Origin of the sequence: Staphylococcus sp. GDY8P47P (assembly GCF_016892225.1) — a bacterium.
GTDB classification, from domain to species: Bacteria; Bacillota; Bacilli; order Staphylococcales; family Staphylococcaceae; genus Staphylococcus; species Staphylococcus borealis.
In genome coordinates, this window is sequence record NZ_JAFENV010000019.1 from 1 (window position 1) to 46948 (window position 46948).

The 46948-nt window shown below is 34.2% G+C and carries 47 protein-coding genes and 2 pseudogenes; 30 read left to right on the plus strand and 19 right to left on the minus strand.

All coding sequences use genetic code 11. The features are described from left to right. Window positions 1-204 precede the first annotated feature (204 nt). The 6 genes from JVV30_RS08715 (at window position 205) to JVV30_RS08740 (ending at window position 8391) form a co-directional block, all read left to right on the plus strand. Window positions 205-3495 carry a CapA family protein gene (locus JVV30_RS08715; RefSeq protein ID WP_204193990.1) on the plus strand — a complete coding sequence of 1097 codons (3291 nt, stop codon included), beginning with the start codon at window positions 205-207 and terminating at the stop codon, window positions 3493-3495. Window positions 3496-3664: 169 nt separating this feature from the next. Then, window positions 3665-5050 (plus strand): long-chain fatty acid--CoA ligase, encoded by a 1386-nt coding sequence (locus tag JVV30_RS08720; RefSeq protein WP_204193992.1) that lies wholly within the window; start codon window positions 3665-3667, stop codon window positions 5048-5050. Continuing rightward, entirely contained in the window at window positions 5047-6192 is a 1146-nt protein-coding gene (locus JVV30_RS08725) for an acetyl-CoA C-acyltransferase (protein ID WP_204193994.1), read from the plus strand. Before JVV30_RS08720 ends, JVV30_RS08725 begins: the two co-directional genes overlap by 4 nt. After that, on the plus strand, window positions 6161-6541 hold the full coding sequence (locus JVV30_RS08730; protein WP_204193995.1) for a protein VraC: 381 nt from the start codon (window positions 6161-6163) through the stop codon (window positions 6539-6541). The genes JVV30_RS08725 and JVV30_RS08730 overlap by 32 nt, the downstream gene beginning before the upstream one ends. Further along, a complete protein-coding gene (locus JVV30_RS08735; RefSeq protein ID WP_204193996.1) occupies window positions 6531-6791 on the plus strand; it encodes a hypothetical protein in 261 nt (86 codons plus the stop codon). Before JVV30_RS08730 ends, JVV30_RS08735 begins: the two co-directional genes overlap by 11 nt. A 193-nt stretch (window positions 6792-6984) precedes the next feature. Further along, a complete protein-coding gene (locus JVV30_RS08740) occupies window positions 6985-8391 on the plus strand; it encodes an MFS transporter (RefSeq protein ID WP_070854321.1) in 1407 nt (468 codons plus the stop codon). Between the two features lie 338 nt (window positions 8392-8729). Here the strand turns inward: JVV30_RS08740 and vraX are convergent, their stop codons facing one another. Further along, window positions 8730-8900 carry a C1q-binding complement inhibitor VraX gene (gene vraX / locus JVV30_RS08745; RefSeq protein ID WP_011276668.1) on the minus strand — a complete coding sequence of 57 codons (171 nt, stop codon included), beginning with the start codon at window positions 8898-8900 and terminating at the stop codon, window positions 8730-8732. A gap of 251 nt (window positions 8901-9151) precedes the next feature. Further along, entirely contained in the window at window positions 9152-9982 is an 831-nt protein-coding gene (thiD, locus tag JVV30_RS08750; RefSeq protein ID WP_204193997.1) for a bifunctional hydroxymethylpyrimidine kinase/phosphomethylpyrimidine kinase, read from the minus strand. A gap of 139 nt (window positions 9983-10121) precedes the next feature. Here thiD and JVV30_RS08755 point away from each other — a divergent pair, with 139 nt between their 5' ends. The 4 genes from JVV30_RS08755 (at window position 10122) to JVV30_RS08770 (ending at window position 13169) form a co-directional block, all read left to right on the plus strand. Continuing rightward, window positions 10122-10781: a uracil-DNA glycosylase gene (locus JVV30_RS08755; protein WP_053031374.1), complete on the plus strand. Its 660-nt coding sequence runs from the start codon at window positions 10122-10124 to the stop codon at window positions 10779-10781. After that, window positions 10782-11165, plus strand: a complete 384-nt coding sequence (locus JVV30_RS08760; protein ID WP_204193998.1) for a DUF5327 family protein — start codon at window positions 10782-10784, stop codon at window positions 11163-11165. It abuts the gene before it with no gap. 27 nt (window positions 11166-11192) lie between these two features. Continuing rightward, window positions 11193-11561 (plus strand): DUF423 domain-containing protein, encoded by a 369-nt coding sequence (locus JVV30_RS08765; RefSeq protein WP_161632370.1) that lies wholly within the window; start codon window positions 11193-11195, stop codon window positions 11559-11561. A 126-nt stretch (window positions 11562-11687) separates the two neighbouring features. Next, window positions 11688-13169 (plus strand): APC family permease, encoded by a 1482-nt coding sequence (locus JVV30_RS08770; protein ID WP_204193999.1) that lies wholly within the window; start codon window positions 11688-11690, stop codon window positions 13167-13169. A gap of 79 nt (window positions 13170-13248) precedes the next feature. On the opposite strand, the gene JVV30_RS08775 is transcribed toward JVV30_RS08770, so the two are convergent. From JVV30_RS08775 to hemQ, 3 genes are all read right to left on the minus strand, one after another. Continuing rightward, entirely contained in the window at window positions 13249-13701 is a 453-nt protein-coding gene (locus tag JVV30_RS08775; protein WP_053031382.1) for a threonine/serine exporter family protein, read from the minus strand. Between the two features lie 12 nt (window positions 13702-13713). Then, window positions 13714-14481, minus strand: a complete 768-nt coding sequence (locus JVV30_RS08780) for a threonine/serine exporter family protein (protein WP_053031384.1) — start codon at window positions 14479-14481, stop codon at window positions 13714-13716. Window positions 14482-15238: 757 nt separating this feature from the next. Next, window positions 15239-15988, minus strand: a complete 750-nt coding sequence (gene hemQ, locus JVV30_RS08785) for a hydrogen peroxide-dependent heme synthase (protein WP_204194001.1) — start codon at window positions 15986-15988, stop codon at window positions 15239-15241. Window positions 15989-16162: 174 nt separating this feature from the next. Here hemQ and pta point away from each other — a divergent pair, with 174 nt between their 5' ends. The 6 genes from pta to JVV30_RS08815 all read left to right on the plus strand — a co-directional run bounded on the left by pta (window position 16163) and on the right by JVV30_RS08815 (window position 22114). After that, window positions 16163-17152, plus strand: a complete 990-nt coding sequence (gene pta, locus JVV30_RS08790) for a phosphate acetyltransferase (protein ID WP_204194003.1) — start codon at window positions 16163-16165, stop codon at window positions 17150-17152. Beyond that, window positions 17152-17994 (plus strand): lipoate--protein ligase family protein, encoded by an 843-nt coding sequence (locus tag JVV30_RS08795; RefSeq protein WP_053031390.1) that lies wholly within the window; start codon window positions 17152-17154, stop codon window positions 17992-17994. Before pta ends, JVV30_RS08795 begins: the two co-directional genes overlap by 1 nt. A gap of 568 nt (window positions 17995-18562) precedes the next feature. After that, complete coding sequence (mvk, locus tag JVV30_RS08800; RefSeq protein WP_053031392.1) at window positions 18563-19486, plus strand: mevalonate kinase; 924 nt, start codon at window positions 18563-18565, stop codon at window positions 19484-19486. Window positions 19487-19490: 4 nt separating this feature from the next. Then, window positions 19491-20474 (plus strand): diphosphomevalonate decarboxylase, encoded by a 984-nt coding sequence (mvaD, locus tag JVV30_RS08805; protein WP_053031394.1) that lies wholly within the window; start codon window positions 19491-19493, stop codon window positions 20472-20474. 12 nt (window positions 20475-20486) lie between these two features. After that, window positions 20487-21563, plus strand: coding sequence for a phosphomevalonate kinase (locus JVV30_RS08810; protein ID WP_204194005.1), 1077 nt, complete (start codon window positions 20487-20489; stop codon window positions 21561-21563). Window positions 21564-21772: 209 nt separating this feature from the next. After that, window positions 21773-22114 (plus strand): YuzB family protein, encoded by a 342-nt coding sequence (locus tag JVV30_RS08815; protein ID WP_070854315.1) that lies wholly within the window; start codon window positions 21773-21775, stop codon window positions 22112-22114. 123 nt (window positions 22115-22237) lie between these two features. Here JVV30_RS08815 and JVV30_RS08820 read toward each other — a convergent pair whose 3' ends face one another. From JVV30_RS08820 to hypR, 3 genes are all read right to left on the minus strand, one after another. Then, window positions 22238-22441 carry a cold-shock protein gene (locus JVV30_RS08820; RefSeq protein ID WP_053031400.1) on the minus strand — a complete coding sequence of 68 codons (204 nt, stop codon included), beginning with the start codon at window positions 22439-22441 and terminating at the stop codon, window positions 22238-22240. Between the two features lie 233 nt (window positions 22442-22674). Further along, window positions 22675-23997: a hypothiocyanous acid reductase MerA gene (gene merA / locus JVV30_RS08825; RefSeq protein ID WP_204194008.1), complete on the minus strand. Its 1323-nt coding sequence runs from the start codon at window positions 23995-23997 to the stop codon at window positions 22675-22677. Next, entirely contained in the window at window positions 23984-24424 is a 441-nt protein-coding gene (gene hypR / locus JVV30_RS08830; protein WP_070854262.1) for a redox-sensitive transcriptional regulator HypR, read from the minus strand. Before hypR ends, merA begins: the two co-directional genes overlap by 14 nt. Before the next feature lie 130 nt (window positions 24425-24554). Between hypR and JVV30_RS08835 the strand changes: the two genes are divergently transcribed. The 5 genes from JVV30_RS08835 (at window position 24555) to JVV30_RS08855 (ending at window position 28780) form a co-directional block, all read left to right on the plus strand. Next, window positions 24555-25490, plus strand: coding sequence for an aldo/keto reductase (locus JVV30_RS08835; RefSeq protein WP_204194010.1), 936 nt, complete (start codon window positions 24555-24557; stop codon window positions 25488-25490). Between the two features lie 249 nt (window positions 25491-25739). Beyond that, window positions 25740-26276: a flavodoxin family protein gene (locus JVV30_RS08840; RefSeq protein WP_053030781.1), complete on the plus strand. Its 537-nt coding sequence runs from the start codon at window positions 25740-25742 to the stop codon at window positions 26274-26276. Between the two features lie 115 nt (window positions 26277-26391). Continuing rightward, on the plus strand, window positions 26392-26868 hold the full coding sequence (locus tag JVV30_RS08845) for a GNAT family N-acetyltransferase (protein ID WP_053030779.1): 477 nt from the start codon (window positions 26392-26394) through the stop codon (window positions 26866-26868). A gap of 19 nt (window positions 26869-26887) precedes the next feature. After that, window positions 26888-28204 carry an HD domain-containing protein gene (locus JVV30_RS08850; RefSeq protein ID WP_176747931.1) on the plus strand — a complete coding sequence of 439 codons (1317 nt, stop codon included), beginning with the start codon at window positions 26888-26890 and terminating at the stop codon, window positions 28202-28204. A gap of 69 nt (window positions 28205-28273) precedes the next feature. Next, the gene (locus JVV30_RS08855) at window positions 28274-28780 is read left to right on the plus strand and encodes a YwhD family protein (protein WP_053030775.1); all 507 of its coding nucleotides are present in this window, start codon (window positions 28274-28276) and stop codon (window positions 28778-28780) included. 816 nt (window positions 28781-29596) lie between these two features. Here JVV30_RS08855 and larC read toward each other — a convergent pair. Genes larC through larA form a run of 4 tightly spaced genes read right to left on the minus strand, consistent with a single transcriptional unit; the run spans window position 29597 to window position 33687 of the window. Beyond that, window positions 29597-30787, minus strand: a complete 1191-nt coding sequence (gene larC / locus JVV30_RS08860) for a nickel pincer cofactor biosynthesis protein LarC (RefSeq protein WP_070854537.1) — start codon at window positions 30785-30787, stop codon at window positions 29597-29599. Window positions 30788-30802: 15 nt separating this feature from the next. Further along, a complete protein-coding gene (gene larB, locus JVV30_RS08865) occupies window positions 30803-31561 on the minus strand; it encodes a nickel pincer cofactor biosynthesis protein LarB (RefSeq protein ID WP_070854536.1) in 759 nt (252 codons plus the stop codon). Between the two features lie 12 nt (window positions 31562-31573). Beyond that, window positions 31574-32401, minus strand: a complete 828-nt coding sequence (gene larE / locus JVV30_RS08870) for an ATP-dependent sacrificial sulfur transferase LarE (RefSeq protein WP_070854541.1) — start codon at window positions 32399-32401, stop codon at window positions 31574-31576. Between the two features lie 17 nt (window positions 32402-32418). Then, complete coding sequence (gene larA / locus JVV30_RS08875; RefSeq protein WP_070854535.1) at window positions 32419-33687, minus strand: nickel-dependent lactate racemase; 1269 nt, start codon at window positions 33685-33687, stop codon at window positions 32419-32421. Window positions 33688-33985: 298 nt separating this feature from the next. Here larA and adhP point away from each other — a divergent pair, with 298 nt between their 5' ends. The 4 genes from adhP to isaB all read left to right on the plus strand — a co-directional run bounded on the left by adhP (window position 33986) and on the right by isaB (window position 36721). Further along, entirely contained in the window at window positions 33986-34996 is a 1011-nt protein-coding gene (adhP, locus tag JVV30_RS08880; RefSeq protein ID WP_053030769.1) for an alcohol dehydrogenase AdhP, read from the plus strand. A gap of 107 nt (window positions 34997-35103) precedes the next feature. After that, window positions 35104-35625 carry a VOC family protein gene (locus JVV30_RS08885; protein ID WP_204194012.1) on the plus strand — a complete coding sequence of 174 codons (522 nt, stop codon included), beginning with the start codon at window positions 35104-35106 and terminating at the stop codon, window positions 35623-35625. 108 nt (window positions 35626-35733) lie between these two features. After that, window positions 35734-35862: a hypothetical protein gene (locus JVV30_RS13435; protein WP_256323726.1), complete on the plus strand. Its 129-nt coding sequence runs from the start codon at window positions 35734-35736 to the stop codon at window positions 35860-35862. Between the two features lie 316 nt (window positions 35863-36178). Beyond that, window positions 36179-36721, plus strand: coding sequence for an immunodominant staphylococcal antigen IsaB family protein (gene isaB, locus JVV30_RS08890; protein ID WP_053030765.1), 543 nt, complete (start codon window positions 36179-36181; stop codon window positions 36719-36721). Between the two features lie 205 nt (window positions 36722-36926). Here isaB and JVV30_RS08895 read toward each other — a convergent pair whose 3' ends face one another. The 6 genes and pseudogenes from JVV30_RS08895 to copB all read right to left on the minus strand — a co-directional run bounded on the left by JVV30_RS08895 (window position 36927) and on the right by copB (window position 42884). After that, window positions 36927-37451, minus strand: coding sequence for a type 1 glutamine amidotransferase (locus JVV30_RS08895; protein ID WP_343283860.1), 525 nt, complete (start codon window positions 37449-37451; stop codon window positions 36927-36929). 237 nt (window positions 37452-37688) lie between these two features. Further along, a complete protein-coding gene (locus tag JVV30_RS08900) occupies window positions 37689-38138 on the minus strand; it encodes a 2-thiouracil desulfurase family protein (protein WP_070854532.1) in 450 nt (149 codons plus the stop codon). Between the two features lie 77 nt (window positions 38139-38215). After that, window positions 38216-38325 (minus strand): annotated as a pseudogene (locus JVV30_RS08905) (recombinase family protein); the annotation flags it as partial. A gap of 449 nt (window positions 38326-38774) precedes the next feature. Then, window positions 38775-39320: a YdhK family protein gene (locus tag JVV30_RS08910; RefSeq protein ID WP_002510756.1), complete on the minus strand. Its 546-nt coding sequence runs from the start codon at window positions 39318-39320 to the stop codon at window positions 38775-38777. A 19-nt stretch (window positions 39321-39339) separates the two neighbouring features. Further along, entirely contained in the window at window positions 39340-40773 is a 1434-nt protein-coding gene (gene mco / locus JVV30_RS08915) for a multi-copper oxidase Mco (RefSeq protein ID WP_000277153.1), read from the minus strand. A gap of 14 nt (window positions 40774-40787) precedes the next feature. Continuing rightward, a complete protein-coding gene (copB, locus tag JVV30_RS08920; RefSeq protein ID WP_204194014.1) occupies window positions 40788-42884 on the minus strand; it encodes a copper-translocating P-type ATPase CopB in 2097 nt (698 codons plus the stop codon). A gap of 318 nt (window positions 42885-43202) precedes the next feature. Between copB and merR the strand changes: the two genes are divergently transcribed. From merR to JVV30_RS08945, 5 genes and pseudogenes are all read left to right on the plus strand, one after another. Continuing rightward, the gene (gene merR / locus JVV30_RS08925) at window positions 43203-43601 is read left to right on the plus strand and encodes an Hg(II)-responsive transcriptional regulator (RefSeq protein ID WP_002510754.1); all 399 of its coding nucleotides are present in this window, start codon (window positions 43203-43205) and stop codon (window positions 43599-43601) included. Between the two features lie 27 nt (window positions 43602-43628). After that, complete coding sequence (locus tag JVV30_RS08930) at window positions 43629-43913, plus strand: hypothetical protein (RefSeq protein ID WP_002510753.1); 285 nt, start codon at window positions 43629-43631, stop codon at window positions 43911-43913. A 117-nt stretch (window positions 43914-44030) separates the two neighbouring features. Next, window positions 44031-44393: a TlpA family protein disulfide reductase gene (locus JVV30_RS08935; RefSeq protein WP_348635048.1), complete on the plus strand. Its 363-nt coding sequence runs from the start codon at window positions 44031-44033 to the stop codon at window positions 44391-44393. Then, window positions 44390-45070 carry a cytochrome c biogenesis CcdA family protein gene (locus JVV30_RS08940; RefSeq protein ID WP_021459891.1) on the plus strand — a complete coding sequence of 227 codons (681 nt, stop codon included), beginning with the start codon at window positions 44390-44392 and terminating at the stop codon, window positions 45068-45070. Before JVV30_RS08935 ends, JVV30_RS08940 begins: the two co-directional genes overlap by 4 nt. Before the next feature lie 37 nt (window positions 45071-45107). After that, window positions 45108-46136, plus strand: a pseudogene (locus JVV30_RS08945) (FAD-dependent oxidoreductase); the annotation flags it as partial. 62 nt (window positions 46137-46198) lie between these two features. Here the strand turns inward: JVV30_RS08945 and JVV30_RS08950 are convergent. Further along, complete coding sequence (locus JVV30_RS08950; protein ID WP_002512555.1) at window positions 46199-46873, minus strand: IS6 family transposase; 675 nt, start codon at window positions 46871-46873, stop codon at window positions 46199-46201. Window positions 46874-46948 lie beyond the last annotated feature (75 nt).

Genomic DNA, 46948 nt, shown 5'->3' on the forward strand with positions numbered 1-46948 from the left:
CACAGGAGTCTGGACTTGACTAATGCATGTAACAAGTATATATAATAAATAGTATATTATGTATATATTTAAATATTAATTTTAATATCAACTATGTAAAATACTTATAAAAATTAGTTTTAATTAACTGAAGAATGAAATGAATTTAATGTGATTTTTAACAATCGATAATGAATCATTATTAAAGGCGATAGGATGAGGGATATGGTATATAATAAAAAGTTGATTGAACAGTTATTAGAAGGATATTGGTATCGAAAACCCCAAGATGGATGGTATGTAGATAATATTGATATTAATAAACAACAAATAAAGAATTATAGTCATGATGGCTATAAAACACTATTTATAGCGATAGATTCAGAGACTTGGCACAGAGGTTCTGGAAATACTGGAATTTATGCAGGTTGGAATGATACACATCAAAATTTGAAAGAATATGAGACGTATATGAGTGGTGTTATTGCACGCCATCCTATTGAAGATTTAAATGAGAATATTCCGCAATTCATCATGAATGATACATATAGTGCGATACGTAAGTTAGGGCAATTTTCTTACGAAGTATTTAAGGGGAAAACGATTGAAATTACTGGAACAGCAGGTAAATCTACTTGTAAATCTTTATTAAAAGAGTTATTGAGTGAAAATAATTCTGTTAATGCGACAAGAGGTAATCATAACACTAGAACTGGAGTTCCTCTAACTATTGCAAATGCTATAAATCAACCAGACTATTTAGTATTAGAAGTTGCAGTGTCAAGTTTATGGATGAGAAATGGTGGTATTGCTAAGACATTCGTTCCAGATATTGCAATGATTACATCGATTGATGGTGGACAGGAGAAAAATGCTCATGAAATAGCAGTATTAAAATCAAAAATTGCTGAAGGAATGAACCATTTAGGGAATGTAGTGGTTAATCGAGATATGAATGAGTATGAAACTGTTGTTCAAACAGTAAAACAATACAATAAAAATATTATTACTTATGGTTTTAATAAGGATTCAGATGCTTATGTAATAAGATATGAAGAATTTAAATTCCATTCACACGTAGATGCTTATATTATAGGAGAAAACATATCATTCGATACACAATTGTCAGGAGAAGCAATGATTCAAAACATTGTAGGTGCATTAACAATCATTAAACTGTTAGGAATATCTTGTCAAAGTGTACTTTCTCGTTTAGAACAATATAAGCCAAATATGGGGGTACAGAATTTTGAGGAATATACCACAAAGAGTGGCGATAATTTTACATTAATTAACGATGCTTGGAATGCTATGGGAATCTCTATGCTTGAAGGTATTCGAGTATTGAAAAAAAAGTCTAAATTTTACAAAGGTAAAACGATAGCGGTATTAGGACGAATTATAGGATTGGATCCACAAGAAGCCAAAAGACAGCATGAACTTATAGCCGATGAACTCATTAAAGCAAATATTGACATTGTATTTGGTCATGGTAAAGAAATGAAATATGCTATGAAAAAATTACCTAAAGAAATTATTGGAGGTTATTATGAAAATGCAGATCAATTAGCAATTGAAGTTGCTAATATCATTCAGAATGATGACTTAGTTTTAATTAAAGGTTCTGTTAGAAATAGTGATTTTAAGAATGTTAAGAGTAAAATTATTTCATATACAACAAAAGGAGTACAGTTTAAGTTAACAGATACAATACCTAGTAATGGTTATGGTGTTGCTACATATAATGTTAAGTCAGGAATAAAAGTTGCAAGTATCGGTAAACAAGATGTAGTTCAAAATCAAGGAATTGGCGGAATATTGTTAATTAATCATATCTTGGATTTAATCTTTGCCAATCAACTAGAGTTGCATCAAACTTATAAGCCCGATAGACAAGCAATTAGAGAAAGTGTCAATTCTAGAGCGATTCCCTTGAAGCAAAATGATGAAATTACTTTAAATGATTTATTGTCTGCTGCAATTGTTACATCTTCTCCTAATGCAATTTTGATGTTGGCAAATACTGTTAAAGGTTCGAATAAAGAAAGTTTAGAAGTAATTAAAAAGTCTGCACAAATGATTGGTGCTCATTCAGAAAGTGCGCTTAATATTACTGGTAGACGTATTAAAGGTAAACGTCAGCATTTAACGCTAGAGGATTTATATTTAGCAAGTAAATTACTCTTTAATAAATATCCATTCATTAAAGATATTTTATCAAGAAATAATTATGTATTTAAAAATAAACTTTATAAATCAGAATCAAATTTATTTAGTTATGGAATTGCTTCTCATGGGATTTTTTATGGACAAGAACATTCAATAGGAGCAATATTATCAAAAATCGATGGTGAAGAATATATAACTGTAGTTATTGGGGCGCGAGATGCGTTCCACCGAGATGCATTGATTTACAATTCCATTATGCAAGTTACTCAAAATGAACTACAACCTTCAGAAAGTGTAACAATTAGTGAAAATCGTAATACACCATATACCATCAATATCATAGGTGACACATATTTCGGAGAATTTTATACAGAAAGACGTCGACGTAAAGGTATTGATGACGCCTTAACATTGAAAAATCGACATTACAGTTTTGATGGTATTCGTGACATTTTAGAAAAAGGAGATTTTAATGTTTGTAATTTCGAAGCAGCAATTTCCGACGATAAAAATGATTATCTGAAACAAAGAAAGCCATTTGTTTTAAATGCTTCTGAAGTACATACAGTTGAAACACTAAAAAAAGAAAATATACAATTAGCTACGTTAGCCAATAATCATTTAATGGATTGTGGTGTAGAAGGGTTAGAACGTACAGTGAATCATTTTAATTTAAATGGAATTTCAACAATTGGTGCAGCTATAAATCAGAATGAAGCAGAGAAGCCATTTAATATTATAGTTAACAATCAAAATTATGCGATATTTAATGCATATTGGTATAGACGACCAATGCATCGTGAATATGATTTTTATGCAATAGGTAATGAACCTGGAGTAGCATGTTTAAATCCCTTCTTATATGAAAAAATTCGTGAAATGAAAGATAGTGGATCCAAAGTGATTGTTATCGCACATTGGGGTGTCGATTTCGGGAGTGTTCATGCTAAACAACGAGAATATGCAAAAATGTTGCAACAGGCTGGGGTAGACCTAATTATTGGCCACGGCGCACATATGATGCAAAAAATTGAATATATAAATGATACGACTGTAGTGTATAGTATTGGTAATGGTGTATTTAATAGTAATGGGGAATATGACCAAAGATATGTACCACCATATAGTTTTATAGCACAATTAATTATAAGTTCTAATAATCAATTGAAACTAAAGCTATATCCGATTTATGGGAATAATCTAGAAACGTTCTGGCAACCACGCTTTCTTACTGAATTAGAATTTAATCATTGTAGAAAAATGTTGGAGCAATATAGTGGAAAGCTAGATATCATTAATGGTCGAGATGATCATTTTTACTTTGAAGTACCATTAAAAATTAATTAAATTAACTTTTAAATTTTATTAACCTTCCTTATGTAATTTTGGAAGGTTTTTTATAGTGTGATTTATAGCGCAATACAAATTTTCATTTAAATATAAGAGAATTAAATTTGAATAAATGTTAACATAATATAAAAATAAGTTAACATTAAAGGTCGAAAGAGGTCATATGATGCTAGAAATTTTAAAGCGACTTGAATATTATGCTCAAGTACAACCGCAGTCTATTGCGCTTCAAATTGATGATGAAAGATTAAGTTATGAGGCGTTATACGAAAATATATGCTACTATACCGTGACGTTGCCAATGTTTCAAAGTGGATGTAGGGTAGGCTTGCTGAGTGACTCACCTATAACGAATATGACAAATTATTTTATTATTTTAATGATGGGCGGTGTGCCATGCTTTATAGATGCCAAGTGGACACAAGCAACAATTGATGAACTCATAGAGACGTATCACATTGAATATATCGCCACAGCTATCGCCAACTTTGAACCGACTGTATCGTATGGGACATATAATCAATATATGAATGAACAAGCGAAGGTAGAACATATACTACATATTGGCTTTACCTCAGGGACTACAGGACTACCTAAGGCATATTACCGAAATGAACTTTCATGGGTTGCATCATATAAAGAAAATGAAGCTTTATTACTTAACCAAGAAAAAATTTTAGTTGCGCCTGGTCCACTCGCGCATTCATTATCATTGTACACTTGCATCTACGCGCTTTATTCGGGAAGAACATTTATTGGACAAAGACAATTCAACACACATCGCTTGATACCAATATTAAGGCAACAATATTCCAATATAGCGTTATTTCTTGTGCCAACAATGTTACATCAATTATTAACTACCGAATCGAAATTAACATGTATTACATCTATATTGTGTAGTGGTTCGAAATTATCAGAACCATTGTTTAAAGCAGTGACACAACAGTATGAACACGCCAACATCATTGAGTTCTTTGGAACATCGGAAGCAAGCTTTATTACATATAATTTTAATCAAACAGCGCCAACGCATTCGGTCGGACAAGTGTTTCCGAATGTTTCAATTCAACTTGAAGAACAAGATGAACGGCATATTGGATTGTTAAAGGTTCAAAGTAATATGACTTATTCAGGCTATGTTAATGCTGGGGTGGTGCAACCTCAAAATTGGATAGAGACAGGCGATTACGCCTATGTAAAAGATAAGTATCTTTATTTAGTGAGTCGTCAAAGCGATCGCCTTATTATTGGAGGTAAAAATATATACCCCAGTGTGATAGAGCAACAAGTGAAATTATTAGATGGAATTGAAGAAGCGGTTGTCATTGGTGAACCACATCGTCAGTTTGGTGAAATTGCTGTATTAATCTATCTCGGAGATCGAGCACTCACATATGCAACGTTGAAACATTATTTACAACAAACGTTATCAAGGTATGAAATACCATCTAAGATTGTGAAAGTCAGTAAACTGCCTTTTACGAATAGCGGCAAGGTAGCACGGCGTAAAGTACAAGCACTTTATTTAAAGGGGGCATTTAAATCGTGAGAGAAGCAGTTATAGTGTGGGCTAAGCGGACACCATTTGGTAAATATGGAGGCATGTTGAAACATTTAGAACCTGAAGCCTTATTGGTGCCACTTTTTCAAAATATAAAGGCAAGTTTTCCTGAAATTATAGATCAAGTGGATGATGTAGTATTAGGCAATGTGGTAGGCAATGGTGGCAATATTGCTAGAAAGGCAGTACTAGAGTCTGGCTTAAAGTATACTATTCCTGGTGTTACAGTGGATCGACAGTGTGGTTCGGGACTTGAAAGCATCATCTATGCGTGTCGAATGGTGCAATGTGGAGCTGGACGCGTGTATATCGCAGGGGGTGTAGAAAGTACAAGTCGTGCGCCTTGGAAGATGAAACGCCCTCAGTCAGTATATGAATCACAGTTGCCACAATTTTATGAGCGCGCATCATTTGCACCTGAAGGACAAGATCCAGGCATGATTGAAGCAGCTGAGAACGTGGCGCAACATTATAATATCTCTCGGCAGCATCAAGATGCATTTGCAGCACGGAGTCATCGATTGGCAACAACACATTTTGATAATGGTGATATACAATGTGAAATTCTACCTTTAAAGGTTAAGGGGAAGTGGTTGTGTAAAGATGAAAGTTTGAAACCAGCGTTAACTGAATCACGTTTGCAACGATTAAGACCGCTTATATCGAATGGTACAGTAACAGTTGGAAATAGCTGCATGAAGAATGATGGTGCTGGGCTAGCTTTAATTATGGATAAGGAAATGGCTATAGCATTAGGCTTGAAATACGGCATGGTGTTTAAAGATGCTGTTACAACAGGTGTGGATCCAACGTTACTAGGAATTGGACCAGTACCTGCAGTTTCACAATTATTAAAGAAACAGCAATTAAATATTGAAGATATCCAAGCGATTGAACTTAACGAAGCCTTTAGTTCACAAGTACTTGCATCCATAAATGAGCTGCATGCATGTATAGAGAAGGTAAATCAATGGGGTGGTGCGATTGCTACAGGACACCCATATGGTGCAAGTGGCGCGGCATTAGTTGCTAGACTATTAAACTTGCCTAAGTGGCAGTTAGGAATTACTACGATGGGCATAGGAGGAGGTATGGGTAATGCAATTCTCTTTGAAAAGTGGAACCAGTGAAATGATAACAATTGAATTTCATGAGCATGATGTGCATAGTTATTGTGATGTAATCGGTATGGCGTATGATGGCATCGTTCCACCATTAATGTGTGCTAAACTATGGCCTAAATTTAAAATGTTCCAAGTTTTCAAGGGGAAGCCGATACGACTAGTCCGTACTAATGTTGAGAAATTTGAAAATTTAGAAAGTGACATGCAATATTGTGCATATTTAACGTATAAAAGTTGCGATAAAATAAAACAATTTAACCGTTTTATCTTTAAATTAGAAATTAATAAAAATAATAAAACTTGTATGATTATCGAACAAATATTTATTTCTGGGGAGGGAATATATGGTTTTTAATAAAGAGTTGGTAGATCAATATTTAAAAATTGTTGATGATGAAAATCCAATTCATAGCGATATTGTACCAGGACAGTTCATCGTTGAAAAGGTATTTTCAATGTTAGATCAACACTGGGATAAATATAAAATTAAATATCTTGAAAGCATTGGTATCAATGAGTTTGTGGGATTTGAAGTTGTTGGAAAGAATAAAATTATTGTTTCGAATAAATCAGGTGGGGTAAAACTAGTTATAATTAGAAATTGATAAAAATATTATTTTCTAATTATAACTTTTTTTGCTTTTATTAAAATTTTGAAAGCGTGTACATAAGAATATTGTTAAATTCTGCAATATGAATAATATTGTATTTTTGAAATTAATATAATTTTTAGTAATTTGACAACATTCATTAGGTCTGTATAATTATGTAACATAAACAAAAGGAGTGTTACAGGTCATGGATTTTAAAAAAGATAGAATTAACATGGTCGATGGGCAAACAGCGAAGAAAACAGTGTTTGCTACAGGTATTGGTAACGCCATGGAATGGTTCGACTTTGGTGTCTATGCGTACACTACAGCGTATATCGGTGCGAATTTCTTTTCACCGGTACAGAACCCACAAATTCAACAGATATTTACGTTTGCCGCATTAGCAATTGCGTTCCTATTACGACCAATAGGCGGGATCGTATTTGGTATTATTGGTGACAAATATGGACGTAAAGTTGTATTAACTACGACAATTATTTTAATGGCTTTATCAACATTAACGATTGGTATTTTACCAAACTACGATGCGATAGGCTTATGGGCACCAGCGCTCTTGCTACTTGCTAGAGTGTTACAAGGTTTCTCTACTGGTGGGGAATATGCAGGTGCGATGACTTATATTGCTGAAATTTCACCAGATAAGAAACGTAATAGTTTAGGTAGTGGTCTTGAAATTGGTACACTATCGGGTTATATTGCTGCTTCTATTATGATTGCATTATTAAGCTTCTTCTTAAGTGATGCACAAATGGAAGCTTGGGGTTGGAGAATTCCATTTATCCTAGGATTATTCCTTGGTTTATTTGGACTTTATTTACGTCGTAAGTTAGAAGAATCTCCAATTTATGAAAATGATGTACAGGCACCAGAACGTGACGATATAGGATTCTTTACAATTATTCGTTATTACTTTAAAGATATCTTAGTATGTTTCGTAGCAGTTGTCTTCTTCAATGTAACTAACTATACAGTGACTGCCTACTTACCGACATACTTAGGACAAATTGTTAAGATTGACCAAACAACAACAAGTGTATTAATTACTTGTGTTATGGCAATTATGATTCCATTAGCTTTATTCTTCGGTAAATTAGCAGATAAAATCGGTGAGAAGAAGGTATTCTTAATTGGTACTGGTGGTCTGACACTATTAAGTATCGTTGCGTTTAGTTTATTAAATACGCAATCATTACCATTCATTATTCTTGGTGTGTTTATTTTAGGTTTCTTCTTATCAACATATGAAGCAACAATGCCTGGTTCATTACCAACAATGTTCTATACACATATTAGATATCGAACATTAGCGGTAACGTTTAATGTTTCCGTTTCATTATTCGGAGGTACGACACCTTTAGTGAACTCATGGTTAGTTGAATCAACTGGTAATATTTACGCACCAGCGTATTATTTAACAGCAATTAGTATTATCGGCTTTATTGTGATTGCAGTACTACATGTAAGTACTGCCGGTAAATCACTTAAAGGATCTTATCCTAATGTTGATAATAAAAAAGATTTACAATTTTATGAATCAAATCCTAAAAAAGCATTATGGTGGATTAAGACTAAGAAAAATAAAAACGCATAGTAATTATCAATTAAACGCATTGATGCACGTTCGCATCAATGCGTTTTTTAATTCATTTAACTTTAAATAGAAGTACTATAAATAATTAGCTACGTAAAAATATAGCGTCAATGTTAGCAAAGCTTAAAGTTACGCTCTAAGCATACGAGGGGGGACAATCCTCGTCTAACATCGACGCTATTTAAATAAGGTGAGTTTAGGAATGATTAATGACTTTTAAAGTTACTCAATAGTATTAGGGGGCATAAGAACTTTTAAGTCAATTTTGGGAATAATTCATCTGTTTGAATTCTCAATTTGGAAAACACTTTTACTGTGCTTCTTGATGTCTTAATGACTTAATAACCTAGTTTCATGTTATCAAGGTCATTTTCTAGTAGAGAGAGCAATTTATAGATTTCATTCTTGTTAAACGTTTCATCAAATTTTACCGTAATTGTCTTGAAGGTTTTCGTAATGATTTCGTACATTGGGATACCATTCTCTATATTTTGCTTGTAGATAATCATGATGTGTAATTCCTCCTTTGTCTCTCTACACTTAATATAGTAAAGCAATTTTAAAATAAAAACATGAGCCCAAGGTACCAACTTTGGATACAACGTATAGCCTATCACTTTCTACGACTTAATACCTAGAATTTATAATAAGCCTAAATTAATGTGAATGACTTTAATAAAAATACCTCCTCAATAAATGATCTTAAAAAAGACTTTATTGAGGAGGTTAGTTTGAGTTAATAAAAATTAAGTGTTTACTATTATACTTCTGTTACCTCTACATCGATATGTTCAACGCGGTTATATGCGCCGTGATCTACAGGACCTACGAAGTCGTTCATTTTCCAGCCGTATTTAATTGCTGAAGCAACAAATGCTTTCGCACTAATCACAGCTTCTTTAGGTGATTTGCCATTTGCTAGGTATGCTGTTGTAGCAGCTGCAAACGTACAACCAGCACCGTGGTTATAGCTTTGTTGGAACATGTCTGTAGTTAATTGATAGAACGTATTGCCGTCATAGTATAAGTCGTAAGATTTATCTTGATCTAACGCTTTACCACCTTTAATAATAACGTGTTGTGCACCTTGATTGAAGATGATTTCTGCTGCTTTTTTCATGTCTTCAATAGAAGTTAATTTACCTAAACCAGAAAGTTGACCAGCTTCAAATAAGTTAGGTGTGACAACAGTTGCTTTAGGTAATAAATGTTCAATCATTGCGTCAGTATTTCCTGGGTTAAGTACTTCATCTTCCCCTTTACATACCATAACAGGGTCGACTACGAAATATTGTGCACCTGATTGTTCAAATGCTTCACCAGCACGTTTAATGATTTCTTGTGTACCTAACATGCCTGTTTTAACTGCATCTGGACCAATTGAAATCGCTGTTTCTAATTGTTTTTCGAATAAATCCATTGGAAGAGGTGTCACATCATGTGACCAAGTTTCTTTATCCATCGTTACAACAGCAGTTAAAGCGACCATACCGTATGTGTCTAATTCTTGAAATGTTTTAAGGTCAGCTTGCATACCAGCGCCCGCACTTGTATCTGAACCTGCAATTGTTAATACTTTTTTTAAAGCCATGTACATTCACTCCCGACAATTTCTAATCTATGTCTAATCATAGCATGTTTATCGGACAACGTGCTAGCTTGAAGTAATGGATGAAATCAATAACTTATAAGGTGCGCATTATGTTAAAATATGGCTTGAGGTGAAAGCGATGGAATGGTCAGAAATATTTCACGATATTACGGAACGACACGATTTTACAGAGATGCATGATTTTTTAGAAAAAGAATATACGACGCAAATTGTCTACCCAGATCGAGAAAATATTTATCAAGCCTTTGATTTAACACCATTTGAAAATGTAAAAGTAGTGATATTAGGTCAAGACCCTTATCATGGTCCAAATCAAGCGCATGGTTTAGCGTTCTCGGTACAACCCAATGCCAAGTTCCCACCATCATTAAGAAATATGTACCAAGAATTAGAAGATGATATCGGATGTCACAGAACATCACCCCATTTACAAGATTGGGCACGTGAAGGCGTCTTATTACTAAATACCGTTTTAACGGTACGACAAGGCGAAGCGCATTCTCATAAAGATATTGGATGGGAAACATTTACAGATGAAGTCATTCAAGCGATTTCGAAACAACGTGAGGATGTTGTGTTCATATTATGGGGGAAACCTGCACAACAGAAGATTAAATTAATTGATACATCCAAACATTATATTATTAAATCACCACATCCAAGTCCTTTATCGGCGTATCGCGGATTTTTTGGTTCTAAACCATATTCAAAGGCGAATGATTATTTAATAAGTAAAGGTAAAACACCTATAAATTGGTGTGAGAATGGGGAGGTTTAAATGAATAAAGCACAAGTAATTCAGTTGATTGAACAAGAATTAGTGCAAGCTGATGAGGCGACGAATGCGCAACAATTTGAGAAACATATGTATGCAATCCATACACTAACGTCGATCTATGCCAATGGTGACAGTAAGTCGGCGTCTTCTAAGACACAAAGTCAAGATTTTACCAATACGGTGACGCCGTCATTTTCAAAGGTAAACCAAAGTTCTAATACATCAACGTCACAAAATAAATCTAAAGTGACAGCTGCAGAAATCGAAGCGATGGGTGGAACAGTTCCAAATACCATGAAATCGACACAGAATAATCACTTACCGTCTAATACGATGATCACGGACGATGAAATCGGTAATGGCGAATCCATATTTGATTTTTAAACTGAATAAGGAGAATGAAGAGATATGATGAAATTGTTTATAATACTAGGTGCGTTATGTACGATGATGTCAGTTGGTACTGGGGCGTTTGGTGCGCACGGACTTGAAGGTAAATTATCGGATAAATATATGTCAGTTTGGGAAAAAGCGGTAAATTATCAAATGTACCATGGATTAGGATTAATCATTATTGGGGTGATTAGTGGTACAACATCTATTAATGTGAATTGGGCAGGCTGGCTACTCTTCCTAGGTGTTGTGTTCTTTAGTGGTTCATTATATATTCTAGCTTTAACACAAATTCGCATTTTAGGAGCGATTACACCTATTGGTGGCGTATTATTTATTGCAGGTTGGCTTATGCTTATCATTTCTACATTTAAATTTGTAGGGTGATATTTAATATGATTTAAAGCCTTTATGTCATTGAATTTAAATAGTTAAACACTTATATTGTATCAATACTATAGATTAAATAACTCACCTTTGGGGTATATAGCATACTTGAGGTGAGTTTATTTTATGAGCAAAAATAATAAAAATCAGAATATAGATCGAGGCGATTTGAAACAGAACCTCTCTGAAAAATTTGTATGGGCGATTGCTTATGGTTCATGTATTGGTTGGGGTGCCTTTATTTTACCTGGAGATTGGATTAAGCAATCGGGACCAATTGCGGCATCTATCGGTATCGTTATTGGTGCGTTATTAATGATACTTATTGCAGTGAGTTATGGCGCTTTAGTAGAGCGATTTCCAGTTTCAGGGGGCGCCTTTGCATTTAGTTATTTAAGTTTCGGAAGATATGTTAGTTTCTTCTCATCATGGTTTCTAACATTCGGCTATGTATGTGTGGTTGCACTTAATGCGACTGCGTTTAGTTTATTAGTGAAATTTCTACTCCCAGATTTGCTTAATACTGGGCGATTATACACGATTGCAGGCTGGGATGTTTACATAACTGAAATCATTATTGCAACAGTATTATTACTTGTGTTTATGTTTGTAGCCATTCGTGGCGCAAGTGTATCTGGTTCATTACAATATTACTTTTGTGTAGCTATGGTCATCGTTGTCTTACTGATGTTCTTTGGCTCATTCTTTGGTAATAATTTTGATTTTAATAATTTACAACCATTAGCCAATCCAAGTACAGGCTGGTTTACATCTATTATTATGATTGTGGCAGTAGCGCCATGGGCTTATGTTGGGTTTGACAACATTCCCCAAACTGCGGAGGAATTTAACTTTTCACCGAATAAGACGTTTAAATTAATTGTTTATAGTTTGCTTGCAGCGTCATTAACTTATGTCGTTATGATTTTATATACAGGTTGGTTAAGTACGAATAGTGCAAGTTTAAATGGTAATTTATGGGTGACAGGTGCAGCAACACAAACTGCCTTTGGTTACATTGGCTTAGGTGTATTAGCTATAGCGATTATTATGGGTATTTTTACAGGTTTAAATGGCTTCTTGATGAGTGCCAGTCGATTACTCTTCTCGATGGGGCGTTCTGGAATTATGCCAACTGCGTTTAGTAAATTACATTCTAAGTATAAAACACCTTATATTGCGATTATCTTTTTAGTAGCTGTAACTTTAATTGCGCCTTGGTTAGGTCGTACGGCATTAACATGGATTGTTGATATGTCGTCAACAGGCGTATCGATTGCTTATTTTATTACATGTTTATCTGCTGCTAAGTTATTTAGCTTTAATAAAGAAAGCAATACGTATGGGCCTGTCTATAAGACTTTTGCCATTTTAGGTTCGATTGTATCGTTTATCTTCCTTTTATTATTATTAGTGCCTGGTTCACCGGCGTCATTGTCAATGCCGTCTTATATTGCGTTAGGCGGATGGCTAGTGATAGGATTGCTTTTCTTTGTGATTCGCTATCCGAAATTAAAGAACATAGATAGTGATGAATTAAGTCGATTAATTTTAAATCGTTCTGAAAAAGAAGTTGAGGATATGGTAGACGATACCTATAAATCATAGAGTGAAAAAAGTTCAATTTTAAAAGCGCGGGCTCAATGAGCCACGCGCTTTTCTAATATCATATATATAATCAAGGACGTTAAATTCTTTTTCGTGTTCTTGCAAATCCAGATAATATAATTTTAGAAATTTGATCTGCAAATAATAAGCCAAGTGCAATGGCACCTGCAATCAGTGTGACTTCAAGCATTGTATTAATCGCTTTACTAAAGTCTAATAGCACCAAATTCTTAGTTGCATCAAATGCAAGGCCACCTGGGACAAGTGGAATGATGCCAGGTACCATGAAGATAATTGCCGGCTCTCTCTTTGTACGAGCCATATAATGACTAATTAAACCTAGTGCTAAACTACCAAAGAAACTTGAATAAATGGTATGTACATTTAACCCTTGAAAGAAGAGAATGTAAACCATCCAACCACAGGCACCTACAAACCCACATGAAAGATAGAGCTTTCTAGGCGCATCGAAGATCACACAGAAAAATAGTGAAGCGGTATAACTAAAAATTAAGTTTAATATCCAAAACATTCATTCCCACTCCTAAACTAAGATTAATACTGAGCCAACGCCAGCGCCAATACCAAAAGCGGTGACAAGAGCTTCTAAGGATTTCGTTGTAAACATAAGCATATGGCCACCAAATAAGTCTTGTATGGCATTGGTTATAAGCACCCCGGGAACGATTGGCATAACAGAGGCGATAATAATGGTTGCGAGGTCTCCGGTAGGTAATAAGTGATGTCCCAGTACCGATATAATACCGATAACAAGCGATCCTAGAAATTCTGGAATGAATTGCGCATGTAAGCGTCTATCTAAAATTTCAACGACAAGATAGCCTAAACCACCTGCTAACAGTGCTGTGATAACATCGATCAGTTTACCATCTTGTAAGTACAAGAAACTAATCGCGATAATAGCCGCAGCAATCCCTTTAAATAATAAGCTACTATCTCGTTTAGCAACATATATATTTTCAAGCTTTAGTTTAGCTTCTTCAAGTGTAATAGCACCTTTAGTTATTAAACGTGAAATTTCGTTTGTTTGTGAAATTTTAATGAGATTGGTATCACGTGAGTTAATTCTAAAAATTCGAGGGTAAGATTCGTTGTGTAATGTAAATTGAATGACAGTATTAGTGACAAAGCTATTACTTTCAGAATAGCCAAGTTTACGCGCAATACGAGTCATCGTATCTTCAACACGTGTTCCTTCTGCACCCGATTCTAATAATATACGTCCAGCCATCATGACGACGTCTTTGATTAATTTTTCATCTGCATTTTCATGTATTTGTGTATTATCCATTTCATCACCATTCGTTAAGATGTATTCATAATTATAGTCAATCAATCTGAGATATTAAAGCTATTTAAACTTAAGTTATCATATTAAATCGACTAATTCATTTAAAGTCATACGTTTATAGTAAGTTGTTATAAACATGCGTGAAGGCATTATTGAGTGTATGTCGTTAGAGGATTTACTAAAAAGTAAGTTGGCATTCAATGACTACAACGCATACGCCATTCTGCACAATGAAGACAGTATACCATTAAAGTAGTCGAGATAAATCAAAGCGTGTATATTAATCAAAATAGTATAAAATTGCAATATATTTAAAATGAAAATTATATAGAAACTCATTCTATAATGTTTCAAAATATTACAATTTGGTTAAATAATAATTAGTTAGCAATTTATGAGTCATTTTGGGTAGCGACAATATGACTATGGTTGTTAATGTTCAGAGTAGTAATTAAGTTCTCCCAAAACGCATACTACACTATAATAGCCTGAGACATCGCATGTGTCTCAGGTTGTTTTTATTGTGGACTTGTGCACGACTTTACTAGACTATATTTTTCCCTAAATGGTCGTCGATTAAACTCTGATTAGATGAATCATAGTGAATATTGCAGTTCGATATCATAGTGTTAATGGGAGTATTTAAAACGGATTTCTATCTTTAATAAATAAGAAGTTCCCTTCGAAAGCTTATTGCAGCAAGCTTAGAAGGGAACAAGTTATACATAAACAAGTGATAAAATGACTTAACAATAGATTAGATAGCGAAGAAGTGTTCGAAAGCATCTGTTGTTAAGATATGACCAATGTAGAACCCACCAAATTCACCATATCTAGCGGTTGTTTCGTCAAAACGCATTTCATATACAATCTTCTTGAATTGTAGTACATCGTCTGAGAATAGCGTTACACCCCATTCAAAGTCATCGAAACCAACTGATCCAGTGATAAATTGTTTGATTTTACCTGCATATTGTCGGCCAATCATACCATGGTTATACATTAATTTCTTACGTTCTTCCATTGGTAACATATACCAGTTGTATGTTTCATTACGACGTTTATCCATCGGGTAAAAACAAATATATTCTGTTCTAGGTAATTCAGGATATAATCTTGCTCTAATATGTGGATTTTGATATGGATCTTCATCCGATTTACCTGCTAGATAATTACCTAATTCAATAACTGATACGTATGAGTAAGTTTGAATTAAGAAATCAGCAATACGAAGTTTATTGAATTCATTCTCAATCTCATTTAATTCTTTCATTTCCGGACGTAAATACCATAATAATATGTCGGCTTTTTGACCAGTAATATTATATAGTGCATAGTCACCGGCTTGTTGTTCTCTGGCGCTAGCTTTATCGTTAATGAATGTCTTGAATTCATTAATCATTGCTTCACGTTCGTCCTCAGGCACTAGTCTGAATGTTGCCCAATCAACAGCATAGAATAAATGAAGACTGTACCAACCATCTAAAGTTTCAGCTGCTTCACTCATGTGTATCGCTCCTTCGAAAATTGATTATTATTGTTTAATACAGACTAAATTTTATCATAAAGAGAATTAGTAAACATACTTAAATGATTACAAATTAGTGAAATGGAAATATCAATACAAATACAGTATAATTAGGTTGCAAAATATTATTATGAAATTATTTAGGAGGGCATTATGTCTAGTTTATTAGATGTATTACAAGAGAAACTTTCAGGAAAAAATGTCAAAATCGTATTACCTGAGGGTGAAGATGAGCGTGTGTTAACAGCTGCTACACAATTACAAGCAACTGACTATGTAACACCTGTCGTTTTAGGTGACTATGACAAAATTAATTTATTAGCTAAAGACAAAGGATTAGATGTTTCAGATATCGAAATCATCAATCCATCTACAAGTGAACTAAAACCAGAATTAGTTAAATCATTCGTTGAACGCCGTAAAGGTAAAGCGACTGAAGAACAAGCTGAAGAATTATTAAATAATGTTAACTATTTCGGTACAATGTTAGTTTATGCTGGTCATGCTGACGGATTAGTAAGTGGAGCTGCGCATTCAACTGGAGATACTGTTCGCCCTGCATTACAAATCATTAAAACAAAACCAGGCGTATCTAAAACTTCTGGTATCTTCTTTATGATTAAAGATGACCAACAATATGTATTTGGTGACTGTGCAATCAATCCAACATTAGAATCATCTGATTTAGCAGAAATCGCTGTTGAAAGTGCGAAATCAGCTGAAAGCTTCGGCATGGACCCACGCGTTGCGATGTTAAGTTTCTCAACTAAAGGTTCAGCTAAATCTGACGATGTTGATAAAGTTGCAAATGCAGTTAAATTAGCTCAAGAAAAAGTAGAATCTGAAGGCTTAACAGATGTTGTCATTGATGGTGAATTCCAATTTGATGCTGCCATTGTACCTTCAGTAGCAGAGAAAAAAGCACCAGGTGCTAAAATCCAAGGTAATGCAAATGTCTTTGTATTCCCAAGCTTAGAAGCTGGTAACATTGGATACAAAATTGCGCAACGTTTAGGTGGATTTGACGCAGTTGGTCCTGTATTACAAGGTTTAAACTCACCTGTTAACGACTTATCACGCGGTTGCTCAACTGAAGACGTTTATAAATTATCAATCATTACAGCTGCTCAAACATTACAATAATGGATTTAGCAAGCAAGTACTTTAATGATATTGATTGGCGCTATGTAGATCATTCATCTGGTTTAGCGCCAATGCAATCATTTGCTTTTGACGATACGTTTTCAGAAAGTGTAGGTAAAGATTTATCATGCAACGTGGTTAGAACGTGGATCCACCAACATACAGTTATTCTTGGTATCCATGATTCTCGTTTGCCATTTCTTAAAGATGGTATTCGATATTTAACGGATGACATTGGTTATAATGCCATTGTGAGAAACTCAGGTGGCCTTGGCGTCGTGTTAGATCAGGGTGTGTTAAATATTTCTCTTATTTTCAAAGGTCAAACTGAAACGACCATTGATGAAGCATTTACAGTGATGTACTTATTGATTTGTAAAATGTTCGAAAATGAAAATGTAGAGATTGATACACGTGAAATTGAGCATTCATACTGCCCAGGTAAATTCGACTTAAGCATAGACGGTAAAAAGTTTGCCGGCATTTCACAACGACGTGTTCGAGGTGGTATTGCAGTTCAAATATACCTCTGCGTTGAAGGTTCAGGTTCAGAACGTGCAGAAATGATGCGTGTCTTTTATGAACATGCGCTAAAAGGTGAAGTAACTAAATTTAAATATCCAGATATTCAACCTGAATGTATGGCATCACTTGAAACACTCCTTGGACGAGACATTAAAGTGCAAGATGTAATGTTTCAACTATTGCATGCGATTAAAGATTTAGGTGGTAATCTGAATATGGATCCCATCACAGAAGATGAATGGTCACGTTATGAAGGTTATTTCGACAGAATGATAGATCGCAATGAGAAGATGAATCGTTCAATAGAAGGAAATTAAGCGTGAAACAACTTTTAAAATAAAAAATTTGATACAGTTAAAGGAGACTTTCTATTACTTTTATATAGTTTAGAAAGTCTCCTTTTCATTTGAATAAATGTAAAGTTTAGTGGAATTATATATCAAATTTATTATAAATTGCTATATTCCTATTACTTTTTATAGTAATATAGTTTAGGTGGATTAATATAAAAACAATGTATATTGCGTGTCATCATCATGCGCAGAGAGTGGGTTCAAACCGCGGAATGGATCGATCAATCGTAAACCATTGACATAGCAGTATGTTAGAGATTTTAAATTTTAGGGTATAATTATTTTTAAGTTTTAAAGTAAATAATTTGAGTCTATTTTTAATCAGTTTGCAACAAACGCAAAAATGAATTTAGACGAAGACAAATGTCATTAAAGATAAATTGACGTATATATACATCGATAAAAATCGATAAATCAAACACCAAGTTACTTAAGCATACATAGAGTTGGCAGATTAAGGATATATGCATGATACGTATGTCCACTGATCTCGAAAATAATTTTTCAGAAAGAATATTAAAGGTGAGATATCATGGTACAACGTGGCTATGGGGAGTCTAACGGCAAAATAATATTAATCGGGGAGCATGCAGTCACATTCGGTGAACCTGCAATTGCGATTCCGTTCACTTCAGGAAAAGTAAAAGTCTTAATTGAAAGTTTAGAAAAAGGGAATTACTCAGCAATTCAAAGTGATGTCTATGATGGACCACTTTATGATGCGCCAGAACATTTGAAATCGTTAATAGGGCATTTCGTTGAAAACAAAAAGGTAGAAGAGCCGTTATTAATTAAAATTCAAGCTAATTTACCCCCATCTAGAGGGTTAGGTTCAAGTGCAGCAGTTGCTGTAGCTTTCATAAGAGCAAGCTATGATTATTTAGGTTTACCATTAACGGATAAAGAATTATTAGAAAATGCAGACTGGGCAGAACGTATTGCACATGGTAAACCAAGCGGTATAGACACAAAGACGATTGTGACAAATCAACCTGTTTGGTATCAAAAAGGTGAAGTTGAAATATTAAAGACATTAGATTTAGATGGCTATATGGTTGTTATCGATACAGGTGTCAAAGGTTCAACTAAACAAGCAGTTGAAGATGTCCATCAATTATGTGATAACGACAAAAATTACATGCAAATTGTTGAACATATTGGATCTTTAGTGTATTCAGCAAGTGAAGCCATTGAGCATCATAGTTTTGATCAATTAGCAACAATCTTTAATCAATGTCAAGATGACTTAAGAACATTGACAGTAAGTCACGATAAAATTGAAATGTTTCTTCGTTTAGGAGAAGAAAATGGATCGGTCGCTGGCAAGTTAACAGGTGGCGGTCGAGGTGGTAGTATGCTTATCTTAGCTAAAGAATTGCAAACAGCTAAGCGTATTGTCGCTGCCGTTGAAAAAGCTGGCGCACAACATACATGGATTGAGAAGTTAGGAGGATAAACCATTGAAAAAGAGTGGTAAAGCACGCGCACATACGAATATTGCACTGATTAAATATTGGGGTAAAGCAGATGAAGCATTAATTATTCCAATGAATAATAGTTTGTCAGTTACACTAGACCGTTTCTACACTGAAACGCGTGTTACATTTGACGACACATTGACTGAAGATCAGTTAATCCTAAACGGGGAAACTGTAAACGCTAAAGAAAGCGCTAAGATTCAACGTTATATGGACATGGTTCGTAAAGAAGCAGGTATTTCAGAACATGCACTTATTGAAAGTGAGAATTTTGTTCCGACAGCTGCAGGATTAGCGTCTTCAGCGAGTGCGTATGCTGCATTAGCTGGTGCGTGTAATGAAGCTCTACAATTAGGTTTGTCTGATAAAGACCTTTCACGTTTAGCGCGTCGTGGTTCTGGTTCAGCATCGCGAAGTATTTATGGCGGATTTGCTGAATGGGAAAAAGGGCATGATGATGAAACGTCTTATGCACACCGTGTTGAATCCGACAGTTGGGAAAACGAATTGGCTATGATTTTTGTAGTCATTAATAATAAATCTAAAAAAGTATCTAGTCGCTCGGGCATGTCATTGACACGTGATACGTCTCGCTTTTATCAATATTGGTTAGATCATGTTGAACCAGATTTGAAAGAGACGAAAGCGGCAATTAGTCAAAAAGATTTCAAGCGTATGGGTGAAGTGATAGAAGCCAATGGTTTACGTATGCACGCTACAAATTTAGGTGCACAACCGCCATTTACATATTTAGTACAAGAAAGTTACGATGCAATGCGCATCGTTCAGGAATGTAGGGAAGCGGGTTTACCATGTTACTTTACAATGGACGCGGGACCAAATGTCAAAGTATTGATCGAGAAGAAAAATCAACAAGCCATCGTAGATAAATTTTTACAAGCATTTGATCAATCAAAAATCATCACAAGTGATATTACACAATCAGGAGTCGAAATAATTAAGTAAGGAAGAGATATAATGATTCAGGTGAAAGCACCAGGAAAGCTTTATGTAGCAGGCGAATATGCAGTGACTGAGCCGGGATATAAGTCTGTCTTAATTGCGGTCGATCGATTTGTGACTGCTACGATTGAAGCTTCAAATGAGGTAACAGGTACGATTCACTCAAAGATACTACATTATGAGCCTGTAACGTTTAATCGCAATGAAGATAAAATAGATATCTCTGATGCCAATGCTGCGAGTCAACTAAAATATGTTGTAACTGCGATTGAAGTTTTTGAACAATATGCAAGAAGTTGCAATATTGAATTAAAGCACTTTCATTTAGAAATTGACAGTAACTTAGATGATGCTTCAGGTAATAAGTATGGGCTTGGCTCGAGTGCAGCTGTCTTAGTATCTGTTGTTAAGGCTTTAAATGAGTTTTACGATATGCAATTGTCTAATTTGTACATTTATAAATTGGCGGTCATTTCTAACATGCGACTACAAAGTTTAAGCTCATGTGGTGATATAGCTGTCAGCGTGTATAGTGGATGGCTAGCTTATAGTACTTTTGACCATGATTGGGTTAAACAACAGATGGAAGAAACTTCAGTTAATGAAGTACTAGAAAAGAATTGGCCGGGACTTCATATTGAACCACTACAGGCACCAGAAAATATGGAAGTGTTAATCGGGTGGACAGGTTCACCTGCATCATCACCACATTTAGTTAGTGAAGTCAAACGCTTGAAATCAGACCCTTCTTTCTACGGAAGATTCCTTGATCAATCGCATGCGTGTGTTGAAAACTTAATTTATGCCTTTAAAACAAATAACATTAAAGGTGTTCAAAAGATGATACGACAAAATCGCATGATTATTCAACAAATGGATAATGAGGCGACGGTTGATATCGAAACTGAAAATTTAAAATTATTATGTGATATTGGAGAACGTTATGGCGCTGCTGCTAAGACATCAGGAGCTGGTGGTGGTGACTGCGGTATCGCAATTATCGATAATCGTATCGATAAAAATCGTATTTATGATGAATGGGCATCTCACGGTATTAAACCGTTGAAATTTAGAATTTATCATGGACAATAATCATATTCGCACGTAAACGAGTGGGACTAAATTCAAATGTTGAATCAAAGTCTTGCTCTTTTTTAATGAAAGTGCGCATGACTTTTAATGATTTGCTTGAATTTTTTAGTAAAAGGAGTAAAATAATTAGAGTTAAATTCATCGATGCGTATGTAAAACTTTTTAAAAAATTTATATAGCAATGACAATATAGAAAGGTAGGTGGCAAGGTGAAAAATAAATTCTTGATTTGTGATGAATGTCAGGCGGTTAATATTAAAACGTTGAAGAGAAAACTAGAGAAGTTAGATCCAGAAGCGGAAATTGAAATTGGTTGCCAATCTTATTGTGGTCCTGGACGTCGAAAAACGTTTGCTTTTGTCAATAATCGTCCACTTGCTGCGCTTACTGAAGACGAACTATTAGAAAAAGTCACAGCCCAGCTTAAAAAACCAAGAGATCCGGAAGAAGAAGAGCGTCTAAGAAAACGTAATGAAGAACGTAAACGTCGTAAAGAAGAACAAGACCGCAAGCTAAAAGAAAAATTAGCTAAACGTAAAGCGAATAAATAATTAAATGTTAGTATAAATTGAGCTATGAATGTATTCTAATCTGAATATTGTCGTAGCTTTTTTAATGTTAAAAAAAAGCACTTAGAAGATTATCGTCTTCTAAGTGCTTAATTAGGTTTAATCCTATGACATTACAACAACGTTAGTTGCTTGTTCGCCACGTTGACCTTCAGTAATATCGAAGTCAACTTTTTGACCTTCTTCTAAAGTTTTGTAACCTTCACCAGCGATACCGCTGAAGTGTACGAATACGTCGTTACCATCTTCTCTTTCGATGAAACCAAAACCTTTTTCTGCGTTAAACCATTTTACTGTACCGTTATTCATATAGAATACCTCCATGTGCTTTTGCACGAATATTTGTAACAAATTCATTTATAAAAAAGAGAGTATTCTAGACAAACACACTACATTTAAATTCACGAGCTTTTATTACGTTAGATTAACTATAACTGTTATTCGTTAATAAGTAAAGCTTTTTATTTTTAAAAATATTGATAAGTTGAAATTATATCTCTCCATGCACTAATATGACAACGTTTTGGCACATAAAAAATATTTTAAATATTAAATAAATCGTTAAATGATTCGACGATAGTTGGGTGCGTATAAATCGTATCTCTCAATGTTTGATAAGGAATATGCTGATCGATAGCTAATTTAATTAAGTTGATAATTTCTTCAGATTCTTTACCGTAAAGGGTAGCACCTAAAATCATATCGTTATCTTTGTTTATAACTACTTTGAAAATTCCACGCGCATCATTATTAATCTTATGTCTTGGAATTTGAGAGACAAGTAATGTATTCTCTATATAATTATAGCCTTGAGACTGTGCTTCTTTAGCCGTTAAACCAACTCGAGATAATGGTGGGTCAATAAAGACAGAGTAAGGGATTGTACCACGGTTACCCGTTGTTCGCGAGCGATCTCCAAATAATTCAGACTGCAGTATTCGATAATCATCTAGCGAGATATACGTAAATTGTAGTCCACCTTTGACATCTCCTGCTGCATAAATGTGGGCAACTGATGTCTGTAAATGCGCGTTCACTTTAATTTCACCACGTTCGCCAAGTTCAATATCAGTGTGTTCAAGTGCTGAGTCAGTGTTAGGTACACGTCCAGTCGCTAACAGTACGGCATCAGCTGAGAAATTACCTTGAGTAGTTACAACTGTTGTTTGATTGCCCTCATTTTTAAATGCTTGTGTTTCTACATTTGTAATAAACGAAATGCCTTTATCTTCTAAATCTTTAATTGCATGAGTAACCACGTCTTGATCTTCTCGTGGCATGATTTGTGAACCATATTCTAAAACAGTAACTTTAGTACCGAAATTTGCAAACATCGAAGCAAATTCTAAAGCGATATAGCCACCGCCAATAATTACTAAATGCTTAGGTTGATATGAAATATTTAATAATCCACGTGAATCATATAAATGTTGTGCGGTCTCTATCCCTTTGATAGCAGGAATATTTGATTTCGCACCAGTATTAATAACAATCTTATCTGCTGTTAATGTCTGAGCAACAGAACCATCTTCGCTTACAAGATTAACTTCTGTATTGGATTTAAATTGAGCTTTGTAAGTGAATACATCAATATTTGCATCATTTGCTAAGTTATCATAATTTTTCTTATTTAATGCACGAACTACGTCTTTTTTTCTTGAAAAGGCAGAACCAAAATCTGTACCGTCCATACCATCATGCACGAGCACTTTAGAGGGGATACAGCCGTGATTTATGCATGTACCGCCAAAATTATCTGACGATTGTTCTACTAAAGCAACGTGTTGACCTTGTGCTGCTGCATATTTGGCAAGTGTTTTACCTGCTTTACCGAAGCCAATAACTAATAAATTATAATGTGTCATATATTGTGTCCTCCTGAAGTGTATCTTTGATGACGTCGTTAATTGTCAAGTTACGATAAAAGTTGCGCACTAGGGCAGTTTCTTGCGCTTTATATTTAGTCATAGTGGTTGCAATATGCTTAGAAATCGTACAATGACTCTCTTCACTACCAGTGAAAATACGTTGCGCAGGTGATTTATCTAACACAAAAAGTTGATACAGCGTATCTAACGTAATCGTGGGTGTAATCTCATTCGCACGATAACCACCGCTTTTACCGCGACGTGTATCAATAAATTGTTGGTTATTTAGTATTGTAGCAACGCGTCTTAGTTGCACTGGATTAAGACAAGTAAGTGTTGCTAATTCCTGACTATTGAAATGTTCCTCTGAGTGCTTAGTGAGAAAGCTAAGCACGTGTACTGCAATGTTAAATTCTAAATTCATCGTATACCGCCTTTAATGTAACTTGATTAGTTACATTAAAGTATATCTTATATAAAATGTCAATATGAATGACTTAATCAGAATGGGGTAAACTACAAGTAGTAATATTTGAATAAAGGAGCGAGTATGAATGGCAGATTTAGTACAATTAGGTAAATCAGATGTTCGTGTATTTCCAATCGCATTAGGTACCAATGCAGTAGGTGGCCACAATTTATATCCAAATTTAGATGAAGAACAAGGGAAAGATGTTGTGCGCAAAGCAATTGATAATGGTATTACATTGCTCGATACGGCATATATTTATGGTCCTGAACGTTCGGAAGAATTAGTTGGCCAAGTGGTTCAAGAATACCCACGTGAACAAGTGCAAATTGCGACGAAAGGTTCTCATGTTATTAAAGATAATGATGACGTCATTCAAAACAATGACCCAGATTATTTAAAACAACAGGTTGAGAATAGCCTGAAACGTCTTCAAGTAGATTATATTGATTTATACTATATTCATTTTCCTGATGAAAATACGCCGAAAGATAAAGCAGTTGCAGCGTTAAAAGAACTTAAAGATGAAGGTAAGATTAAAGCAATTGGGGTCTCTAACTTCTCATTAGAACAACTTAAAGAGACAAATAAAGATGGCTATGTAGATGTAGTGCAATTAGAATACAACTTATTACATCGTGAAAATGAAGATGTAATGGCATACGCGGCTGAAAATGATATTACATTTATTCCTTATTTCCCACTAGCGTCAGGTATCTTAGCTGGTAAGTATGAGGAAAACCAAACGTTTGATGATCATCGTGCGCCTCGTCGTGACTTCCAACCAGAGGTATTTAATGATAATGTGCGTCGAGTGAAACAATTGCAAAGTATTGCAGAAGCCCACAACACATCTATCGCCAATGTGGTTCTAGCATTTTATTTAACTCGTCCAGCGCTAGATGTAGTAATTCCTGGTGCAAAACGTGCTGAACAAGTTGTAGAAAATATTGAAGCGGCTAATATTCAACTAACAGATGATGAATTGAAAAAAATCGACGAACTATTTCCGATTGAATAACAAACGCGGATATAAAATAAATTAAAGTAATTTAAGCTCTTACACCGTTTATATTTGTGTAAGAGTTTTTTTAGAAACTTGAATAAATAGTAATGATTCTTTTTTATTTTAGGAAAATGTACATATATCATATGAAATAAGGGTACTAGGCAAATATGCGAAATATTAAATTAATATGAAGTATTGATGTAGCGAACAAATTAAAAATAATGGCATATTTTAAATATAAATTAAGAGAGAGGGATAGACATGATTACAGTTTTATTTGGAGGCAGTCGTCCAGAGGGGAACACAGCACAACTTACTAAGTATGCAATAGAAGGATTAGCCTATAATTGGATTGATTTAACAGATTACCAATTTAATCCTGTAAGAGATTTCCGTCATGATAATAAAGACATTACTAATTATACAGACGATTATAAACACATCATTGATCAAGTATTAGAAAGTGATACGGTGATCTTCGCATCACCAGTTTACTGGTACAGTATATCTGCATCTTTAAAGGCATTTATTGATCATTGGTCTGAAACAATGGTTGATCCAAATTATAGAGACTTCAAAGAACGAATGGCAAAGAAAGATTTCCGTCTTATTTTAGTTGGTGGAGATTGTCCAAAAGTGAAAGCAAAGCCTTGTATTACACAAATGAAATATACGTTAGATTTTATTGGGGCTGAACTTAACGGTTATATTATCGGTACAGCTGAACGACCAGGAGATATTTCGAAAGATACATTTGCATTCGAAAGAGCTAAAGAATGGAATGAAACACTAATATAGATTTTGATGAAAGGTACGACAAATTACATCGATAAATACGCTATATTGAGCGATTGTATAACTACTGTGATATAATTTCATTATTAATTCCATAGTAAAGTCAGGAGAATCAAGTATGTTTAAAGTCAGAGAAGCCACATCAAATGACGTCGTAGCAATTAGAGATGTTGCTACTAAGGCATGGTATAACACATATTTAAATATTTATGCAGCATCAACAATTAATGAACTATTAGCTGCTTCTTATAATGAGCAACATTTAAAGAAACGCTTAGAAGAACAATTATTTTTAGTAGCCGAGGATAATGATGAAATTATAGGCTTTGCTAATTTCATTTATGGTAAAGAACTGTATTTATCTGCGCATTATGTACATCCAGAATATCAACACAAAGGTTACGGTTCTAGCTTACTTAAGCAAGGATTAGAACAATTTGATGGTAAATATGATGCAGTATATTTAGAAGTTGATAATAAAAATAAAGGCGCTATTCAATATTATCAAAATAACGGTTTTGAAATCGTACGTTCTTATCAACCAGAAATGTATGGAGAGCAAATGGATTTAGCTTTAATGAAGAAAAGTATATAATCCCTATCACTATACTGTAATGAGAGGAAGGATTTATTTGACGCAAACACCTTATGTTGAACAGAAATTAGCTGAAGAGAAGGTATTTAAAGACCCTATCCATAAATATATTCACGTCAAAGATCAACTTATTTGGGATCTCATTAAAACGAAAGAGTTTCAACGTTTACGTCGTATTAAACAATTAGGTACATTATATCTTTCTTTTCATACTGCAGAGCATAGTCGATTTGGTCACTCTTTAGGTGTATATGAAATCGTACGTCGTATGATTGATGAATCATTTGTTGGGCGTGATGCGTGGAATAATGCAGATAGACCATTAGCTTTATGTGCAGCATTATTACATGATTTAGGGCATGGTCCATTTTCACATAGTTTTGAAAAGATATTTAATACAGATCATGAGGCATTTACACAAGCCATTATTACAGGACCTACTGAAGTGAATGAAGTCTTAAGTCGTGTATCTGATACTTTTCCTAAAGAGGTCGCGGATGTTATTAATAAAACACATCAAAATAAACTTGTCATTTCTATGATTTCATCTCAAATTGATGCCGATCGAATGGATTATTTGCAAAGGGATGCTTATTTTACTGGTGTCTCTTACGGTACATTTGATATGGAACGTATTCTACGTTTGATGCGACCTTCAAAAGATGAAGTACTCATTAAAGAAAGTGGGATGCATGCTGTAGAGAACTTTATAATGAGCCGTTATCAAATGTATTGGCAAATATACTTTCATCCGGTTAGTAGAGGCGGGGAAGTTTTACTAAATAATTGTTTGAAACGTGTCAAGCAATTGTACAACGAGGGTTATCATTTTAAAATGTATCCTGAAGATTTTGTTCCTTTCTTCGAAGAGAAGGTTACAATCGAGCAATATGTTGATTTAGATGAAGTCGTAGTGCTTTATTATTTAAAGCGATGGATACAAGAAGATGATGCCATTCTTAGTGATTTAGCACGTCGTTTTATCAATAGGGACTTGTTTAAATACATTCCATTTGATGGTTCAATCATTACTATTACTGAACTGCAAGAGTTGTTTATAGAGGGACATATTGATCCTAATTATTATTTCGTTAGTGAAGCTTTCTCTGATTTGCCTTATGATTATGATCGACCAGGATCTAATAGACAACCAATACATTTATTAAGACGTGATGGTAATATTAGAGAAATTAGTAGCCAATCACTTGTTATTTCTAGTATTACGGGTATTAATCGTGAAGATTATAAATTGTACTATCCTAAAGAAATGATTCTTAATATCGATAATCCACAAATTAAGGGTTCAATTATTAATTTACTTAATGAATTGAATTAAGCCATTGAAACTTTAATATATAACACATAATATAGAAATTATGAATTTAAGTTTTCGGAGGTGTCACGTGTGTCTGAGAATAAAGGTTTTAAATTTAATATTATCAAGAATGACCCGCTTGACGGACATAAAGGAACGAATATTGGTGCAATTAGTTTAGATAATATTGCCCCAGTATTTATAGATGTAGCTAATAAAGAGGCGTTTATTGATATAGGCGGTATGCATGCGCGTGCTCAAGTTGAAAAAGGTGTTAAATGGATAACTGACAAAGCGGAAGTCGAAGGCGAAGAAGCTAAAGAATATTGGCTTTGCTGGGTGACAACTGAGCGTAGTGAAACTGGACCTTATTATGCCGGTGTTACTGCATGCTATTTATTAGTTAACAAGTCTATACGCCGTGGTTATAAGAGTATGCCTGAACATGTCAATATGATGGATAAGTCTATGAAACATAAAATTATGATTGATCATATTGGCGAAGAAAATAAAAAAGTGTTGAAAGACTTTTTAATATCGCACAATGAGGATATGTGGAATAATTCGAATGACGAATTATTCAAAGCTTTTGAATAGTATAAACAGTACTAAGCGTGGGACGCTATTCTTAATAGCCAGTAAGTGAATTTTAATAAGTTCATTTACTGGCTTATTTTCATTCATTGATAAAGTATGTCAGTCTCATTTCGCTTAAGTTGTAAAGAAATTCTTAGATAGATATTCACTCGTTTAAGTTGTTTCGCTTTCCTGTGGGAAAGGCTCTAAAGTAGTTCTTTGATTTTAATCATTAGAACTACTTGAGTCTGGGACATAAATAATATAATAATACTATTTAGCAAATTCGCAGTAGCTGACTGAACTGAGAAGGCACTTAAATCAAGCTTTCTCAGTTCTAGTCATCCTTGCGGGGGTGGGACGACGAATTCAAAAGAATTCTGTCCCGCTCCCTCCTCAACCCCAGCTTGCTTTGTTTGTAGATTTTCATATTGAAAATCTCTTTGCTGGGGCCCCGCGCGCAAAAATATTCGTCATTCATCTTTAGAATTTCTTACTTAAGTGCTTTAGCACTTAAGTTCAATAAAATCCTGCTCCCTCAGGCGTCGCTCAACTACGTTCCATTACCCATTTTAGAACTACTTCAGTCTGGGGCATAAATAATATAATAGTGCTATTTAGCAAATTCGCAGTAGCTGACTGAGCTGAGAAGGCGCTTAAATCAAGCTTTTCTCAGTTCTAGTCATCCTTGCGGGGGTGGGACGACGAATTTAAAAGAATTCTGTCCCACTCCCATATTATAAAAGGCAATTCCTATAACACTCTAATAGGAATTGCCTTTTGTATTGATATTAGATTTGTTTGTTTAAATCAATTCTGGTTCTACAAACGTCGTAATTATTTTAAAGATTCTCCAATATGGTATTGACTATTTATAGTGTTCATTAAGGTATTATACACTTGATGTAATGGTATGATTTTATGTTCGCTTATGGCTTTAATATCGTCAAACTCAGGTTTCATTTTTAAGATTGTTCCATTTTTTAAAGCGAATTTTACTTTTATTTGACCATACGGAGTCTCTACATCACGGAAAGCTCTTTTTAAAATGTGTCTATTCACTGTGTAACTACGAACGCCTAGTGATGATGTATGTGTTAATACTAAATTTTCAATGGTTTGTTTATCATTAATTTTGCATAAGACTGTCAATTGAATTGCAGGGCGATTCTTCTTCATTGTAATAGGTGTAAAGTAAACGTCTAGTGCGCCTGCTTTCAATGTCGTGTCCATAAAATGACCTAACATTTCTGGAGTCATATCATCAATTTGACACTCTATGACCTGTACTTGGTCGTGAGAAACTTGTTGGTTATCTTGGAATTGAATGACGCGTAAAACATTTGGAAAATCAAAGTCTTTATTACCTGCCCCGTACCCAATTTCTTGCATTGTTGCAGCTGGGAAAGGTCCGAATTGAGTGACTAAACTTTTAGCAAATGCTGCCCCTGTTGGTGTAGTCAATTCGCTTTGTACGTCAAATGCTGCGAGGGGTATGTTTTTTAGAATTTCTGCAGTAGCAGGTGCCGGTATTGGATAAATACCATGTGCAATATTAATTTTCCCGTTACCTGTTGGAATAGGGGAACAATAGAGCGTATCGATGCCAAGTTGTTCCAATGCGATACAGCCTCCGATAATATCTATAATTGAATCCATAGCACCGACCTCGTGAAAATGAACGTCTTCTATCGTCATACCATGGATTTTTGCTTCAGCATGCGCGATCGTATTAAATATTGCTTTACTACGTTGCTTAACACGTTCTGGCAACTGACTATCATCGATTAATTTGAAGATATCAGACGCTTTTCGGTGATGATGATGTTCATGAAAATCAATCTTCAGCGTCATAGCATGGATACCTTGTTTAACTTTCTTATTAAAATGAAGCGCAAAATCATCGATAGGTAATTGTTTTAATTCGCGTTCAATTGATATAGGGTCAGCGCCTAAGTCAACTAGTGCGGACAGCAACATGTCACCAGCAATACCAGCATGGCAGTCTAAATATAAAGCATTACTCATAATTATAGCTCCGTTCTATTGATTTTCTAGCATCTTAATAATCATTGCAGCGTTATACCCTGCACCAAAACCATTATCTATATTTAGTACGCTTGTACCTGGTGCACAAGCATTAATCATCGATAATAAAGTGGTTATACCATTTAGGTTGGCACCGTATCCAATGCTAGTAGGTACAGCATATACAGGATGATCGACTAAACCGCCAACAACACTTGCGAGGGCACCTTCCATACCAGCAATAACAATCGATACTTTACCACTGCGAATATCATGAATATGTTCAAATAATCGATGGATACCAGAAACACCTACATCGTAATAACGATTAACTTGAATACCCATTACTTCAGCTGTGACTGCAGCTTCTTCAGCGATAGGCAGATCAGATGTACCGGCGCAAAGGACTGAGATACAGTGATGTGATTGATTAATAGAATCAAGTGGCGTACAGACTATATTTGCTTCAGCAAAATAGTCTAAGTCTGGGTGTTGTTGTAAAACATAAGATGCTTTTTCTTCATTAATACGTGTGACTAAAATAACATTGTGATGATTCGATAGACTTGTAATGATTTGACTGATTTGTTCTTTTGTCTTACCTTGGCCAAATATCACTTCAGGAAATCCTTGGCGCTTTGCTCTATGTAAATCAATTTTAGCAAAGCCCAATTCGTCATAATGACTGAGTTGGGCTTTAGCTTCATCAATGGATATTTGATTTGATTTTACACCTTCGAGCAAGTCTTCAATAAAGTTAGAATCTTTACTCATGAGTATACGTCCTTATACTAATTTAGTCGCTTTGGTATCAATGACTTCATTCATACTACCTGTTCTGTAGCCTTCTAAGTCAACAGTAACATAGTCGAAACCAAGTTCTTTTAAGCGTAATGTAATGTTATCTTTGTTTCTAATTACAGTTGCCAAATCATCTTCTGATACTTCGATACGTGCAATATTGTGATGGTAACGGACACGTACGTTATTAACACCTAAACTTAAAATGTGTTTTTCAGCTTCATTGACTTTATTCACTTTAGTAAAACTTAATGCTTCGCCGTAAGGAATACGTGAAGCTAAACTACATAAAGCAGGTTTGTTCCATACAGGCAGATCGTGTTGTTTACTTAATTCTCTAATTTCTGATTTATAGAGTTTGGCTTCTTGTAGTACACTGCGAACGCCATATTCATCTCTTGCTTTTAAACCTGGACGGAAATCTTCTAAATCGTCCATGATCATACCATCTAATACATAGTTGAAACCTAACTCTTCTTTAATTTGAGTTAATTTGCCATACATCAAACGTTTACTATAGTACCAGCTTTCGGGTGTGTTTTTAACGATATTTGCATCTTCTAATTCAGCCATTTCAGTTTCCATAACGTCGATGCCTAATTCGCGACCTAATGCAATGGCTTGATCGAATTCTTCATTTCTGAAAAGTTCAGATTTAACAACAACCGGTTTAACATTTTCAGTACCTAATACATCCATTGCTTTTTTAAGTACTAAACTACTATCTACACCACCTGAAAAAGCAATTACGACACTGCCCATATCTTCTAATAATTGATTTAATTTAAGTTCTTTATTTTGTAATTCAGTCATGTTTATCAATCCTTTCATTATGCTTCGTCTTCTACGTAAGGAATCGTTAATGGACCTTGTGGCATAACACCAATACTTAATTTTCTGCCATATTGCGCTTCTAAATCGGCAATCGTTTGTTCAATATTTGATGTTGGATTTAGCATTGAGTCTTTAAGTTGTTGGTCAGTTAACTCTGAATACACATATACATTTGCGAATGTTTGAATACTGGCTTGTTTTTGAACTTGCCATTGGTCCACTTCTGAAAAGTTCGGGTCATGAATTAAGTCTAGAATACCTTGTGGCGTGTCAGCCATTTTGAATATTTCGGCGAATTTACCATGATCAGGGAATCCGTCTGCACACTCAGATACCATAATGATATTGCCGCCTTCTTTTACAACTTTACTAGCAGCACTCATACCTTTAACGGTTTGATATAAGTTTTGGTCGAGAGGGTAGCCGGAATTTGAAGCAATAACCACATCGAAACGGTCATCACATTTGAACATTGCGTGTTCTTTAACGTAAGCACAACCTTCTTTATGTGCCTCGAAGACATCACCACCAAATGCAGCTGTAATTGCTTTATCTTTATTTAATGCGACATTTAACATGAAGTCAGGCTTGCACATCGTATTGACTTCACGTGCCATATCTTGAACAGGATTATCTTCTAAATTACCCCAAGTTGAGCGAGGGTCACCAATCATTTTGGCGTTGTGGAAGGTCTTAATTGTTTCAAGACCAGCGATACCTGGCATAATTCCTTTAGGTCCTCCAGAGAACCCAGCAAAGAAATGGGGTTCAATAAAGCCTGTTACGATTTTGAAGTCAGATTCAACGTAGTCTTTATTTAGATACACATCACAGCCATATTTACTATGTCCAACTTTCACTAAACTTTCTTTTTCGTCGCAGTGATTGTGGACGATTTTTACGCTATTGACAATATCTTCACCTAACATTTGTACGAGTTCGTCACGTGTTTGATCACGGTGTGTACCTGTACCATTAATAATTACGAAATTCTCACGTGGCACATGGTTTAATTCCTCAATTAGTAAAGGTACGAGTATGTGATTCGGTGTTGGTCGAGTAATATCACTAATGACGATTGATACAATATCATCCTTATTAACCAATTCTTTCAGTGGCTTAGAACCTGTTGGTTGTCGCAAAACATTTTGAATTGCTGAAGTATAATCATCTAATGCTTCTATCTTTTGAGGTTCTATGACTGTACTATCATCAGGAACATTGACTTCTACTTCAGACTTTCCATATAGGACATGTGTTTTCACTAAAAATCCCTCCATAAGTCTTGATGCAATAGTTGTAATTAAGCAATTAATTAATTGTTATATGTAAAATTATAGCATAACTATATCGCGTTTTTTAATGGTAAGTGCGTAGTAGTCTAACGGTATTAGCATAAGTGGTATTAATCATTTTATAAAAAATAAAACTGCAAAAAATAAAATGTTTGAAAATTAAAAATAATTAAGTGAAAATGATTCCAATTCTATAAGCGATTGCATATAATGAGTGTAGATTTACAAATTTATCATTAAATGTTAATTGAACAAGGAGTGATTGACCATGAAAGCAGCAGTAGTAACACATGATCATAAAGTAAGTGTAGAAGATAAAGAAGTGCGTGCCTTGAAACCCGGTGAAGCTTTAGTTCAAACAGAATATTGTGGTGTATGTCATACTGATTTGCACGTTAAAAATGCAGACTTCGGTGATGTAACTGGCGTAACATTAGGCCATGAAGGTATTGGACGTGTTATTAAAGTAGGTGAAGGTGTCGATTCGCTTAAAGAAGGCGATCGTGTCTCAATCGCTTGGATGTTCGAAAGCTGCGGCCATTGTGAATATTGTACAACAGGACGTGAAACATTATGTCGTGATGTTAAGAACGCAGGTTACACTGTTGATGGCGCTATGGCTGAACAAGTTATTGTTACAGCGGATTATGCAGTGAAAGTACCTGAGAATTTAGACCCAGCGGCAGCTTCTTCAATTACTTGTGCTGGTGTAACGACGTACAAAGCTGTAAAAGTAAGTAACATTAAACCAGGTCAATGGATTGGTGTATTTGGCATTGGTGGTTTAGGTAACTTAGCACTTCAATACGCTAAAAATGTATTTAACGCTAAAGTTGTTGCATTCGATATTAGTGATGATAAGTTAGATTTTGCGAAAGAATTAGGCGCAGATGCGGTTGTGAATACTAAAAATCAAGACGCTGTTGAAGAAGTAAATAAATTAACTGACGATAAAGGTTTAGATGCGACAGTTATTACTGCAGTAGCTAAAACACCATTCAATCAAGCAGTGGATGTTGTGAAAGCTGGCGCACGTGTAGTAGCTGTAGGTTTACCTGTTGAGAAAATGGACTTAGAAATTCCACGTTTAGTTTTAGATGGTATTGAGGTTGTTGGTTCATTAGTAGGAACACGTCAAGACTTGAAAGAAGCCTTCCAATTCGCTGCAGAAGGAAAAGTTGTTCCAAAAGTACAAACACGTGAGTTAGAAGAAATTAACGATATCTTTGAAGAAATGGAACAAGGAACAATTACCGGACGTATGGTAATTCAATTCTAATAATTCATATTAATAGGTAAGAGAGTGGGTTCAATTTGAATTCACTCTTTTTTATTTCTCACAAATTTAGGGTAAATATATTTGAAAGCGAAAAGGAAGGTGTTTATATGAGCCATATTAAAGGGATTAATCATATTGGTTTAACAGTGTTAGATATTGATGAAGCGACAACATTCTTAAAAGAAGCGTTTGGCGCTAAAATTGCGTATGATGCATTAACGTATGATGATGAACCACGTGAAGGTGTAGAAGTTGAACGTATGCTAGGTTTAACTAAAGGGGCAAAAATTGTGCGCCAAAGAATGATTGTGATTGGAAATGGTCCGAATATTGAAATGTTTGAAGTAAAGAGTAATCATCAGAAAGATCCACTTAAACTTGAAGATTTGGGTTATCACCATATTTCATTCATGGTAGATGAAATTGAAGCGGTATTAGACAATGCCATACGTGCAGGCGCTGAACCACTATCTGAAACACATGATAATTCAACTTATGAAGATTCGAAAGGTAGTAAGAGTGTGTACGTTAAGGCACCGTTCAATGCCTTAATTGAGTTACAGACTATACCAAATGGTTATTATTATCCTAAAGATAGTGAAGCAAATGTATTTATTCCTGGTGAGTAGGGTGTATTAGCAACAATAAATTAACTGTTTAAATTTATAATAAAGTTATTTGATGTTATAATTATTTAATGAATATAAATTTAATCTATGAAGTTAAGAGGACAACAAATGAAAAACATCTTATTTGTAGCATCAATCGGTTTCGGCATCATTTTCTTCTATAAATATAAAACCCTTTTGGAAAAATATCGTTATGACATTGTAGAACTTGAATCAAGCGAAGATATTTTAGAATGAAAGCAAAAATTAATAGACTATGATGGATAGACGACATTAATTTATTAGAAATAGAATATCGTAATATACTTAAGAAATTAGTGTTTAAAAAACTATTCGATAAGGTGCATCCCTAAGGTTGAGCTTAAAATTTAACTTTATGGGGTGCATTTTTATATGGTGAACATAGCAAATATGAATCATAATTATTTCGGGATGAATAATGTTTTAATAGATGTAAAATTGCAATTTTAGAAACATTGTTGTAATATTGTAAACAAATCGTAATATAACGATTGTTATGACGATTTGACTAAGAAATGAGAGGAAGATTCATATGAATAAAACTGCCAAAGCAATTGTTAGTGCAACTTTAGCCATGGGAACAGTATTCGGAGTCGGAGCCTCAGTAGAACAACCACACAATAATCAAGCACATGCAGCTACTACACCATATTATACGTATAGTGGCTACGTAAATAACGATGGTTCATTCTTATTAAATAAAACGTTTAAAAATGCGGTTAAGTATGGCAATGTTACGTTTAATGGAACTAAAATAGTACCTCAAACGGGGACAAGCAGTAAGTTGAATAACTTTAGTAAGTATGATCAAAACTTCTTCTCAGTGAAGTCTGGAAAGAAAACAGCAACATCTGTTCAAATTAAAGTGAATAATGTAACTGTGAAACAACTTAAATCCGTTTATGGTAGCGATCTTGTAGAGCAAGCAGATGTTCATGGTCATAAAAATCCTAATAGCGATGATTATAAATTAGTTGGTGGCCAAAATGGTAATTATCATACACCCGTAACGTTTGTACAAAAGAACGGTAAAGTACAATCAGCAATTATTGGATTTGAAGGTTCGGGAGCTTAGAATGTGTGTAAAACATAATGTCCAAAAATAGATGAAGTAACTACGTTTTTCTATAATTTAGTTAATATGAAATCTAGCATAGATGCAGAAATCCCCTCACTATTGGTGTAATGAGGGGATTTGTTAGTGTGCCTAAAGTCGCATATTTTTAATTATTAATATTTTATTTTTTGAAGTGATTGTGTGAAAAATACTTAAAATTAGTCTATCTACCAGTTATATGATCAAGTAATTTAAACATAACTTCTTTATTCTCTTTAGGAACTTCGCGTTCAATAATTTCTTGTGGAGTTTGGTTTAATACAGAATCAACCGCATAAGAAAAATCATTAGTTACAATTTCTTTAACTTCAAAAGGACCTGGTTCGAAATGGAATCGCAAACCAATAACATTGTTATTTAACAAAAACCCTTGATTAGTTGAATATTCACTAGAGAAAAGTAATTCTGCATTTTTAGGTATTTGGAACATTTCTTCATGCCAATGCAATGCCATCAATTCTTTTGGTAAGTCTGGTATTGTATTAGTTTCAAGATATACTTTATCCCAACCTACTTCTTTTACTGGTGACTTACTTACTGTATAACCAATTGCTTTCGTTATTTGTTGCGCACCATAACAAGCACCAAAAATTGGCTTCTTCTCTTTTAACAATGCTCTTATCAATTCTCTTTCTTTAAAAATCCAATCATCTAAATCATTCGGACTCATAGGGCCACCTAAAATAATAACTAATTATACAGTAGGATATCTTCTATTACTATGGTTTAGTTATTTATTGATGTTGAGCATGGTTAAAAAATAAATGAGCAAAATAGGACCGGCATTTAATATAAGTAAAGATACTATGAAAATGACAAACGAAGGGTGAATATTAGGGAGAAAAATCTATAAGCAAATCAATAGAATCAATTCAATATTTACATTTTTAATAGGATTATAATTGAATCAATCGGAATAAAGTATTTAAATATTATAGTTTTTTTCGTTATAAACTTGTATTCCGTTTTTTATTAGTAGTGCGGAAAATATTCCTACCCCTTGTTTTTTGTTTCCATTGAATTCACCGGTGTAAATATTTTCTGAACTGCAAGTTGGGCTATCGGATTTTAGTATTAATGCTTTACAGTTCATTTTTTGACAAGTATCTAATGCTTTTTTCGCTCCATTTACATATTCAACTGTAACATCGTTTCCTTGATTATCAATGATTTTAGCTTTATTTTCTAAAACGTCAAAACCATCTCCTCCTACGATTTCTGCAGGATTTCTTGGAGTTGATAATCCCCCTAAGATTTCGGGGCATATTGGTTTTGCTACACCTTGGTCTACAAGTTTTTTTAAATTGTTGTTGAGTTTGCTTCCTCCGTCATATCTAACATTTTGGCCGACTAAGCATGCACTTATAAAAATCATTTATTAACCTCCAGATTTTAGGTTTTGGAAACGAGTGTCTTCTTTTCTTGAAATGTCATTCTATTTTCAATAGATTAGCCAGTTTGTTTTTCTGTGAAAATTTTTTCAGCTCCAAACGTTTTTAAACTATCAAGTTGTCTTTCTAGATTTGATCAATTGATGATAAGCTTGCATAACCAACAATCATATATTTCACTCCGTAATTAATATACACCCTAATCATACGTTTAAGTTACTATGAATTCAATAACCATATTTGTATGATTAGGGTGTACCCTAAAATAAATTTTTAAGCATATTCGAAATTATAAATATAAAAGATTTCATTATATAGTAAAATGAGATAGATGTGACTTTACCTGCTAATTTAGAATAACTTTTCTTGATAAATGATAAAGCTCAATACATTCACTATTCCATTTTTTATATTTTTCGAAATTCCATTGATAAATTATAAAAGATCCCCTCATTTTCATTAAAATCATTTAATTTTTCTAAACAAATGGCCACTCTCATTATTGTGGATATGAGAGTGGCCATAAATTTTATTTGTTTACTTGTCTATTTAACAAAGGGGATTCTCATTGCATTTGTGAATAACTAACTAAATACTTTAAAGCTTTAAAATGATAGACATTAACGAGATTTTAGTTCGTCAGTTGTCATCCATTTATGATTTTTAACCATCTCATCGTTTTCTGTTGATTTATAATCCACCATATAAACGGTTGTTTTTTCTACATCATCAATTTGAGCTTCTGCACCTTTCATACCAGGCATATGGTCAGCTTCTAATTTAACTGTATCACCTTTCTTGAATCCATTTTCAGGGGCATCTGCAACTTCCTCATTAACGACCCATTTGTGATTATTAACTTTTTCATCACCATTTGTAGGTGTGTAACTCACGACATAAGCATAGGTTTTGTAAGCACCTTTAACTGTACCTTTAGCATTTTTCATACCAGGCATATGATCAGCTGTAATTGTTATTTTATCGTCCTTTTTATATTTACTGTCATCTGTACTTTTCATATTATCTGGGGCTTTACTTTCACTCTTATGATTCATATGTTTTTCTTGTTTTTGATCTTTAGAATTTTCTTCTTCTTCGTTACCAGTTGAACAAGCTGATAATACTAATCCTGAAGCTACTATAATTGAGCTCAATTTTTTCATCATATTGAATTCTCCTTATAAATTATTTTGTTACTTTTATTTGTCCCATCATTCCATTATCTTCATGCTCAAGTATGTGACAATGGAACATGTATGTCCCAGTATTTTTAAAAACCACTTCTATTTTGGCTTTTTGTCCAGGTTCCAGAGATATAACGTCTTTTTTGCCTCTCATATCTTCTGAAGGTTTCTTCCCATCCACTGATAAAACTTTAAATTGCGTTCCGTGGATATGGAACGGGTGCTTCATACCACCCATTTTATCTTTGACGTTTTCAATTTCCCAAGTTTCTTTCCGGTTTACTTTTTGTGTGAAATCTATTCTGTTAGGATCGAATTTTTTGCCATTAATAGTAACATTATCGTCCATACCTTCTAATTTGATTTTTTTATCTACTTTTGGAGTAGTGTCTTTGTTAGTACTTTTTTCTTTGTTAATAATTGGTAAAATTACTGTTTCATCATTATCAACAAGATTGACTTTTTCTTCTTTCATTTTAGATAAATCTATTACTATTTCTTTTCTTGCTGAAGGAGCTAAATTAATTTCTTTTAACTTTTTAGTCTTTTCTAAATGGCCGCCTTCTGAAGCAATATATTCAAAACTTTGATTATTACTTAGCTTAAGATTTAAATCCCGAGCATTGGAGCCATTTAAAAGTCTCAAACGTATTTTTCCTTCTTTTGTTGTTAGTTTAGGATCTACTTTCCCATTCACAAGGACTGTATCACCTTGAGTACCATCTTCATCTTTCGTTTTTGTATAATTTAATTTTTTAGATACAAATGTTTTATCTTGGATTATTATAGGCAAATCATTTTTCCCATAATTGCTAGGATAATTATTCTTTTTGTCATCCTCTATATATAATAACCCTGATAAACCATTATAAACTTGTTTAGCTGTATTTGGGGAGGGGTGGGGATGATACCATAATGTAGCAGCCTCTTGTTTAACCTCAAATTTTATTGTTTTTTCTTTTCCTGGTTTTATAACTTGAGAAGGGCCTCCATCCACTTTTCCATCTATTTCTAACCCATGCCAATGAAATGTTGTATTTTCATCTAAGTTGTTGACTAACTTAATTTTAACCTTATCTCCTTTTTTTAATTTTAAAGTTGGCCCAAGTAAATTTCCATTGTATCCTAAAGTGTTAGAGAAATTACCTTTGTAAAATTCTGTCTTTCCTTTCTGCGCTTTTAATGTATAACTTTTATAACCATTGTTATCTTTTTTAGGATCTAAAACTTTGGGAAATGTTATTTCATTTTTTCCTTGTGAAGAATTCAAATTTTTTCTTTCGTCATGACTTTTCATATCCATCATATCATTTCGCTTTTGATCATTTTCTTTCATGTCCATCATGTTGTGCTTACCTTCTGCAAAAGTATCATTAGGAACCATAAACATTATAGAAAATAACGTAATTAAAATTGTGAACATTTTTTTATACATTATATTTACCTCTTTTATTTTAATTTTAATGTAAATGCATTAATTGCTACGATGATCGTACTTAAAGACATAAGTATTGCACCCACAGCAGGTGATAATATTAAACCAATAGAAGCTAATATACCAGCTGCAAGAGGAACTGCAATCACGTTATATCCTGCGCCCCACCATAAATTTTGAACCATTTTTTTCATCGTATTTTTTGAAAGGGACAAAAAATTGATAATATCAGAAGGATTACTTTTAACGAGTATGACATCCCCCGATTCAATAGCTACATCTGTCCCTGCGCCAATTGCCATACCAATATCTGCTCTAATAAGGCTTGGCGCATCATTGATACCATCACCAACCATCATGATTTTGCTACCATTGCTTTGATAATCTTGGATAATACTTTCTTTATCTTCGGGCATCAATTGCGCGTGGACATCACTAATACCTAATTCTTCAGCCACTGTTTGTGCCACTTCTTTATTATCGCCTGTAAGCATGACTGGCGTAATGTTTCTCGATAATAAATCCGAAACCATTTGTTTTGAACTTTCTTTAATTTTATCGCCTTGTGCGATAATACCAATAACTTGTCGGTCATGAATTAGATAACTAATAGAATTCCCTTGTTGAGCGAGATTCGTAAATTGTTCTTTATTATAATCAAAATTGCTTTTATCGAGATAAGAAACATTCACTATTTTGAGTTTTTTATTATCAACTGTGCCTTCTAAGCCTATACCTGGAATATTATTAACTTCTTGAGGAGTAGCATATGAAATATTTTTGCCTTTAGCAAAATCAACAATACCAGTGGCAAGTGGATGATTAGAATTACTTTCTAATGAAGCAAATAGACTCAATATTTCTTCATTATTTAACTCGTCTGTAAAACTTTCATAGTGATTCACTGAAAAGTTACCTTCAGTTAGTGTCCCAGTTTTATCCATCATGATGTAATCAATGTGTTGTGCGATTTCTACAGATTCTCTGTTTTTAATGATTAAACCATTATGTGCGCCTATAGAGGTAGAACGTGCTGTAACTAAAGGTATTGCCAAGCCTAATGCATGTGGACAAGCAATGACTAATACGGTTACTAGCCGTTCAAGTGCGAAATCGACGTTGTTTTGAATAAGCATCCATACAATAAATGAAATCAGGCCAATACTTACTGCAAAGTAAAACAAATAACCTGCGACTTTATCAGAGAGGAGTTCAGCTTTTGACTTATCGTTTTGAGCTTGGTTAACAAGACCCATAACTTGAGATAGGTAGCCATTTTCACCCGTAGCAGTCACTTTAACTTGTACTGTACCTGAACCATTAATTGAACCTCCAATAACATCATCATTATGAGTTTTATGAACTTTTTTTGATTCGCCAGTAACTAATGATTCGTCAATTGATGTTTCTCCTTGAACAATGATTCCGTCTGTGGGTATACTTTCGCCTGCTCTGACTTCCACAATATCGTCAATATGAATATCTGATATTTTAACTTCTTCTCGTTGATTGTTATCAATCAGCTTCACTGCAGTATTAGGTAAAAGTTCTGCCATTTTCTTCAGTGCATTGCCTGCATTACCTACTGCGTTCATTTCAATCCAATGACCTAATAACATGATTAAAATTAAAGTCGCTAATTCCCAGAAAAAGTCCATTGTATGTGTGGATGAACCACTGAAGTTATTCATATAAAAGGCGTATAAACTATAAATATAAGCTACTGAAATACCTAGAGCAACAAGCGTCATCATTCCAGGTTTTTTAGTTGAAATTTCATCTTTAGCCCCTGATAAAAATGGCTTTCCTCCGTAAAAGAATAAAATTGTAGCAAGAATTAATACAATCCAATCTGACCCTGTAAATGAAATTTGAAACGGTAATTTAACTCCCATCATGGGCGATAAAATAATAATCGGTATCGCAAAAATCAAAGAAATAAAGAATTTACTTTTAAAATTTCCATGATGGTGATGTTCATGATTACCATGACTAGTGTGATTTTCATGTTCTTGATGACTATGATGCTCATGATTACCATGACTAGTGTTATTTTCATGTTCTTGATGACTATGATGCTCATGATTTTGGTGTTTTTTGTTATTCGACAAAATTAAACCTCCTAATTTTATATTTTTAAAGATAGTAATAAGACAATTTGAGTATAACATATACGGTATAGGGGTATATACCATTTGACTTTTTTATTTTGTAATGTACAGAAAATAACCATTTATGTCACTATTTAAAGGAATAACAAATACAATCAAATGGTCATTTGACTATAATGTTTGAGTAGATCACAATAATAACCAAGTGGAGTTGATAGGCTCCCTTAAAGTACAAGCAAGACACTTGAAGAAGAAAAATGTATTATACTTGACCGCGTACTATGGTACGCGGTTTATTATTATTTAGAGGTGAACTATGTGAGTTATCGTATTACTGCATTTGCAGAAAAATGTGGGGTAAATAAAGAGACGATTAGATATTACGAACAAAAAAATTTATTACAAGAACCTTCCCGAACGAAAGCTGGTTATCGGATATATTCAGATGATGATGTTAAGCGTGTATGGTTTATTAAACGGATGCAAGAGCTTGGTTTTTCTTTAAGTGAAATCCACAAGTTGCTTGGTGTTGTAGATAAGGATGATGTGCGGTGTTCGGATATATATGAGTTCGTTTCTCAAAAAGTTGATGAAGTACAACAACAAATTAGAGATTTAATGCGTGTTGAGAATATGTTGAATGATTTAAAAGAATGTTGTCCGAATGAAGAATATTTATATTCTTGCCCTATTATTGAGAAAATGTTTGAGGGTTAAAATCAACTTTTTAGCAGGTGATGTAAATTGACTGTACAAAAGCGAAAAAATGTAAAGGATAATGATAAATTATTGTTTTTAGGAATACCAGCATTGTTGGTTCTATGTTGCGCTTTACCAATCCTTTTAATTGCAATTGGATTGAGTTCTATGGGTGCTTTCTTAATAGGAAAACAAGTTTGGATATTTGGTGCTGTTTTGTTAATTGTCGGACTGATTATGTTGGTAAAAAGAAGAGGTAGTCGTAATACATGTCAGTCGGATTGTTGCCATTCTAAATTCAGTGAAACAGAAGAAAAAGGGGGGGAGTGATTTGAAATCAATATTGTTCTTTAAAAGATTTTATTATCAGCTCTCATTATTGTAAGCCTCTCAGCATGTGGAATATCCAATGGAACCAACACGATAAACAATGAAAAAACACAACCAATAAGTTCCGAGAAGCCAACACTCATTTATTTCATGGCATCTTGGTGTCCGACTTGTGTAGCAGGGGAAAAGGTATTTAAACAGATTCATAATAAATATGGGAACAATGTTCAACTTATAACTGTTGATATGGATCCCCTACAAGATACAGAACAAGATTTAAAGGATTTCCAACGTCAATATGGTGGAGAATGGACACATTTAATCGATAAAGAATATGAACTCACTAAAAAGTATAAAGTAAAACAATTGGAAGAAGTTTTTTTAATAGATAGCAATCAAGAAGTTATATATCACGCGGTTAACCCTTCCTTCGATGATTTACAAAAGGAACTAACACGTATTGGAGTGAGTAGTTCATGACGTTTCCCTTTATATTTATTTTTTCAGCAGGAATAGTTGCTGCGTTTAATCCTTGCGGGATTGTTATGTTGCCTTCATATATTAGTTATTTAATTGGTGAAGGAGAGGTTGAAACAAGGCGTTCCTTAATAAGGACAATCTCAAAGGGGCTATGGTTAGGATTGTCTATGACGTTGGGATTTCTAACTATTTTTGTGATAGCCGGTTTTCTATTATCGTTATTAGGTAGAGCTTTAATCAATGTTTTTCCAATTTGGTCATTTCTAATGGGCGTACTTATCTTTCTTTTGGGACTAGGGATGTTGCTTGGAAAAAAAGTTTCTCTACCTTTAAGAGTTAATATTAAACAGGGTAAACGATCAGTTTATTTCTATGGTATTGCTTATGGAATCACATCATTAAGTTGTACGTTGCCAGCCTTTTTATTTGTACTCACTGAATCTATGCAAGATAATTCGTTATTGATGGTTATACTTAAATTTATTGTGTACTCAATCGGTATGGGTGTTGTCGTTACTTCCATAACCATTGTTTCTTTGATTTCAAAAAGATATGTCCAACAATTACTTTCTAAAAATATGGCAATGATCCAATTTATTTCCTCCATTGTTATTTTAATTTCAGGAATTTATATTTCTTATTATTGGGGGATTGGTCCGGGTGGCATATTTCGATAATTAAAAGGAGTGTTAAAAAATGACTAAGAAAATCAGTATGAAAGTTAGTGGCATGACTTGTATGGGTTGTGAAGAACATGTAGCAGTTGCACTTGAAAATATTGGTGCCAAGAATGTAGAAGCTAGTTTTCGTCACGGTGAAGTATTATTTGAATTACCCGATGATATTGGGATTGAAAGTGCAAAAAAGGCTATTGATGAGGCGAAATATCAACCTGGAGAAATAGAAGAAATATCATCACAAGAAAATGTGGTGTTAGGTAATGAAGGCGATTATGACTTACTTATCATTGGTTCCGGTGGTTCGGCTTTTTCAGCTGCGATCAAAGCGATTGAATACGGGGCAAAAGTAGCCATGATTGAGCGTGGAACCGTTGGCGGAACATGTGTAAACATTGGCTGTGTTCCATCAAAAACACTTCTTAGGGCTGGAGAAATTAATCATTTAGCAAAAGTAAATCCATTTACGGGATTACAAACATCTGCTGGAGAAGTGGAATTAGCACCCTTAATCAAGCAAAAAGATGAATTAGTGAGTGAGCTTCGCAATCAAAAATATGTGGATCTAATTGATGAATATGGAATTGACTTAATTGTAGGTGAAGCAAAATTTACTGATGAACAGACGGTTGAAGTCAATGGGGAGAAACTTTCCGCAAAACGCTTTTTAATTGCAACGGGTGCATCTCCTTCTCTCCCGCCGATTTCAGGACTTGAAGAAGTGGAGTATTTAACAAGTACAACGCTCCTTGAAATAAAAAAGGTACCTAAACGATTAACGGTGATCGGTTCAGGATATATCGGAATGGAGCTTGGCCAATTGTTTCATAACTTAGGTTCAGAAGTAACGCTTATGCAAAGAAGTGAGCGACTGTTAAAAGAGTATGACCCAGAGATTTCTGAAGTAGTAGAAAAAGCTTTAATTGAACAAGGAATAAACCTTGTAAAAGGGGCATCTTTTGAGCGTGTAGAACAATCTGGAGAGATAAAGAAGGTTCATGTTACAGTAGATGGCAAGAAAAAAGTGATTGAATCAGAGCAGCTGCTTGTTGCAACAGGAAGAAAACGGTTCTGTTGCAAAGTCAGAAAAAATATAACTAATTATCATTTTAACATGGTAGTATTCCCTTAACTGGCCAACATGTGATTAATTTCGTAGCACGGCGAAAATCCGTAGATCTGAAGAGACCTACGGTTCTTTTTATATAGACCATAAATACATTCAATACCTTTGAGTGTATTCTTTGCCGTATTGACGCTTTGATATCTCGTCTTTCTCACTTTAATATGACGGTGATCCTGCTCAATGAGGTTATTAAGATATTTAGATGTACAATGACAGTCGGGATTAAGTTTAAAATCTTTAATCAACTTAGACATTGCCACCTTCGTCGAAGGTGCCTGGTCTGTAATTATCATTTGAGGTTTACCAAATTGTTTAATAAGTCGCTTAATAAACGCATATGCTGAATGATTATCTCGTTTCTTACGTAACCAAATATCCAATGTATGACCATCTGCATCAATGGCACGATATAAATAGCACCATTTTCCTTTTATTTTAATGTATGTCTCATCAACGCGCCATTTATAATAAGCTTTTTTATGCTTTTTCTTCCAAATTTGATACAAAATAGGAGCATATTCTTGAACCCAACGGTAGATCGTTGAATGATGAACGTTAACGCCGCGTTCTCTTAGTATTTCAGATATATCACGATAACTAAGCGCGTATCTTAAGTAATAGCCAACGGCTACAGTTATTACATCTTTATTAAATTGCTTATATCTAAAATAATTCATAGAGAACGCTCCTTTTTTGTTAAAATTATACTATAAAATTAACTTTGCAACAGAACCTTTTGAGGTTTACCAAAT

Excerpts from the sequence above, each read along its gene's own strand:
- JVV30_RS08715 (WP_204193990.1), top strand. The coding sequence starts at position 205 with ATGGTATATAATAAAAAGTTGATTGAACAGTTATTAGAAGGATATTGG.
- JVV30_RS08720 (WP_204193992.1), top strand. The coding sequence starts at position 3,665 with ATGCTAGAAATTTTAAAGCGACTTGAATATTATGCTCAAGTACAACCG.
- JVV30_RS08730 (WP_204193995.1), top strand. The coding sequence starts at position 6,161 with ATGCAATTCTCTTTGAAAAGTGGAACCAGTGAAATGATAACAATTGAA.
- JVV30_RS08735 (WP_204193996.1), top strand. The coding sequence starts at position 6,531 with ATGGTTTTTAATAAAGAGTTGGTAGATCAATATTTAAAAATTGTTGAT.
- JVV30_RS08740 (WP_070854321.1), top strand. The coding sequence starts at position 6,985 with ATGGATTTTAAAAAAGATAGAATTAACATGGTCGATGGGCAAACAGCG.
- vraX (WP_011276668.1), bottom strand. The coding sequence starts at position 8,900 with ATGATTATCTACAAGCAAAATATAGAGAATGGTATCCCAATGTACGAA.
- thiD (WP_204193997.1), bottom strand. The coding sequence starts at position 9,982 with ATGGCTTTAAAAAAAGTATTAACAATTGCAGGTTCAGATACAAGTGCG.
- JVV30_RS08755 (WP_053031374.1), top strand. The coding sequence starts at position 10,122 with ATGGAATGGTCAGAAATATTTCACGATATTACGGAACGACACGATTTT.
- JVV30_RS08760 (WP_204193998.1), top strand. The coding sequence starts at position 10,782 with ATGAATAAAGCACAAGTAATTCAGTTGATTGAACAAGAATTAGTGCAA.
- JVV30_RS08765 (WP_161632370.1), top strand. The coding sequence starts at position 11,193 with ATGAAATTGTTTATAATACTAGGTGCGTTATGTACGATGATGTCAGTT.
- JVV30_RS08770 (WP_204193999.1), top strand. The coding sequence starts at position 11,688 with ATGAGCAAAAATAATAAAAATCAGAATATAGATCGAGGCGATTTGAAA.
- JVV30_RS08775 (WP_053031382.1), bottom strand. The coding sequence starts at position 13,701 with ATGTTTTGGATATTAAACTTAATTTTTAGTTATACCGCTTCACTATTT.
- JVV30_RS08780 (WP_053031384.1), bottom strand. The coding sequence starts at position 14,481 with ATGGATAATACACAAATACATGAAAATGCAGATGAAAAATTAATCAAA.
- hemQ (WP_204194001.1), bottom strand. The coding sequence starts at position 15,988 with ATGAGTGAAGCAGCTGAAACTTTAGATGGTTGGTACAGTCTTCATTTA.
- pta (WP_204194003.1), top strand. The coding sequence starts at position 16,163 with ATGTCTAGTTTATTAGATGTATTACAAGAGAAACTTTCAGGAAAAAAT.
- JVV30_RS08795 (WP_053031390.1), top strand. The coding sequence starts at position 17,152 with ATGGATTTAGCAAGCAAGTACTTTAATGATATTGATTGGCGCTATGTA.
- mvk (WP_053031392.1), top strand. The coding sequence starts at position 18,563 with ATGGTACAACGTGGCTATGGGGAGTCTAACGGCAAAATAATATTAATC.
- JVV30_RS08810 (WP_204194005.1), top strand. The coding sequence starts at position 20,487 with ATGATTCAGGTGAAAGCACCAGGAAAGCTTTATGTAGCAGGCGAATAT.
- JVV30_RS08820 (WP_053031400.1), bottom strand. The coding sequence starts at position 22,441 with ATGAATAACGGTACAGTAAAATGGTTTAACGCAGAAAAAGGTTTTGGT.
- merA (WP_204194008.1), bottom strand. The coding sequence starts at position 23,997 with ATGACACATTATAATTTATTAGTTATTGGCTTCGGTAAAGCAGGTAAA.
- hypR (WP_070854262.1), bottom strand. The coding sequence starts at position 24,424 with ATGAATTTAGAATTTAACATTGCAGTACACGTGCTTAGCTTTCTCACT.
- JVV30_RS08835 (WP_204194010.1), top strand. The coding sequence starts at position 24,555 with ATGGCAGATTTAGTACAATTAGGTAAATCAGATGTTCGTGTATTTCCA.
- JVV30_RS08840 (WP_053030781.1), top strand. The coding sequence starts at position 25,740 with ATGATTACAGTTTTATTTGGAGGCAGTCGTCCAGAGGGGAACACAGCA.
- JVV30_RS08845 (WP_053030779.1), top strand. The coding sequence starts at position 26,392 with ATGTTTAAAGTCAGAGAAGCCACATCAAATGACGTCGTAGCAATTAGA.
- JVV30_RS08850 (WP_176747931.1), top strand. The coding sequence starts at position 26,888 with ATGAGAGGAAGGATTTATTTGACGCAAACACCTTATGTTGAACAGAAA.
- larC (WP_070854537.1), bottom strand. The coding sequence starts at position 30,787 with ATGAGTAATGCTTTATATTTAGACTGCCATGCTGGTATTGCTGGTGAC.
- larB (WP_070854536.1), bottom strand. The coding sequence starts at position 31,561 with ATGAGTAAAGATTCTAACTTTATTGAAGACTTGCTCGAAGGTGTAAAA.
- larE (WP_070854541.1), bottom strand. The coding sequence starts at position 32,401 with ATGACTGAATTACAAAATAAAGAACTTAAATTAAATCAATTATTAGAA.
- adhP (WP_053030769.1), top strand. The coding sequence starts at position 33,986 with ATGAAAGCAGCAGTAGTAACACATGATCATAAAGTAAGTGTAGAAGAT.
- JVV30_RS08885 (WP_204194012.1), top strand. The coding sequence starts at position 35,104 with ATGAGCCATATTAAAGGGATTAATCATATTGGTTTAACAGTGTTAGAT.
- JVV30_RS13435 (WP_256323726.1), top strand. The coding sequence starts at position 35,734 with ATGAAAAACATCTTATTTGTAGCATCAATCGGTTTCGGCATCATTTTC.
- isaB (WP_053030765.1), top strand. The coding sequence starts at position 36,179 with ATGAATAAAACTGCCAAAGCAATTGTTAGTGCAACTTTAGCCATGGGA.
- JVV30_RS08900 (WP_070854532.1), bottom strand. The coding sequence starts at position 38,138 with ATGATTTTTATAAGTGCATGCTTAGTCGGCCAAAATGTTAGATATGAC.
- JVV30_RS08910 (WP_002510756.1), bottom strand. The coding sequence starts at position 39,320 with ATGATGAAAAAATTGAGCTCAATTATAGTAGCTTCAGGATTAGTATTA.
- mco (WP_000277153.1), bottom strand. The coding sequence starts at position 40,773 with ATGTATAAAAAAATGTTCACAATTTTAATTACGTTATTTTCTATAATG.
- JVV30_RS08940 (WP_021459891.1), top strand. The coding sequence starts at position 44,390 with ATGACGTTTCCCTTTATATTTATTTTTTCAGCAGGAATAGTTGCTGCG.
- JVV30_RS08950 (WP_002512555.1), bottom strand. The coding sequence starts at position 46,873 with ATGAATTATTTTAGATATAAGCAATTTAATAAAGATGTAATAACTGTA.